Here is a 54,650-nt window from a genome sequence, read left to right on the forward strand (position 1 = left end):
GACATCTCCTCTGGTTGGGCCCGGCGCCGCGCAAAGCCCCGCGCCGGGCCCAAATTCCGAAAGTGGAATCGGCGCAGCCGATTCCATGTATCGGGTGCGGGAGTGTTCGCTCACCCGCAGTGCTTAGACCTGACGGACGGCACCTTTTGCGGCACTGGTCGTCAATTTGGCATAGGCTTTTAGCGCGGTGGACACTTTACGCTTACGTGGTGCAACGGGCTGCCAGCCCTTCTCGTCCTGCTCTTCGCGCCGCGCGGCCAGGTCTTCGTCGGAGACCGCCAGATGGATGCTGCGGTTGGGGATGTCGATCTCGATTTTGTCGCCGGTTTTCACCAGCCCGATCTCGCCTCCTTCGGCGGCTTCGGGTGAGACGTGTCCAATCGACAGGCCGGACGTGCCGCCCGAGAAACGACCGTCAGTCAGCAGCGCGCAGGCTTTGCCCAGCCCTTTGGATTTCAGATATGAGGTCGGGTAGAGCATTTCCTGCATGCCCGGCCCACCGCGCGGGCCTTCGTAGCGGATGACCACCACGTCGCCTTCCTTGACCTTGCCGGTCAGAATATCATTCACTGCCTGATCCTGGCTTTCGCAGACATAAGCTGAGCCTGTGAATTTCAGGATGTTCTCATCCACACCCGCAGTTTTCACGATACAGCCGTCGCGCGCAATGTTGCCGAACAATACCGCCAGACCGCCATCCTGGCTGAATGCATGCTCTTTCGAACGGATCACGCCGCCTTCGCGGTCAGTATCCAGCTCCTTGTAGCGGTTCGACTGGCTGAAGGCTTGTGTAGTACGCACGCCGCCGGGCGCCGCTTTGAATAGGTCCTGAGCCTTCGGGTTGTTGGCGACTTTGATGTCCCAGTTGGCAATTGCTTCGCCCATGGTGCCCGAATGCACTGTATGGCAATCCTCATGCAGCAAGCCTGCGCGGCTGAGTTCACCGAGGATCGAGAAGATGCCACCAGCGCGGTGGACGTCTTCCATGTGCACGTTTTCGATGTTGGGCGCGACTTTGCACAAACAGGGCACTTGGCGGCTCAGGCGGTCCATGTCGGACATGGTGAAATGCACTTCACCTTCGTGCGCGATGGCCAGCAAATGAAGCACCGTATTGGTCGATCCACCCATTGCGATATCCAAGCTCATGGCATTTTCGAACGCGTCGAACGTGGCGATTTCACGCGGCAGGAAGCCTTTCTCGTCCAGATCATAGTGGCGCTTGGTGATCTCGACGATGCGGCGACCAGCTTCCAAGAACAACTCTTTACGGTCGGCATGTGTGGCCAGGGTCGAGCCATTGCCCGGCAGAGCCAGACCCAGTGCCTCGGCCAGACAATTCATCGAGTTCGCGGTGAACATGCCCGAGCATGAACCACAGGTTGGACAGGCGTTTTCTTCAATGTGTTGCACCTGCTCATCGGTAAATCGATCATCCGCTGCGGCAACCATCGCGTCGACAAGGTCGATCTTCTTGGCGTCCAGATCGGCGATGTCGATCTTGCCCGCCTCCATAGGTCCACCCGAGACAAAGATCGCAGGGATGTTCAGACGCATGGCCGCCATCAACATGCCGGGCGTGATCTTGTCGCAGTTCGAGATACAGACCATAGCGTCCGCGCAATGGGCGTTAACCATGTATTCAACAGAATCCGCAATCACCTCACGCGAGGGCAGCGAATACAGCATCCCGTCATGGCCCATGGCGATGCCATCATCGACCGCGATGGTGTTGAACTCTTTGGCGACACCGCCAGCGGCCTCAACCTCACGCGCAACCATCTGTCCCAGGTCCTTTAGGTGGACGTGACCGGGTACAAACTGGGTGAACGAGTTGACGATGGCGATGATCGGTTTGCCGAAATCGTCGTCTCCCATACCGGTGGCGCGCCACAGGCCGCGGGCACCGGCCATGTTACGGCCATGGGTGGAGGTTCTGGATCGGTACATTGGCATGATGCTGTATCCCTATTGCCCAAACTGCGATATTGGGTGTGTACGTTATAGCGCACGTATCATATGTACGTTATAACGCACAAGACAAATCGCAGGGCGCGGCTATGGAATCGGACGAACTAACGCTGAAACTAAGGGATGTGCGGGCGGCATCCGGGCTGAGCCTGTCAAAAGTCGCGGAACTCACCGGGGTCAGCAAAGCTATGCTGGGCCAGATCGAGCGTGGCGAATCAAGCCCGACCATCGCGACCCTGTGGAAGATCGCGAAGGGTTTCCAGCTCCCGCTGAGTGCATTGATTGGTACTGCTGCAATGCGTGACACGACAGATGCTGATGTGTTCAGTACCGTGAGATTTCCGGGAAGTATCGAAGTCAAGATTGTCTTTCCTTTTGATCCCGCATTGGGGGCCGAAACATTTCATGTCGAGTTGTCACCCAATCAAAGCCACGAATCTCCGGCCCATGCAGCAGGTGTAACCGAAGAGGTTTTTGTTCTGAGCGGAGCTTTGGACGTGCTGCGAAATGGAAATTGGGTTCCGCTGCAATCCGGTCAAGGGTTGCGATTTTCTGCGGATGTGCCGCATGGATACCGCGCTGGTGATCAGGGAGCTGCTTTTCTAAATATGCACCACTATTCGCAACCAGCGGAAGTTTCAGAATAGGAAAGCCCCATACAATGACCGCACTACTGGACAGTTTGACCGTCGTCGATGCCATCGGCTCATTCGGGGCTTTGATCGTTGTTGCTGCATATTTTGCGACCCAGATGCGAGTGATGAACTCGGAGGATCTGGCCTTTCCGCTGGTGAATCTTATCGGTTCGGTGCTGATCGTGTTCTCACTGCTGCAGAACTTCAATCTGGCGTCGATGCTGATCGAAGGCTTCTGGATCATCATCAGCGTTATTGGGATCATCCAGTATTATCGCCTGCGTCGATTGCGATAAATCCAGTGTGGTCGGGACGCTAGCGCTATCCAGCCTTGAACCTGCATCCCGCCAAGTATAGGGAAAACCCAAGCTCGCTTAGGGGAGGCATAGATGCAGGACGATCCAAAAACCCTCGTTTCTACCGAATGGCTTGCCGCACATCTCAAGGATCCGGATCTAAGGATTCTGGATGGGTCGTGGTACCTGCCGCAGCAAGCGCGAGACGCCAAGGCAGAGTATGACTCTGCCCACATCCCTGGTGCGCGGTTCTTTGATATTGATGAGATATCCGACCATCGTTCTGACCTGCCGCATATGGCACCTCCGGTCGAGAAGTTCATGTCGCGCCTGCGCGCGATGGGCGTTGGCGATGGCCATCAGGTCGTGGTCTATGACGGCGCGGGGCTGATGTCGGCGGCGCGGGTCTGGTGGTTGTTCCGTCTGATGGGACAGGACAATATTGCCGTTCTGGATGGTGGACTGCCCAAATGGCAGTCTGAAGGGCGCGAGATCGAAGACCTGCCCCCCATTATTCGCGACCGTCATATGACGGTGCGGGTTCAAAACCACCTTGTCCGCGATGTGACGCAAGTTTCATCAGCCGCGAAGCTTGCGGATCACGAGATCATCGATGCCCGCTCGGCGGCCCGTTTCATCGGGACCGAAGCTGAACCGCGCGAGGGGTTGCGCTCGGGTCATATCCCAGGCTCGCGCAACGTGCCTTTTGGAATGCTGTTGAACAAGAATGGCACGATGAAGTCGCCCGATGACTGCCGCGCGGTTTTCGAAGATGCCGGCGTCGACTTATCGAAACCCGCGATCACATCCTGTGGCTCTGGTGTGACTGCCGCAATTCTCAGCCTTGCCTTGGAACGCATGGGCAAGAAAGACCACGCGCTATATGACGGCTCCTGGGCTGAATGGGGTGCCTTCCCAACCCTGCCCGTCGCAACCGGAGAGAACTGATGTTCGAGAACCTTAAACCGCAGCCGGCAGACAAGATTCTGGCGTTGATGCAGATGTACCGCGACGACCCACGTGATCAGAAGATCGATCTGGGCGTTGGCGTCTACAAGAACGCCGAAGGGGTCACTCCGGTGATGCGCGCGGTGAAAGCAGCTGAAAAGCGTATTCTCGAAGAGCAGGAGAGCAAGGCTTATACCGGTCTGGCTGGTGATCCAGCCTTTGCGGACGCGATGATCGACTTGATCCTCGGAAATTCTGTCCCGCGTGGCAACATTGCAGCCGTAGCCACCCCCGGTGGTACCGGAGCCTGTCGTCAGGCGTTTGAGATGATCCGTATGGCCAACCCCACCGCGCGTGTTTTCGTGTCGAACCCCACATGGCCAAACCATTTGTCGATCCTGAACTATCTAGGGATCGAGATAGTCCAATACCGTTATTTCGACGGAGAATCGCGTGGCGTCGATTTCGACGGTATGATCGAGGACCTGAAAACTGCCAATGCAGGCGACGTGGTTCTTCTGCATGGCTGTTGCCACAACCCAACGGGTGCCAACTTAAATATGGTGCAATGGCAAGAGGTCGTGAACCTGATCAACGCACGTGGCCTCGTCGCAATGATCGACATTGCCTATCAGGGCTTTGGCGACGGTCTGGAAGAAGATGCGCAGGCAACCCGTCTGGTCGCATCGTCAGTGAAGCGCTGCCTGATCGCGGCGTCTTGTTCGAAGAACTTCGGCGTCTACCGCGAACGCACCGGCCTGCTGATGGCGATCAGTGACGATCCGGCACAGACTGCACTGAACCAGTCTACGCTGGCATTTTTGAACCGCCAGAACTACTCATTCCCGCCTGATCACGGCGCGCGGGTGGTGACGACGATCCTGAATGACGATGCTCTGCGGGCAGATTGGGCGACCGAATTGGAAGATGTCCGCCTTTCCATGCTGGGCCTGCGTCAGCAACTGGCTGATGAGCTGCAGAGCCTTAGTGGATCGGATCGATTTGGATTTATCGCCCAGCATCGCGGCATGTTCTCGCGACTGGGGGCCGCGCCAGAACTGGTTGAAAAGCTGCGTGCCGATCACGGCATTTACATGGTCGGTGACAGCCGTCTGAACATCGCTGGTTTGAACGCCAATACTGTGCCCATTTTGGCGCAGGCGATTGTAGATGTCGGCGTCTGAGCGATATCTTTGAATGAAGGAAAACCCGGGCGCGAACGCCCGGGTTTTTTTGTTTTTACTTGGTTGGCTATTAGCCCTTGGAGAATTCCGGATACGCTTCCATACCCAGTTCAGCCATGTCGAGGCCGTTGATCTCGTCCTCTTCGCTAACACGGATACCTACGGTGGCCTTCAGGATCGACCAAAGGATAAGAGCAGCACCAAAGGTGAAGACACCATAAGCAATGATCCCGGTCAGCTGAGTGATCAGGCTGGCTTCGCCATAGAAGATCACGGCGATGGTGCCCCAGATGCCAGCGAACAGGTGGACCGGGATGGCGCCGACTACGTCGTCGATCTTGAACTTGTCCAGCATCGGAACCGCGAAGACCACAATGATGCCGCCCACAGCACCGATCCACAGAGCGCCGAACAGGGTTGGGGCCAGCGGCTCAGCAGTGATCGACACCAGTCCCGCCAGCGCGCCGTTCAGCACCATGGTCAGGTCGGGCTTTTTGTACAGCAGCTGTGTCATGATAAGGGCGGCAACGGCACCGGATGCAGCGGCCATGTTAGTGTTGGCAAAGATGCGCGATACGTCCGAGACATCTCCTACAGTGCCCATCGCCAGCTGCGAACCACCGTTGAAGCCGAACCAACCCAGCCACAGGATAAAGGTACCCAGAGTGGCCAGAGCCAGGTTCGAACCAGGCATCGGGTGCACTTTACCGTCCTTGTACTTACCGATGCGCGGCCCAAGGATGAGAGCACCTGCCAGAGCCGCCCAGCCACCGACCGAGTGCACGATGGTTGAACCAGCGAAGTCCGAGAAGCCTGCTTCGGACAGCCAACCACCACCCCACTGCCACGAGCCCGAGATCGGGTACATGATGCCGGTTAGGACAACAACGAAGGCAAGGAAGGGCCACAATTTGATCCGTTCAGCCACCGCACCGGACACGATCGAGGCGGTCGCTGCGACAAAGACCAGTTGGAAGAAAAAATCCGAACCGATTGAGGCGTAGTCAAGCGCCGCAGCATCTGCACCGACACCCACTGGGTCAAGCACGGTGGTCGAGAAGAACGGGCCCAGCCAGCCAGAAATGGTCCAACCATCACCGGGGTACATCAGGTTGAAGCCGATCAGCCAGTACATGATCGCGGCGATTGAAAACAGCGCGATGTTTTTGGTCATCTGCATCGCGACGTTCTTTGAGCGCACCAGCCCGCCTTCGAGCATGGCAAAGCCTGCAGCCATGAAGAACACCAGGAAACCGCCCATCAGGAACAGCAGCGTGGTGAAGATATATTGGGTGTGTTGCGCGGGCTCTCCGGTAGCGGCCTCTTGCGCAAGACCCATCTGCGGCAGTGCGACGATCGCAGCGGCAGGGATGAGAGATTTCATCAGGTTCATTGTTAGTCCTCGAGTGATTGTGAGTAAGCGCGCTTAAAGCGCCTCTTCGTTGGTTTCCCCGGTCCGCACGCGCAGGGCTTGCTCGACATCGAGGACGAAAATCTTGCCGTCACCGATCTTGCCGGTCTTGGCGGTTGTGGTGATGGTTTCGACGATCTGGTCGGCCATGGTGGCGGGCACCACGATCTCAAGCTTGATCTTGGGAACGAAATTCACGGCGTATTCGGCACCGCGATAAATCTCGGTGTGACCCGATTGCGAGCCAAACCCTTTGATCTCAGTCACCATCATGCCGCGCACGCCTGCATTGGTCAGTGCTTCGCGCACCTCCTCAAGCTTGAACGGTTTGATTGTCGCAATGATCAGTTTCACGTCTTTCCCCTCTACTACTCCGGGCGGCCCGGCATTTTGCACCTGCAGAAAAATGCGCGACAGAGGTTCAGATGGAACGTTTTCGGAGGGTAAATGAGGGTAAAAAATCAGCAATTATGCACAATTTTTGCACAAAACACGCTATTTGGTGAAAATATAGGCAAACTTGTGAGGGGAAATACGGGTATTTCACACCTCTACATGGCCGTTCCGGCGGGGTATGGTGCCCCAAAAGCATAACCGGGCAGAGTTTGAGCATGACTGAGTCCAACCGTCGCAAATCGCGCCTTGTCGCGGATAAAAGGTACCCGACCAAAGGCCGAAAGCCTGCGGCGACCAAGCGGGCTGCAAAACCCGCTGGTAAGAAGTCGACGGCCCGAAAAGCCGCTCCGCGCAAAACGGCGCGGAAGAAAACGCGGCGCAGTTCTGGTGGGAAGGGCGGTGGCATTTTCCGCCGGCTGTTCCGCTGGCTCTGGCGCATAATTTGGGGGATCACTTGGAGGGTCGGCGCAGTGGCGGGGTTGCTGTTGGCGCTGGCGGTGGGTGTTGTTTACACCTCATTGCCGGATGTCGATACCCTGCTTGATGGGCGGGCACGTGGTTCGGTGACCTTGCTGGATCGCGACGGCAAGGTCTTTGCCTGGCGCGGCGATCAGTTTGGCGGCGTGATTACGGCGGATACAGTTTCGCCGCATCTCAAGAACGCCGTGATCGCAACCGAGGATAAACGGTTCTACCGCCATTTCGGCGTCAGCCCGCGCGGTGTCGCCAGCGCGGTACGCATCAACCTGAGTGAAGGACGTGGACCGCTGTCTGGTCACGGTGGTTCAACGATCACCCAGCAAACCGCGAAACTTCTATGCCTGGGTGTGCCTTATGAGCCCGGCGAATGGGATTCTGAGGCTGCATATGAAGCCGATTGCCGTCAGGGTTCGCTATGGCGCAAGGCGAAAGAGGCAGTTTATGCCATTGCGATGGAGGTCAAATACTCCAAGGATGAAATTCTGACGATCTATCTGAACCGCGCCTTCCTCGGTGCGGGAGCCCGCGGCTTCGAGGCCGCCAGCCAGCGGTATTTCGGTATTTCAGCAGCCGAAGTGTCTCCGGCCGAGGCGGCAATGCTGGCAGGTCTATTGGTGGCCCCGACACGCTATGCGCCAACGAACAACCTGCAACGTTCACAAGATCGGGCACGTTTGGTGGTTGGGCTAATGGAGACTCAGGGCTATCTGAGCAGCGCGCAGGCCAGCGAGGCCCGCAGCCGTCCGGCGCAGTTGTCCGAGGCCGCTGCCGCGCGTGCTGGTGGTTACTTTGCCGATTGGGTCATGGCCAGCGGGCCTGAGTTTTTCACACGTAACACAACCGAGGACGTGTTGATCCGAACCACGCTGGATCAGCGCATTCAAACGTCGGCAGAAGAGGCGCTGAAATTCATCTTCCAGGAGAAGGTGCGCGAAGGCTCCAAAGCACAGGCCGCTATTGTGGTGATGTCAGCGGATGGCGCGGTTCGAGGTATGGTCGGTGGGCGCAAGACCCGTGTTTCGGGGGCGTTCAACCGGGCTACGCAGGCTCTGCGTCAAACGGGTTCGTCGTTCAAACCGTTTGTCTATGCGACGGCCTTGGAGTTGGGATATTCACCGTTGGACACGGTGATGGATGAACCAACGTGCTGGAACATCGCAGGTTCAGGTCAGTGGTGTCCGAAGAACTACACCAATAAGTTCTATGGCCGGGTGACATTAGCAGATGCGTTGAAGAATTCGTTGAATATTCCCGCGGTCAAGGTGGCGGATATCTCGGGGCTGGATAACGTGCGCACGGTTGCCAGTGGTTTTGGCCTTTCAAGTGATCTGGCCGAGGGCCTCGCGCTGGCGCTCGGCGCATCGGAAAGCACGCTGATAGAGATGACGGGCGCTTACGCTGGTATCCTGAACGGCGGTTCAGCGGTGGAACCCTATGGTCTGACCGAGTTGAAGCTGCTTGGTGAGACCGATCCAGTTATGATCACGACAACCGGTATTGGTGAACGCGTCATCAACGACAAGGCCGCCAAACAACTGACCTGGATGATGGAGCGTGTGGTCTCTGAAGGTACAGGCGGACGGGCAAAGCTGCCGGGCTGGCAGGTGGCGGGCAAGACCGGCACGACCCAGGCCGCGCGGGATGCCTGGTTTATCGGATTTACCGCGGACTACGTTACGGGCGTTTGGATGGGGTATGATGACAATACGCCGTTGTCAGGTGTCACGGGTGGAGGCTTGCCGGCGGAGATATGGAAAGAGACCATGCTGCGCGTGACAGAAGGGATGACGCCCACGCCGTTGCCCATGTTGGTGCCGGACCCACCGGTTAGAACCGCGCAGCCGCAGCAACAGCGCCGTAAGAATCAAACCGGTTTGGACCGTGCGATCAACAACCTGCTGAACAACATCTTCGGAAACTGACCAACAAAAAAAGGCGGTGCGCTGGGCACCGCCTTTGATGTCTGAATGATCGTAAGATCAGACGCTTTCGTCTAGCGCTGCCAGAATTGCATCACCCATTTCGCTGGTCGAAACCGGCTCAACCCCTTCTTCGGCCAGCAGGTCAGCTGTGCGAACGCCGTCGGCCAGAACCTTCTCGATCGCGGTTTCCAGACGATCCGCTTCGTCGCCCTGGTCAAAGCTGTAGCGCAGTGCCATGGCGAAGCTGAGGATACACGCAATTGGGTTGGCCTTGCCTTGACCTGTAATGTCCGGGGCCGAGCCATGAACGGGTTCATACATGGCCTTAGGGCGGCCATTCGCCATCGGTGCGCCCAGCGAGGCAGACGGCAGCATGCCCAAAGACCCGGTCAGCATCGCTGCGCAATCGGATAGTACATCTCCAAACAGGTTGTCGGTGACGATCACGTCAAACTGTTTGGGCGCGCGCACAAGCTGCATCGCGCCGTTGTCTGCATACATGTGTGACAGCTCGACCTCGGGGTATTCCTGACCGACACGTGTCACGACCTCGCGCCACAGGATGCCCGATTCCATCACATTGGCTTTTTCCATCGAGCACAGTTTCTTGTTCCGGCGCATCGCCAGCTCAAACGCGGAACGTGCTGCGCGTTCGATCTCGGATTCGGTGTAGCGCTGGGTGTTGATGCCAACGCGCTCATTGCCTTCTTCAAAGATGCCGCGCGGCTCACCGAAGTAGACACCCGATGTCAGCTCGCGCACAATCATGATGTCGAGGCCAGCGACCACATCCTTCTTTAGCGAAGAGAAATCCGCCAGCGCGTCGAAGCACTGAGCTGGGCGCAGGTTGGAATACAGGTCCATTTCCTTGCGCAAACGCAGCAGTCCGCGTTCGGGTTTCAGGCTGAAATCCAGATCGTCATACTTAGGGCCGCCAACAGCTCCCAGCAGAACAGCGTCGACCTCTTGTGCCTTGGCCATGGTCTCATCCGACAGGGGCTTCCCGTGCGCATCATAGGCAGCGCCGCCGACCAGATCCTCGCTCACGTCAAATTGAAGACCGCGATTGGCGCCGAACCAATCGATGATTTTGCGCACTTCGGCCATAACTTCCGGGCCAATTCCGTCTCCGGGCAGGATGAGGAGCGAGGGGTTGGTCATCGACAGTCTCCTTGCGTTTTGTCGCACAGGCCCTAGCGTTTGCGGCGCATCGGGTCAATGAGACGAACCCATCAAATCACGAGGAAACCACATGCTGACACCCGGAAATCCGGCCCCATCGCTAAAAATCGAAACAGTAAGCCATGGCACCTTTGATCTTGAGCGCGACACTGGCGAAAACGGAACGCTGGTGATTCAGTATCGCGGTCTGCATTGCCCGATCTGCGTTCGCCAAATGAGTGAGGTCGAGGCTGCGCTGGATGAATTCGCCGAGCTGGGGGTTGAGGTGATCATGATCACCACGGATACCGACGAACGTGCGGCCGAGACGGTTGAGAAGGCCGGAGTGTCGAAGCTGCGCGTAGGATACAGCCTGTCCATGGCCGACGCGCGGGATGTCTGGGGCCTGAACATCTCGGTGGCTCGTGAAGGTAGTGCCGAGCCAGCGTTGTTCGCTGAGCCGGGACATTTCTATATCAAACCTGATCAGACCCTCTATTACGTCTGGCAGCAGACAACGCCTTTTGCGCGACCGCCGATGTCGGACATCGTCGGCGGTTTGAAATTCACCTTGGCCAATAACTATCCTGCGCGCGGCACCTATACCGGCGCGCTGTAGGCGGTTTTAAAGCCGGGCCTTCAACCCGTCGGCCAGCAGATCCCAGACTCTGCGAATGCGCGGGGTCTGTCGCATCGCCTGAGGGGCAGCCAGCCAGACCGGTAGCACCGGTATCTCGACATCAATATCTAGCACTTCGACCAGAGGATCGGACTGTGCGATGCTGAGTTGGCTGAAGCCCACCCCACACCCTGCGCGGATCAATTCCCAATAGGCAGTCTGGTTGTCGCATCGCGTGGCAAAGCTGTCCCGGCTGGCAGGCCAGCCCTTGTTCCGCATAGCGGTGATGATGTCTTCATTGGTGTCAAATCCCACAAGATCGTGCTGCATCAACTCTGTCGGGGTCATTGGTCGCCCTGCACGATCCAGATAGCTTTGGGCGGCGCAGAAACATAACGGCACCTCGCCGATATGCTTTGCCACGATGTCGACCTGTTCGGGCCGATACATGCGCACGGCAATATCGGCCTCGCGGAACAGCAAGTTTTCGCTGGCATCCGAGGCGACCAGATCAAGCTGAATGGCCGGTTCTGCCTCACGGATTGCGGCAAGTATCGGCGGCAACAGGTGATGCGATACAAATACCGAAGCGGTGATCCTGACCGACCCTTCCAGCTGTTGCGCCTGACCCGCTGCCGTCAGCCCCAGGGCATTGACTGCGCTGTACATCTGCTGCGCCATTGGCAGCACTTGCTGCCCCACCTCGCTGAGCGTCAGTCCACGCGCGTGACGATCAAACAGCGAGACCCCCAATTCTTCTTCCAGCGCATGCACCTGACGTCCAAGCGTCGGCTGGCTGCGACCCAGTTGCTTTGCGGCTGCGGATAGTGAGCCGGTTTCGGCAACCGCCAGAAAGCTTTGAACTAAGGACCAGTCGGATAGTTGGAGTGTTTTAGCCATTCAAAAACGAATACATAATCTGCGATTTTTCGCAATTTCCAAAACATCGTGAATGAATAGATTGATCCGGAACGGAGGGATCAATGCCACAAACGGTACTTATTCTCGGGGCCACCGGTCGATTTGGACGCAACGCTGCAAGAGCCTATTCGGATGCGGGATGGATTGTGCAAAAGTTTGATCGACGCAGGGAGGAATTGCGCACGGCGGTACATGGAGTAGACGTCATCGTGAACGCCTGGAACCCGCTTTACCCCGACTGGGCGGAGCAGGTGCCAGAGTTGCATCGTCAGGTAATCGCCGCTGCATCAGAGCGTGACTTGACGGTCATTGTACCGGGGAACGTTTATGTTTTCGGTGCGGATACGCCCGGCCCCTGGTCGACCAGGACACCGCATCTTGCGCGAAATCCGTTGGGACGCATTCGGATCGAGATGGAAGAGGCTTATCGTGCCTCGTCGGTTCGGACCATCATGTTGCGGGCAGGTGATTTCATAGATACCACGGCCTCTGGCAATTGGTTCGATCAGATTCTCATCAAACACTTGCGGCGCGGGCGCTTTGTGTATCCCGGCAATCCGGATATCGCGCATGCTTGGGCCTATCTGCCCGATTTAACTCGCGCTGCTGTGGAATTGGCAGAAATGCGCAGCCTGCTACCGCGTTTCTGCGATGTCCCCTATGCTGGATACACCTTGACCGGCAATGAAATGGTATTGGCGCTTTCGCAGGTTGCGGGGCGTGAACTCACCCTTAAACAGATGGCATGGTTGCCTTTGCATCTGGCACGCCCGTTCTGGCGTATGGCGCCTCATTTGCTTGAGATGAGGTATCTATGGAATACTTCTCACCGGCTGGACAGACGCCTCTTTGATGCTCTGCTCCCGGAATTTGCGCAGACCGACCTAAATGACGCGTTGAGGAACGCCGTGTCTGAACCTGTGCAATATGAATCCCGCCAGCGATTCGGCACAGTCATACGGTCATGATCGAAGCCTATTCGTCGAACAGATCGACCCAGACAAGCCGGTGACGGCTTGCGGCGACGGCCGCGTCACGGGATGTGGGCTCCGGCCAGTAAATGCCCGCATCGTGCACACGCCAATCCGCCGAAGGTAGGACATAATCCACTCTCATCTCGCCAACGCCCTTCCACAAAACTGTTGAAGTTGACCCCGCAGGGTCAACAGGCATCGGATCCTGCAGTTGCGGATTGGCCAGAAGATTACGGATTGCTGATTTGCGACCCTCGCCTTTGTAAGGATCCTGGTTCGCATCACCTGCGATGACAAAACGGCCTGTAGGTTTCTCACCCAGATCACCGTTCAGCAAAAGCGACCAGAGCCGAATTTCATCCCGGTTGCGCAGTCCGTTCCGATCTTCAGGTCCATCAAAGACAGGCGGGCTGGCGTGAAACGTCATCAGGTTTAGGCGACCACCTGGGGTGTCGACCGGAACGACCCAATGCGATGTAGAAGACAGCCGCTGAACAGCCTGCGCTTGTGGTGATGGGAAGGGCTCTCCATCCTCGGCTGGCAGCTGGGCATCCGGCAAGTCGCGCCACCGCATCTGGGTGAATGACCGCACTTGATCGGTAGCGATAGGATAGCGGGACAGCACTGCCAGCCCATTCTGGCCGGTGAACCGCCCCCAGCCTTGTGCATCGCCCGGGCCGCCCGTATCGCCGTCCCCATCCAGATCCAATGCGGTTTCGATCCCGGAATTGGGTTGCTCGGCGTAACTGTATCGATAATCCAAGCCGTTGCTTTTCAGCGCCTCGACCAGCGCAGCAAGGGCAAGCCCGTCTAAATCCCAATCGATGCCTTGCAGCGCGACGATATCGGAACGGGTTGTCATCAGCACCTCGATCACCGCAGCGACCTGAGGGTCGTTCCGCCGAATATCACGCAGCAACAGGCCGGGACCTTCGCGACTGAGTTCTGTATTGAAACTTGCGATGCGCAATGTCTCTGCCTGTGCCGTAAACGGCAACAGCAACAGAGCCAGCAGTCGGATCATGCGATCTGAGTTGACTCGGAAGTTGAGTATGCGCGGCGCTTCTCAACGATCAGGCCGGCAATGCGCAGTGTCGCCATGCCTCGCATGATCATGCTGGCAGGCAGGAATGCCCATGCGCAAAGGGTCCAGATCAATGTCTGCGGATTGCTGAGCGCGATCGGCGTGATGAAAGCAGCCATCAGTTTGATCAGGGCGGGAATCAGGAAAGGCAGCAAAGCCCCAATTGCGATGTTGAGCCGCCCGTCACGCTGCAGACGGGTGACCACATCACCACCCTTGGTTGGGTCAAACAGCGGTAGATTGGTCCAGACGTTGAACGCGCCGTTGCCTGTTGGCCATCCCCGAAGCTTCACTGCATAGGCAAAGCTGGCGATGGTAACCAAGGCCGCGACATAAGCGACGCTGGCGGAGATACGCACCAAATCTACGAGGGGCTGGCTGGCATCGGCGGGCAGCATCAGAACCACAAGACGAACGGGGGAGTAGGGGAAATCCACCACATTCGCAACCATCAGGCCAACTGAATAAAACAGGCCAGTAAGTTCCGAGGGGGCATAGGCGTTTTTGCAGATCAGCGTCAGGAAGGTAACCATCGACATCAAACCGACAAAGCGCAGCCTGTTCACAGGTGGTGCGTCACGAAATTCGATAAAGCTTGGAAAGGCCGAGTTGTATTCCGAGAAAGTCAGGATAAACGCAAGGATCGCCAGAAAGACGACAATCTCAGTCCCATTCGACGTCGATGTAGGCAGGTACAACGCAGGGGTAAGCACCATAAGTGCTACCAATAATCCACGTATCGCCGCCCCCGTTGTGCGTGCAATCACAATCCGAACCCTTTTCCAAACCGGCGTAGTCGATTCTGTGCCGACTTATCGTCCAACTTGTGCTCACCGCTCGTTCGTTGGCGGCTACCTCATGGGTGCCAACTTTGCCGATAAGCGGTATTTCGCTCAAGCCAATGAGCAAATAACACGCAATTTCGGGCAAAATGATGGCGCAACTGGTGCGGGATTGCATCAATTTCGACGCAAATCCGACGTGTATCTCAAATTGATACCTACATGTTGTGGTGCTCTGGGTTTTTGCCCCAAGAATGCGAACAGGGCCGCGCTTGCGACCCTGTTAGGTTGAGTATCAACAGATTCGTCCCCAGAATCATACCCAGGGGCGGGCCTGACTCGCATGATCTTCGAACTTATCGATGTGATGGTCTTTTTCCATCGTCAGGCCAATATCGTCCAGACCGTTCAGCAGGCAGTGCTTGCGGTGTGGGTCAATGTCGAACTCGATGACCATGCCATCCGAAGTGGTAATCTGCTGATCTTCCAGATGCACGGTCATGCGGGCGTTTTCACCCTTGTGCGCGTCATCCATAAGAATCGCGTGATGCTCTTCTTCGACTACGATGGGCAGGATGCCGTTCTTGAAGCAGTTGTTGAAAAAGATGTCGGCGAAGCTGGTCGAGATCACCACCTTGATGCCGAAATCCTTGATCGCCCATGGCGCATGTTCCCGCGACGAGCCGCAACCGAAATTGTCGCCAGCCACCAGAATCTCGGTGTTGCGATAAGCGGGTTTGTTCAGAACGAAATCTTCGTTCTCGCCGCCATGATCGTGATAGCGCATCTCATCAAACAGCACGACACCCAGGCCAGAGCGTTTGATGGTTTTCAGGTGCACTTTGGGAATGATCATATCGGTGTCGATATTGATCAGTGGCATTGGGGCGGCCACCCCGTGGACTTTTTCGAACTTTTCCATTTCTACACTCCTGCGGGGTAGGGCCGCGCCCGTGCTCCGCGTTTAAGCTTCTTTCGCTTCTGTTGTTTCGTCCTTGGGTGCGTTCTTGACGAAGAACGCCATGAAGACCAATCCGAACCCGTTGAACAGCATCTCAATGCCCAGGAAGATCCCCAGTATACTCAGCAGAGCAGCCGGTTCCTTGCCCACATAGGTCCAGATGATGCCGGCGAGGATGATCGACAAGATGCCCGAGATCATCGTGGGCCAGAAAAACTGCGTTCCTTTCATCTGGAACGACAGAATGACCCGCGCGATACCGCCTGCCATGAACAGGATCAGCATCACAGTTGCTAGCGTCAGCGTGCCCTGCAGCGGGTGATCCAGAAAGGACCAGCCCAGAAACAGCATGACCGCACCCATGATGAGTGACAGGATCTTGTTGCCAGTGCCTTCAACCGTGAAGCCACCAACGATCTGCATTCCGCCCGCAATCAATAGCAACACACCAGTTACTACTGTTACGGCAACGGACGCCACGACCGGTGCGCCCAATACGAACACCCCGAATGCTATGGACAAAAGTCCAAGCAGTAGCCATTTGACCCAATCACTCATGTTAGTCTCTCCATCAAATATCTAGATATGAGAGACTCTTACATCAATTCACGGACGTCTGTCAGCCGTCCTGTGATTGCCGCAGCGGCAGCCATTGCAGGGCTCAGCAGATGGGTACGCCCACCGCGACCCTGACGGCCTTCGAAGTTGCGGTTCGAAGTCGCGGCACAGCGCTCGCCCGGTTGCAGCTGGTCGGGGTTCATCGCCAGACACATTGAACAGCCCGCAAGACGCCACTCGAAACCGGCATCTTTGAAGATCTCGGCCAAACCTTCTTCTTCGGCCTGTGCACGCACCAAGCCCGAGCCTGGTACGACCATGGCGCGCATGCCGTCCTTGATCTTCTTGCCTTTCAGGATTTCCGCCGCAGCGCGCAGGTCTTCGATCCGACCGTTGGTGCAAGAGCCGATGAAAACAGTGTCGATTTCAACATCGCTCAGCTTTTGACCGGCTTCCAAGCCCATATACTCGATCGAACGGCGGGCCGCGTCGACTTTACCGCCTTCGAAATCTTCGGGATGCGGTACGGATGCGGTGATCGGCAGCACATCTTCGGGACTGGTGCCCCAAGTGACGACTGGCGCGATATCTTCACCACGCAGCGTGATGACTTTATCGAAATGCGCATCTTCGTCGGTGTAAAGCGTCTTCCACCAGTCCATCGCGGCTTCCCACTGCGCGCCTTTGGGGGCATGCGGGCGGCCTTTGACATATTCAAAGGTGGTCTCATCCGGCGCGATCAGGCCAGCGCGGGCACCGCCTTCGATGGCCATGTTACAGACGGTCATGCGCCCTTCCATCGAAAGATCGCGGATCGCTTCGCCGCAATACTCGATGACATGACCTGTGCCGCCAGCAGTACCGGTCTCGCCGATCACAGCCAGAGTGATATCTTTGGCGGTCACACCCGGCTGCAGTTTGCCGGTGATTTCGACCTTCATATTCTTGGACTTCTTCTGGATCAGAGTCTGGGTGGCCAGAACGTGTTCAACCTCGGACGTGCCGATGCCGTGGGCCAGAGCGCCGAATGCACCATGAGTCGCCGTGTGGCTGTCGCCGCAAACAACGGTCATGCCGGGCAGGGTCCAGCCCTGTTCGGGGCCGACGATATGCACAATGCCCTGACGGACGTCGTGCACAGGGTAATAGTGAATGCCGAAATCCTTGGCGTTCTTGTCCAGTGCCTCGACCTGAATGCGTGATTCCGGGTTTTCGATACCATTCACACGGTCCGGCGTGGTCGGAACGTTGTGATCCGGCACGGCGATGGTTTTTTCTGGCGCGCGCACCTTGCGGCCCGCCATGCGCAGGCCTTCGAACGCCTGTGGGCTGGTCACTTCGTGAACCAGATGGCGGTCGATATACAGCAGGCAGGTGCCATCATCGGCCTCGTGGGCGACATGGGCATCCCAGATCTTGTCATAGAGTGTTTTGGGGGACATCGGTCCTCTCCCGTATGAAATGAGAAATAGCTGGCGAGTTGGCTTAGGCCGCCGATAGGCGGGCCAAGACCGTGCGGGCAGCCCCAAAGAACCGTTCACGCAGACGCGCGCGATCTTCCAGATTCTGTTCTTGGGCCACATTGAGTCTCATACGCACCAGATATAACGGGCATTCGTGTCAATCAAGGTTCAATCCCAACCGTCTCACTGCGGGCTTGCATCATCCAGCATCGCTGTCCAAGCTGACCTGCAGGAGAGGTGAATGAACCAGGATTTACTACCGGAGACGCTCTCGGAGCTTTACGCCAACATGACGGCGGCGTTTTCCTCGCAAATTGAAGGTCTGGTCGAGTTGATCGTCACCCCAGGATGGCGGCAGTATCAACTCATCATCATCCTGTTTCTCTGGGCAATCTCATTCTTGCTGAAACTGCTGACGCAGGGCCGATGGGAAACCTGGGCGAGGGCCCGGGTGGGATGGCCGAAATGGCGTCTGCGGATATTGATACAACTGATGCGCCGTCTGACATTGGTCTATTTTGTGTTGCTGTCTGGTGGGCTTTATCTGGTGATGCAACAGGTCACATGGCCGTCGCGGAGCTATATACTTGGTGTCTTCGCAACGCTGGCTGTTGCATGGCTGGCCATCGCGTTGGTTTCGCGATTGGTGAGAAACCGAACGCTGCGACAAATATTTAAATGGTCTATGTGGGTCTATGCCACGCTGATTGCGTTGAACCTGACGGATGATGTAGCCGGTTTCCTAGACGGCGTCGCCATTTCTATCGGTGATCTTCATATCTCGGCGCTGGGCATCATCAAGGCTGTACTGCTGATCGGCGTCCTGCTGACTTTGGCGCGTGTCGGCACACGCGCGGCTGAGCGCGGCCTTACGAACAATCAAGACATAACACCATCGATGCAGGTTCTTCTGGCCAAGGGTATTCAGGTGCTGCTCTACGGGGCAGTGTTCATGGCGGCGATCCGCACCCTCGGGTTTGATCTGACTGGCATAGCGTTGCTGTCCGGGGCCATTGGCGTCGGGATCGGGTTTGGCCTGCAAAAAGTGGTTTCGAACCTGATCTCAGGCATCATCATCCTGATGGACCGGTCGATCAAACCGGGCGACGTGATTTCACTCGGGGACACGTTCGGTTGGATTAACGCGCTGGGCGCGCGCTATGTCTCGGTGGTTACGCGGGATGGTCGGGAATATCTGATTCCAAACGAAGATCTGATTACCAATCAGGTTGTAAACTGGTCGCATTCCGACCGTTTCGTGCGGTTGGATCTTGATTTCGGCACCAGCTACGACGACGACCCGCACAAAGTCCGCGCGACAGCGATCCGTGCCGTCAAGACGGTCGGTCGAGTGCTGAGTGGAGGCAAACATGAACCTGTCTGCCATATCACTGGTTTCGGTGACAGCAGCGTGGACTATGTGTTGCGCTTCTGGATCAGTGATCCAAACAAGGGTCTGACAAACATTCGGGGCAATGTCTTCCTGGCGCTGTGGGATGCGTTCAAGGTAGAAGACATCTCGCTTCCGTTCCCGCAGCGTGAAATCCGCGTATTGGGCGGCCCGGAGGCCGACGCCGAGGTGCAACATCTCGCCAAAGAGTGACTGGATGTGGGGCGCAGCGTCGGCCCGTTCATTGAAATGTTGCAATCCCCTTGTTACCTTATTAGTACCCCGGCGCCGGGGTTTCACGGCGCGCAGCAAAGGAGGACTATGTCCTGTCTCTACATACACAGGCGGGTTTGCCCGCCGATGATGGGGCCGGTGTAATGGCCCACTCTCAGTCAATCAGCGACAAGCTGCTTGAACGTATCCTTTCCTCACTTTCCGATGACAAGGCCGAAGACGTCGTGCAGATCAACCTGCAAGGTAAGTCTTCTGTTGCGGATCACATGGTGATTGCCTCGGGTCGCTCGACCCGTCAGGTCTCGGCCATGGCGGAAAAGCTGACGGATCGCATCAAGCAGGAATTCGGTTTCACCTCGAAGGTCGAAGGCAAGGATGCCGGCGACTGGGTGCTGATCGATACGGGCGACGTGGTCGTCCATATCTTCCGCCCCGAAGTGCGTGAATTCTATCAGCTGGAAAAGATGTGGCTGCCTCAGGGCGGCAGCGCCTCGGCGAATTGAGGCGCCATCCCGGCCTGTATTGAGGGGCCGGAGGCGAGAGAGACATGCGTATCAGCATCGTTGCGGTCGGGCGATTGCGCGCCGGACCGGAGAAATCCCTGCTTGACGACTATCTGACCCGATTTGACCGGACCGGCCGCGCGCTGGGGCTTGGGCCTGCGCGCGTGATCGAGGTTGAAGACAAGAAAAACGCTGGCATGGGGGCCGAGGCCACCCTGCTGCGCAAGGCGCTGCCCAAGGGTGTGGTGATCTGTACGCTAGATGAGCGCGGACGGGTGTTGTCCTCGCCTGATTTTGCAAAAAAGCTGGGTGGATGGCGCGACGCGGGCCGACAGGATCTGGCGCTGATCATCGGCGGAGCGGACGGAATAGACCCTAATCTGCGGGCGGAGGCTGATTTTTCCCTATCCTTTGGGTCAATGGTCTGGCCCCATATGTTGGTCCGTGTGATGCTGGCCGAGCAACTTTACCGGGCCGCGACCATCCTATCAGGCGGCCCTTATCACCGGGTCTGACATGGCGCAGCTATTGATCGTCTACCACTCGCGCACCGGCGGCACCCGGCAAATGGCTGAAGCCGCAGCCGAAGCAGCGCGGGATGAAGCGAACACCATCCTGAAAACCGCCGATCAGGCCGGGCCAAACGACCTGCTGGCCGCCGATGGCTATATCTTCTGCGCACCCGAGAACCTGGCCGCGATCTCTGGGCTGATGAAAGAGTTCTTTGACCGCTGCTATTATCCGGTGCTGGGTCAGATCGAAGGTCGACCCTATGCGCAGATGGTCTGCGCCGGATCAGATGGCGAAAATGCCGCGCGCCAGATGGCTCGGATCGCAACGGGATGGCGGCTGAAAGAAGTGCAACCGCCCCTGATCATCTGCACTCATGCGCAAACACCCAAAGCGATCTTGGCCGAAAAGATCATTCCCGAAGAACAACTTGAAAGCTGTCGTGAGGTTGGAGCGGCCTTGGCCGCAGGTCTCTGCCTCGGGGTGTTCTGAGGGTCAGTTCAGATCGACCACGGTCGTGTCTTCGCTCCAACCACCGACATTGTCGCGCGCCTGAATTTGCACCTGCGTGGTCCCGTCCGGGATAACCACCCCGCTTAAAGACCGGGTAAAGGGCTGCTCATCGACATGAGGGTGATGCAGCACACGCATCCCCAGCTCGTTCCCCTGCATATCCAGAACACGCCAGCCGTCGGCATAGTCATCCCATCCGGTGTCGGAGTGGCGGATCGTGACGTCGAACCGCCAGGTATCCCCATTTGATTGGGCTGAAACCTGTTCGACCGTCGGAGGGTCGGCGAATGCGGGGCTGGCCAGTAAGGCGCTGAGAATCAGATATCGCATAGGGTCAAACTATGCTCTCGCGCATGGCATTGCGATCACGACTCTGTGTTTGGTGGCGCAGTCATGATTACGGTCCGTGAATGCGAGGCGAATTCGCGACGATAGAGCACACCGAATGTGACGATTGAGCTTAGGATCAGGGCTACCGGTCCAAGTATCCATGCGATTGAAGCCAACGCAAAATATGTCGCCCGCAACGCGCGATTGAAACTACGAGCCGCCGTGATGCAGATATCAGCAGATTGTGTGGCGCGTGGATAGGCCTGTGGATCATCGGGATCATTTGGAACAGCGGCCATCAGAATTGCGCAATACCCAAACAGGCGATGCGACCAGACAAATTTCAGAAAAGCGTTCGACAGAAAAAGCAGAATAATCAGTATCTTGATTTCCCAAACCATGGCAGGCGCACGGCCGATGGCAAGATCTTCAGCAACCCCAGCAAGGCGTTCGGTATTGCCAAGCAATGCCAAGCCGCCGCCTATTGCAATCATGATTGTCGAAGCGAAGAACGTGCTGCCCTGGCGCATGGCCGAGATCACTTGTGCATCGAACACACGCGGCTGGCGCGTCACCATTTCACGCATCCAGACCTTGCGGAAATCATCCATCATCAATGAAACCGATGGTTTCTGAGAGGACGGATTTTCGATCCTCCACCCAATCCCCAGCCATGTCGCGAACAATAGCAAAACGGCTGCATAGTCCAGCGAGGAAAACAGTAATGTGCGGTCGATCCAGGTCATGCCGCGACACTATTGTTGGATTCGGTAACTTGCCAGTCGATAAAATTGGTAATATAATTTTACCAAATGGAGGATCAGCGATGGAAATGCCCAAGCCAAATCCGGATGTCTTAGCACGCAAGGAGGCATTGGTTGCGCGACTACAGCAAGTGCTGCCGAAGGATGCTGTTATCCATGAAGAGGCCGAGACCAGGGCTTATGAATGTGATGCGCTGACCGCCTATAAATGCCCGCCAATGCTGGCTGTACTGCCTTCGACCACGCAGCAGGTTTCCGATGTCTTGCGCATTTGCCATGAACTGGGTGTGCCGGTTGTACCGCGCGGCGCGGGCACGTCATTGGCCGGTGGCGCCCTGCCGACGGCAGATTGTGTGATTCTAGGCGTTGCACGGATGAACGAAGTTCTGGAAATCGATTACGACAACAGGTTTATCAAGGTGCAATCCGGCCGAACCAACCTGAGTGTAACCGGTGCCGTTGAAGAAGAGGATTTCTTTTACGCTCCCGATCCCTCATCCCAGCTTGCCTGCGCCATTGCCGGGAATATCGCGATGAATTCCGGCGGCGCGCATTGCCTGAAATACGGGGTGACGACCAACAATCTGATGGGTGTGACTATGGTCATGATGGATGGCAGCGTGGTCGAAATTGGAGGTGCCTATCTGGATGTTGGCGGGTTGGACCTGTTGGGTGTTATCTGCGGATCCGAAGGGCAATTGGGTGTCGTAACTGAAGCAACGTTGCGCATCCTGCGCAAACCTGAGGGCGCGCGTCCCGTTCTGATGGGCTTTGACGATAATGAAGTAGCCGGTCAATGCGTCTCTGACATAATCAAATCGGGCATATTGCCTGTCGCGATCGAGTTCATGGACCGCCTTTGTATTCGAGCCTGCGAGAATTTCGCCCAAGCGGGTTATCCTGATTGCGAGGCGTTGCTGATTGTCGAAGTTGAAGGATCAGAGGCAGAGATCGATAGCCAGTTGTCGAAGATTATCGAGATCGCCAAGCGGCATAATCCGGTTGAGCTGCGAGAAAGCCAATCGGCTGATGAAAGCGCCCGTATCTGGCTGGGGCGGAAATCGGCCTTCGGCGCGATGGGGCAAATCAACGATTATATGTGTCTGGATGGGACGATCCCGGTCTCATCGCTACCCTTCGTCCTGCGCCGGATCGGGGAGCTGAGCAAAGACTATGGCCTGCCAGTCGGCAATGTGTTCCATGCTGGTGACGGCAACATGCACCCCTTGATCCTGTTTGACGCCAACAAACCCGGCGATCTTGAGAAATGTGAGGCGTTCGGGGCGGACATCCTGAAGCTTTGCGTTGATGCGGGGGGCTGCCTGACTGGTGAGCATGGGGTCGGCATCGAAAAGCGTGATCTGATGACACACCAATATGAACCACAGGATCTTGAGGCGCAGATGGCGGTGAAAGATGTGTTTGACCCGAATTGGCTGTTGAACCCAGCCAAGGTGTTTCCGCTAAAGGCGTCTGCCACGCGCAGGATGGCCGCGGAATAGATGAGCCTTCCCCATCAATACCCAGAGTATTTGCGAAAAGATGAAGTGCCATGACACCTGAAACCGAGGCTGAACTTGCGGACATCGTTGCCGGCCTGGATGGCCCAGTGCATATTGCCGGAGGCGGCACGCGCGGCCTTGATGGGCCCGATCCTGTGCTGAACCTGTCAGGACTGCACGGAATTACACAGTATGAGCCGGGCGCATTGACTCTGGTCGCGCATGCCGGGACTCCAGTGACTGAGATCGAAGCGGCTTTGGAGGCCGAGGGCCAGCAACTGGCGTTCGAGCCGATGGATCATCGCGGTTTGCTGGGCACCACGGGGGAACCGACAATCGGCGGTGTTGTCGCGGCCAACATCTCGGGGCCGCGTCGAATTCAGGCTGGCGCGTGCCGGGATTTCCTGTTGGGCGTACGTTATGTCGACGGGTTGGGGCAGGTGATCAAGAATGGCGGGCGGGTGATGAAGAATGTCACCGGTTACGATCTGGTCAAGCTCATGGCGGGTTCCTGGGGCACGCTAGGGGTGCTGTCCGAGGTCTCACTGAAAGTGCTGCCTAGACCTGAGATCGAGACCACTCTGGCAGTCGGGGCCGCTGATGTAGGAACCGCAGTTGATCTCATGTCCACTGCCCTGAAATCCCCCTTCGAGGTGAGCAGCGCAGCCTATGATCCACTGGGTGGGCAGGCGCTGTTGCGGATCGAAGGATTTGCCGACTCGGTTGCCTATCGGGTAGGTCGATTGCGCGAAATCCTTGGGGGCGAATGCACCGAGTTAGAGAATTCGAGGAACCGCTGGGTCGATCTGCGTGATCTGCGTGCGTTTAAGGATCTGCAAGGTGATGTCTGGCGCTTATCGGTGAAACCCGGCGATGCAGCCAGCCTTGCAGAACGGATAGACGCGGATCGAACCCTATTTGACTGGGGCGGGGGCTTGATCTGGGTATTGGTGCCAAAGGGCACCGATCTGCGTGCACGACTGGGTCACTTTGAAGGACATGCAACGCTGGTACGTGCAGAGGCTGACACCATTGTTGAATTTGGGCGGTTCCAACCGGAGAGCACGCAGATTCAGGCTCTAACAAAGGCAATTCGGAAGAGATTTGACCCTCGGAACGTGTTCAATCCGGGTCTGATGGGGTAGGCGATGCAGACGAAATTTACCGAAAAGCAGTTGCAAGACCCAGCGATTCAGCGATCCAACGAGATACTCCGAAATTGTGTTCACTGTGGTTTCTGTACAGCAACCTGCCCGACTTATCAGGTGCTAGGCGATGAGTTGGACAGCCCTCGCGGGCGCATCTATCTGATCAAGGACATGTTGGAGAATGAGCGTGTTCCGGACGAAAAGACTGTCAAGCATATCGATCGCTGCCTATCCTGCCTCGCCTGCATGACCACGTGCCCCTCGGGCGTGCATTACATGCACCTCGTGGACCACGCACGGGAATATATCGAAGACAACTACAAGCGCCCGTTCTCGGATCGGGCTCTGCGCTGGATATTGGCCAGAATCCTGCCTTATCCGACACGCTTTCGCTGGGCTCTAATCGGGGCAAAGCTGGGTCGTCCGTTCCGGTTTCTGATGCCGGATGCTCGGCTAAAGGCGATGCTGGACATGGCGCCGAGATATATTCCACCAGTCAGTCGCAATGATGACCCTCAGAGCTTTGCAGCAAAAGGCGCTAAGAAGAAACGCGTCGCCCTAATGACGGGCTGTGCGCAAAAAGCGCTGAACACCGACATCAACGACGCCACGATTCGCCTGCTGACCCGATTGGGCTGCGAGGTCGTTGTCGCCGAAGGTGCCAGCTGTTGTGGCGCATTAACCCATCACATGGGTAAAACCGGTGAAAGCCATGCGTCTGCTGCAGCCAATATCCGGGCCTGGACACGCGAAATGGATGGTGATGGTCTGGATGCGATCGTGATCAACACCTCGGGGTGTGGGACCACGGTTAAAGATTATGGGCACATGTTCCGCAGTGATCCGCTGGCGGTGGATGCGGGGCGTGTATCCGCCATGGCGATGGATATCAGTGAGCTTTTGGTGCAGCTAGAGATGCCGGACAGCGACAAGAAAGAACTGGTTGTTGCCTACCACGCGGCGTGTTCATTGCAACATGGGCAAAAGGTTACCTCTTATCCCAAGAACCTGCTGAAATCTGCTGGATTCACAGTGTTAGAGCCTAAAGATAGTCATTTGTGCTGTGGCAGTGCAGGAACCTACAACCTGATGCAGCCTGAGATTTCGGGTCAGTTGAAACAACGAAAAGTGCGCACGCTTGAGGCTAGGAACCCTGATGTTATCGCGGCAGGTAACATCGGATGCATGATGCAGATCGGCTCTGGGACTGACACGCCCGTTGTCCACACAGTCGAGCTGCTGGACTGGGCCACCGGAGGGCCGGAACCGCGCGCATTGCGCGACGGCATGGCTGGGGTACCCCAACTGCGCTGATCGATTGCTGCACCCGCGCATCAGGTCCGGTTGAATTTAATCCAAGGGGCAATTGCCCTATTTTCGCCGCACCAACGGCATACGAATCTTGGTCGGACCTCATGACCGGAGACCCGCGTGCGCAACTGGATCACGGCTATTGTCTTCAGCTTACTGCCCTTGGCAGGACAGGCGCAGGATACTGGGCTTAGGAGCCTGGAAACCACCGATGCTGGGCGCGAGTGGATGGCAGTTGGTCGGCTGGATATCGACGGCACCGGGTTTTGTACCGGATCGCTGATATCTCCGACTCTGGTACTGACGGCTGCGCATTGTCTGTACGACAAAACCACGAAACAGCGAATTAATCCGGCCCGGATCGAGTTTCTGGCCGGTTGGCGCCTCGGTTCCGCCTCGGCTTATCGCCCGGCGCGTCGAACAGTGGTTCACCCCGACTATGTGTATGAAGGCAATGTTTCTGCAACGCGGGTGCGTCATGATATTGCGCTGATCGAGCTGTGGCAGCCGATCCGCAACACCTCGGTCATTCCTTTCGAAACCGGACGTCGTCCTGCCCGCGGTCAAGAGGTGGGGGTTGTCTCGTACGCGCATGACCGCGCCGAAGCGCCAGCACTGCAGGAAGTCTGTTCCGTCATTGGGAGACAGGCTGGAATTCTGGTTATGTCCTGCAACGTGGATTTCGGGGCATCCGGCGCGCCGATCTTTTCGTTTGACGGCGAGCGGCCACGCATTGTGTCGGTCGTTGCAGCGAAGGCCGAATTGCAGGGTCAACGCGTTGCGCTGGGCACCGCCTTGGATGAATCGCTGGAATTGTTGCGGGCCGAGCTTTCGCAGGGGCGGGGTATGAACGCCACATTGGACAACAACACCAAAAACCTCGGAGCAAAGTTCATTAAGCCATGATGCGTGTTTTTCTAAGTATCACCTTGCTTGTTTCAATTCTCGTAACTGCCGCGCAGGCCCAGACCAGCGGCAAGCGCCGACTGACGGATCGCGATGATCTGTATGGGTGGGAGGCGGTCGGACGTCTGGATATCGGCGATCAGGGCTTTTGCACCGGTACTTTGATCGCAAAGGACATTGTGTTGACAGCGGCGCATTGCGCTGTGAGCAAGGCCACCGGAAAACCCTATGCCCCCGGTGAATTGACCTTTCGCGCCGGTTTGAGCGACGGTCAGGCGCTTGCGGATCGCAAGGTCATCCAGATTGCGACTCATCCCGATTTTGTTGCCAATGCGCCGGTATCGGCGTCACGTGTTCGAATTGATGTGGCTCTAATGCGGCTGGAAGAGCCGATTCCCTATTCGATTGCTGATCCGTTCGCCCTGCACAGCGGCCGCGTCAGCGACAGCGAAATCAGCGTCGCCTCGTATGGTCGCGGTCGCGCCGAGGCGATCACGCGCCAACGCTCTTGCCGCATCCTGCAACGCGGGCAGGGGCTGATTAGCTTTGATTGCGATATTACATTCGGTTCGTCGGGCTCCGCTATTTTAGCAAAAAAAGGCCCGCGTTGGCAGATCCTGTCGGTTGTTTCGGCGGGCGCATCGGATGGTCAACGCAAGATCGGCTACGGGATGGAGCTGTCGGGGATTGTCTCGGAACTCAAGGCGATTTTACGTCGCGAAGCGCCCCGACCAACGGCAACAATCCGCAGATTGCAGCCGGGTTCAGCCAAGTCCAGTTCGGGTGCTAAATTCCTCAGCGCGGGCGGGTCTTGAACCCGGTCCTTTTACTTCCCATCTGAGTTCTACCGGATCGCCAAAGCTGGGGTCCGGCATAAATCACCGCCCGTCCATTTCGGAGGGCAATTTCGTGAATCGCTCAAAGATGAGGATACGACATGCGTACATTTGACTTCGCACCACTTCACCGCGCAACCATCGGTTTCGACCAGATTGCAGACATGATGGACCGGGTTTTGACCAATGACGTGGCTCAGCCCAGCTATCCCCCTTACAACATCGAAAAGACCGATGCTGATACCTACCGCATTTCGGTCGCTGTTGCCGGGTTTTCCGAGGCCGATCTGTCGGTTGAGGTAAAGGAAAATTCTCTGGTGGTTTCCGGCAAGAAAGCTTCGGACGAAAAAGAGCGCAGCTACCTGCACCGTGGCATCGCCACCCGCGCGTTCGAGCGCCGCTTTGCTCTGGCCGACCACGTTCGTGTCACCGGCGCGAGTCATGAGAACGGCATGCTGAACATCGATCTGAAGCGCGAAGTACCAGAAGCCCTGAAGCCGCGCCGGATCGAAATTTCGTCTGGCAAGGCCATTGAAAAGGACGTGGTTGACGCCAAAGCCGTGAACTGAGGCTGTTGATCACTTAGCGACAGTCCCGCCTCTCTGGATTGTCGCACCACACGCCCCGCGTTCCTCCAGGCGCGGGGCGAAGTTGTATCCATCGCAACACGGACATGGTGGGCAACACGTTTTCACGAAAATCTGGCAATAGTTTAGGTCGTCAGGCTAGTCTCTTCTGGAACACTTCAATGAACTGAATTTTGTTCACTGCCTACAGAGGGAGACGAAATAGATGCGAATGAAATCCGTTTTTGCCGCTATAGTCTGTGCCGTTGTTGCATCGACCACACTGACCGCGACATCAACCCGTGCCAACGATACCGGAGCGCTTATCGCTGGGGTCGCGTTGGGTGTGCTGGGAGCGTCGATCGCCAAACACCATCACAAGCACGGATCAAAATACCAGAAGCACCCGCACGTTTCGCCCGAGGAGAATGCGATCGGGCTTTGTATGCATCGGACCCACACCGCCATGAGCAATCAAGGCTACTATGCCGTCGATTTTGAGCGGACGCTTTCCTATACGACAAATTCTGATGGCATCGATCTGATTGATCTGGAGGTCGCGCGCTCAAAGGACAGCAATGATGCGCGGAGCCACATAAAAACCCATTGCGCTATTCAAGATGATGCTGTGGTTAATTTCCGCTACTCAAACTACTGAGCTTGCCCTTCGGCAACTTCAACTTAAGAAATCCAAGAGCTTCTATTTTCCCTTCTGAAAACCAGTAGGCAATGTGTCTCGGCCTTGTCTCTGCGTCTATCTTTTTAGCGTCGAGTTTGTCACAGTCTTGGTGATTTGGAGACCCAAGGGGATGTAAATTGCCATAACATTCCCTATGTCATTGGATGATAAGAAGAATAGGGATAGCAGATGTCGAACCAGCAATTCGAAGCATTGATTCAAGAGACGCAACAGAAAGTCCGCGAAAGCCAGTCGCAGATTGAAGGCTTGACCTCACGGATCGAAGCGGCGCGTGCCAAGATCGGAACCGCAGAGGCAGATATCGACATTGAAAATGCGACTTTGGAAGATGTGCACGCCCATACCGAGGTGATGAACGCCAACATCGCTGAGCTGATCATGGGGCTCGACGACGTGACCAACGCGTTTTCCAAGGATTTTGACGAGATGCGTTCGAAAACCGGGTGGGAGTCGTTCGTTGGCATCTTCGCCAAGGCCAAATCCGAGTCCATGCGGCAGGAGCGTATGCGCACGGCCAATATCGACGACAAGCTGCAGGACTTGATCGCTAAATCCGATGTGATCGTGAAGCTGCTGGAGGGACAACTGTCCGTGTTGGAAGAACAGCGTGTGAAGGTCGAGGACAACCTGACCGTGACGCTGGACGACCGAGAGGCGACCGTGGCCGAACTGGAGGCTCTGCGCGCCGAGATTCAGGGCATGGACCCGGCTATTATTACGTTGGAGAACAAGATCAGCGTGGAACAGGATGCTGCGGCGCGGACCCAGTTAGAGACTGAATTGGCCGAGCTGAACAAGCAATACAACGCCAAGGTTCAGGAAGAGCAGGTCAAGCTGGCCAAGTCCCAGACGCTGGAGCGCTATATCGAAAAGGGCAAGACCTGGGTCGATTCCCTGCAGAACCAGGCGGCGACGCAGATGGTGCTGATCAACAAGCTGCAGACAGACACGCAGCAGCGCGTGGTGCTGTATGACGCCCTGACCAAATCGCTGAAAACCGCCCAGCAGCAGGACGTGGCCCACCGCATCAACGAGATCGGCGTGCAGACCGACCAAGAGGCGCAAACCGCCATGGCCGCCATCGGCACCGCGACCAATCAGAAAATGGCCGACATGCTTGAGGCGCATGAGGACCACATGGTCTTTGCCCGCGACGTGCTGGAGAAAAAGGCCAAGGCAGATGAACGCTTTGCCCGCCGGTTCGCGTCGATTGTCGAGAAGCATGATAAGAATTTGTATGGTGGTTAAGTGCGTTTCGCTCACCAACAATTTCTATTACTAGCAGTTAGTCTTGGTCCCTTGGAGGTGCCGAGATTCTTGGAAAAATTTGGTTTCATAGATCAGAAGCCGACTTATCCTGAAGTGCTACAGGTATTGCTTATGGCAGTAATTGCGGCTTGCTTAATGCGACTTCTGTGTTGGTTGAGTTGGGGCAGCGAAAGGGGGCGGCGTTTTCAGCACTCGGTTGGGATCAACCCTCAAGTAGTACTGCATAGTGTCGGTTCGCCTCTCTTTAGATGGTGGTTTCATATCGACAAAAACGGGAAGGACTTGGACGCCCCAAGATGACCGATACCAACCCCACCCAAGACCATGTCGGCCTGACCGACACCTTCGCCTCACGCCGCTATTTCCGCAAATTCGAAGTCATCACCGTCCACCTCCTGCGCGTGGCCGCGACGATGGAGGCGGAGGGCGCAATCAGCAAGCAAGAGGTGCGGATCGTGTCGCGCTACCTCTCGGGGCTGCTCTACACCTTCCGCGCGCTTTCCATGAAGTATCTGCTGGTCGGTCGCGATACGGGACGGTTTTTTGGCAGCCTTGCGATGGACAAGCGTGACAGCGGTTTTCCGGTGGCGGCTGAGCTGCTGACCATGGCCAATGACGCGCAGCAGGCGCAGGTGCATCTGGCGAATATGCCGTCCGAGGATGACCTAAAAACTGACATGGTGCGGACGATCATTGGCGATCAGGAAATCCCCACCAAGCTGCAATTCGCGCTGTCACAAAGGCTCTACTATGAGGAATTGCTGAAAGGTCAGCTGTTTTGGGCCCGCAACGATCCCGAGTGCCACTGGATCGGGAATGAGGGCGAACGGCGGAAGTTCATGATCCACTGGGCGGTCTATGACAGCCAGATCAACCTGCCAGTGATCTACCTGATGCAACTGGAGGACAGCGGCAAAACCGCCCTTCCCAAAGACCAACGCCGCTGGCCCGAAGTGCAGGCGCATCTGATGGCGCAGTCTCTGGGCGGGTTGAAACTGGTGACCATAGCCAAAGGGTTCGATCAGGATTTCGACGACCTGCACCCCAAACACCTGCGCCGCATTCATGTGGGGCCAATGTATTCTTCGGCCTATACCGAACAATCCGGCCCCCTGCGGCAGGTGCTGGAGGATGCGCAATCTCCGCAAGGTCAAGACTGGGCGCTGGCCTGGACCACAGAAGAGTTGGAAAGCGAAGAGGTGATCGAAGAGCGGGCCGGATGGTTCTCGACCGTCGAACGCGAGGTTTTTGCGCTCGACCCATTCGGCGCGCAAGGGGCCGAAACCGGGGCCACACGCACCCAACGGTCGATCATCTTGCCCCAGCGTCCGTTTCAGGTGCTGGCCGAGCGTAACCCTCCAGGGTTTGCCGATGTGCGCAAGTTCGTGGTCAGCAAGTCAGGGCAGGTGTTGAGGTATTAGTTTCGCCTTCGGCGAGAGTATTTTTGAAAAAGATGAATCAAGGGCGGTTTTTGAGATGAGTTTGACGTCAGATCAGATGGAATTGCGCGAGGCGGATATTCGCAAGCATTACCCGGCAGCGACCGCCTTGCTGAATGGGTTCGAACACGCGCCGCGGATTGCCAAAGCGCTGGAGACGTCGACGGAACGGTCGCCGGGGGTGTCGACCGGACGGAGGTTTCGATCCACCACGCCGGGTTTGGTGACACGGCGCACAGTGCGCGCAGACGGGGTGCATTTGGTCGAACGGATCGAGGCCTCGGATGATGGCGATGCGCTGGTCTCGCCACCGCAGGCCACAACGCAGCAGGCAATCCGCCGTGCGGTTGCCATCGCTCTGGCGGTGAGCGAGGCCTACGCCGAACAGACACCGTTGGCAGACTTGAAACGCGCGAACCTTGCGGGCGATTTGCCCGCCGCGCGAAAGACCGAATTCTCGGAACTGCTGACTGCCGAGGCTCTGATCACCTCGCACACCTTCGGCAATGCGCTGGCGTACTTGATGTCCTCGCATCTGGGAGAGACCACTGTCGATATCGGTGAGATCGAAGAGGTCCTGACCGACAACGGCCAACTCGCCTTGCACGGCGCGCTGTGGGAGTTGGACCAGACCCTTGCCAAACACGCCCCCGATGATGCCCACCTGATCGCAGCCACCAGCGCCTATGCCGAGCAATTGATGGAAAAGGTCGCTCTACGCGCCCAGTCCGCAGGCCATCTGGCACCGTTCCAGAATGCCGCCTGGTATATCGAAGCGGATGACCTGACAATCCGGGGGTTCGAACCTGCGTCCAAAGCCAAATCCACCACGCTAACCATGACGTTCAAGAAACCGAACGAGGTGGTGGGCAACCATATCGCCAAGTATCAGGCGATGAAACTGGCCAAGATGGTGATGGCCTACGACTTCGACCGACGCCTGAACCCGTTTGCCGAGCTTGGCGGGTTCATCTTCACCTTCATGGGCGACGGCAAACCGGGCACCGGCAAGACCACTCTGATCCAGATGATGGCCGGGCTGATCAACGATTATTGCCAGAATGCGGGCTATCCGTTCCGCTATCAGAATCTGAGCACCGACAATATCGACAGCTATCAGGGCAAATCAGGCCAGAATGCCAAGGCCTTTATCAACATGATCATCGACCCCTCGGTCATCGGCTTCGGCACCATCGACGATATCGACCAACTGGCGGGCAAACGGGGCGACCGGCAGTCTTCGGCCGGGCAACTGGAAATCACCGCTGTGTTGATGGAAAGCTTTGCGGGCGCCAACACCGTTGTGCGGGGCAACTGCACCTTTGGCATGTTCTCGAACTACCCCGAGAATGTGGACGACGCCCTGCGCCAGCGGGCGGGCGCGCGGTTCCTGGTGGATGGGCCGCAAACGCGCGAGGATTACATTGACATCCTACACCTGCTGATGGGCCGTAACCACGACATCCCGCTGGGTGAACACGAAGCCTATGCCGCGCAGGAGATCAAAAAGGCCGTCGCCGCCAGTTTTGAAAGCCACTCCCGTCCACATGAGGATGCCCTGCTGCAGGTCTATGACCGGGTGTCTGGCGAGATCGGCCAGATGGACACGATTGCCAAGCTGGGCACCTACCTCAAGGCGATCCAGCAGGCGGATGAGCGGTTCACCGGCCGTGCGATCAAGAACATCACCGACGCGGTCAAGGTCCGCGCGATGGATTTCGAACTGCCCGACGAGTGGATGGAAAACCCCGACCTGTTCCTGTTCCGCGACTACGACACCAAGAAGGCGATGATCGACGACCTGCGCCAGCCGATCACGGTGGAAATGGTAATCCAGGAGATCAACCGCTACGCCGACAGCGAATTCCGCTATGCCGACAAGAGTGACGAGGTCGCCATCGAAAACGCAGTGCGTGAGATGGGTCGGATGGAAGAGGCCAAGCGGCGGTATCTGGAGGGGAAGGGGTGAATTATTTGATCGCTATAGGTCTGCCTCTTCTACTGAGCACTGTGGTTGCTATTCCAATAGGGTTCCGAGCCTATCGAACATCTCGTGCGGCTAAAGAAAGCGGAAAGAAATGTTTTCTTCCTTTCTTCGTATATGGCGCGGTTTGCGCTGTTCTGGCAATTCTTACCAGCTACACTTTGATGGATTTTTTTGTCGACCGATTTGCCGTGGACGTTGGCAACGCAAATCCCGCAGATGTAATGGTCTATTTTCAGCTACAGTTCTGGTTGATTGCAGTACCCCTTGGTTTCGCGATCATTTTTGCATTTGCAAAAGGACTGCGAGCATGAGTTTCGAATTCTTGGAGTACAGGTTTCTGTTTGAGAGTGATATCGCGGCGCAGCCGCGACGCGCCCGACCCGGCCCCCAGGGCGGGCGCGTTCCGCACCCACCCTCAGGCCGGGCGCATCGCTACCGTTGCGCGGGAAGGCAATTGTTATGATCCGCCTCATCGAAAAAGGCCTGATGTTCGGCAATCTCATCCACATCTCCAGCCCGGCTCTGGTCAAGCGGTATAACCGCGCGCTGCAGCATCTGACGGGCAAGACTACGGCGTTAACGGATTTCCATGTCGATATCTCGGGCTATTCGCCAGAGGTGGGGATTGAGCTGGAGGATGAGCTCTACCTCAACCCCAACGGGGTTAACCGGCAGTTCATCCTGCTGACGACCGAGCAGAAACGCGCGCCTTTGCTGAACGTCAAATTCTCGACCTCGCGCGATATCCTGCGCGAATTCATCGATATGAACGAGGCGCAACTGTTTGCCTTGACCGCCGCCGATGCGGTGGCCGGAGAGCTGGTGAACTCGGTCATCAAACTCAGCACGCCGCGCGACCTGTTGAACCTGAGCAAGATCGAGATCGAGGCCGACACCGCAGGCGGCACCCTACGCAAGGCCCAGCAGCTAGCGGGCATGGTCGAACGTTTCAAAACCGAAGAGGATGCATGGTTCGACGATGTGCTGATCGCCAAGATGATCGAAACGGCCAAGGAAACCGGCGACGTCACTCGCAATCCCGTTCGCCTGCGCCATACCGCATTCGAGCAGCGTAATTTCTGGACGGCACACTTTGGCGGGCTCTACCTGTTCCCGGATATGGATCACCCGGCGGCGATTTGCATGGGCGAAAAGCCTGACGATATGCCGATCAAATATGTCTTTGGCCCGTCGCAGCGGAACCAGATCGCAAAGTTTCTGGACTACAACGATCTGGTTGAACCGATTGTCAAAGCGCGCGGCGTGGATGCTGCCGCGATCCTGCAACAGAAAATGGACTTTCTGACCATTGCTGCGGCTGCTGACGCAGATGTTGATCTGAGCGGGTTGGATCGCAGCGATATGCGACGACTGGCCCGCAACCACGCGGATCGCCTGCCCGAGGCGTACCACGGCCTCGCACAATTGCTGCGCTGGGCGACCGATGGCGGGCGCTGGCCACGCATCACCTCGGATCATCCCGCTTATTTCTACACATTGCGCGCAGCCGATACGCCGAACCGCGATCTGGTGAATATGCTGTTGACCGAATTGGCTCCGCTGGATCCGCGGCAGATGTTCATCTGCCACAAGGAATTGTTTTATAGTACTTACAGGACCTGGCCCGAGACCAAGAAAGCCTATGTTGCCGACTTCCTTGCCCGCGAGTATCAGGTGGACAAGGCTGGTGCGCGGGCGGCTCTATTTGGTCATGAACCGGATATGTCAGGCAATGACCGGGTCAGCGAAACAGTGATCGCACGGGTCGGCCCTTGGGGCGCGGTCAGGAGAGATTAAGATGTTCGGAGCGATGCGCCTGTTTCTGATCCTGCTGGTGATCCAGACGATTGCCTATTTCGCGCTGTCCTTTTATTCGCGAGGAGTTAGGCGGCGAAAGTTGGAGACGTGGTGGGACGAAAAGGGCAAAACCGGTAACAAAGAAGCGTTTGTTGCGCGTGGTTTGCACGTCTACGACAACTCATTCCGGCGCAAACTGATTTTGGGTGTCTATATTGTACCTTGGGTGGCGATTGGCGCGCTGATCTACATCGTGAATTACATGTGAGGGTTAAGGCATGGCCTATGTGAAATGGGCGTTCATTATCATCTTCTGGGGCACGATCGCCGTGATCTTGCAGTATTCCCTACCGCAGCACGATGTGGTGCGGATCGTCAACACCTACGAGGAACGTCAGGACCTGACGGACTGGACGCGAATCTTCTGGTCCGAGCCTGAAGATCAATCCACCAGCCTGTCAAACCGCGATGTACAGTTCATTCAGGCCGTACGCGCCAACGGGAAGCCGATTGTCTATCGCAACGAAGACACCGGTTGGGGCTGGCCGCCTTATTTCAAGTTCGACACTGCGAACCTTTACACCGAGGCCAACGATGCCAAGTCGACCAAAGATAACCCCGATTGGGTGGTCGTAACGCACTACGGCTGGCGGAATGAATTCATGTCGATTTTTCCCAACGCAATTTTCATCCGGCATGTCGAGGGGCCGGATGTCCGCATCATCCCGTGGTTCAATATTGTCTTCCTGACTTTGTTTGCTGCGCTGGTTTGGGCCATCTGGGTTCGATGGCGGCGGTTTCGGCAAAAGAAGATCGATCCTGTTTTGGAGAACATGGAAGATGGTCTTTACGCCGCTGGTGATGCAATAGATGAAAAGCGCAAGGGCTTTCGCCGCTGGCTGGACAGTTGGAAATCCAAGTAAAACCGTACACCAAAAGGCGCACGCTGTGGTCTGACTGCTCATCTCACGATGAACTCAGCATGAAGCGCCCCGGCAGCCTTGATGGTTTTCAGGATGTCGATCATATCGCGTGGCGACACGCCCAAGGCGTTCAACCCGGCGACCACTTCGGACAAGGTGGTTGCCTCGGGGATTTCAGCAAGCCCCGTTCCTTCTTCCTCTTCGATCCCAGCGTAGGTGCGCGGAACAACGACTGTTTCGCCTCGCGCAAACGGATTTGGCTGAACAGCAATCGGGGCTTCCTCGACTGTGAGGGTCAAGTTGCCCTGCGATACCGCCACGCGTGAAATCCTGACGTCCCGACCCATGACAATTGTGCCCGATCTTTGATCCACCACGACGCGGGCTTTGCTTTCGGGTTCGACCAGAATGTTTTCAATACGTCCAATGGCATGCGCGGTTGATACGGCCCGCGTCGCCTCAATGCTCAACTCCACAGTGCCGGAATCGCGCATGAGTGCGACCGCTCGGTTGAATTCCTTATTGATGGCGGCCTCTATGCGGCTTGCAGTCGTGAAATCCGGTTCTCTCAACGCCAGTCTGAATTGAGTCAAATCAGCAAGCTGAAAATCGATCTCGCGCTCCACACGCGCGCCCGAGGGTATGACGCCCGATGTCGGCACCCCGCTTACAACCGACGCTGCTTCGCCTTCAACCGCAGCGCCTCCGGCTAGCACTGTCCCTTGCGCCACGGCATAAATCTGACCATCTGCTGCATTCAGGGGTGTCATGATCAATGTCCCCCCAAGAAGTCCTTTGGAATCTCCAATGGCAGAGACGGTGACGTCAATCTGACCGCCGACGCGCGCGAAGGGCGGTAGGGTGGCGGTGACCAATACGGCGGCGACGTTCTTGGGGCGAAAATCTTCGCCATTCACGTTTACGCCCAGCCGTTCGAGAATGTTGGACATAATCTCTTCGGTGAACGGAGAATTGCGCAAGCCGTCGCCGGTGCCATTCAGGCCAACCACAAGGCCGTAGCCAACCAGATCATTGCCGCGGACACCGTCGAAATCCACCAGATCTTTCAGGCGTATGGCCCCCGCATTGGCAATGCACGGTAAGACTATCAAAAGGAATACGAGTATCTTCATCTTAAGAAATTCACCAGTGACAGGTTGGCGTTGCGAACGGTCACGGAATACAGACTCTCCAGTTGGAACTGCACGGTTTGCAACTGTGCCGCAGTCTCATAGGGATCTGCAGCGATCAACGCATTGCGCGCATGCTCAGCGCTGGTCTTTGCGGCGGCGTTGCGCGTTGCGGCTTGCTCCACACGCGCCTCAGCCGCGCCGACCTGGGCGCGCAAATTGACCGTCGCATCCTGTGTATTGGCCAGCTCAACACCAAGCTGCGTGAACAATGCGGTTCGTAGATCAGGTGTCCATCCAAGCGCATCATCTGTGGCCAGAGCCGCAACCGCAACATCGCGCAAAGCGTCCTTGAGCGGGGGGTCTGTCGCAGTGATCGGAAGCGTGATCCGCTCGTTCTCGGAAATCTGCATCGGAGCCAAGGTGTCTGTGCCACCTTGATATATCACCGCATCAAATCCGGCGGGGTCGTTGAACCAATCCTCAGCGGCCTGTTGGATATCTGTTAGGGAGGTCAGCCCTATCAATTCGGCCTGCAGCGCTGTCAATAATGTTTCAGCGGAGGTCAGAGGTGAGACGTCAGTCGATGTTCCAGAATACAGGCTGCGCCCTCCCGCCCGCGTATTCAGGGCTGAGATCATTGTGTCGAGCTCATTTCGTGCCTGAACCGATGCTTGTTCATGTGTCACGGTCTGGTTCGCCGTGCCGAATGATAGCAGCGACGCTGACATCTCGGCGACCGAGCCGCTTAGCGTTGTCAAGCTCAATTGCATTGCGTCCGTGAATAGCTGCGCCTCGGCGGTGGCGATGGAAAGCGCGTCCAACCGTTCCAGGCTGCGATCTAGATCCAGTAGGTGCGAGTAATCACCACCAAGACGACCCGAGATATCCTGCACCTTGCCGGTGGACATCTCATACGACAGTGTTTCGATTTGTGATTTGATCTCGGCGCTGCGAGTTCTGAGGGTAAGGCCGCGGGCCAGATCCCCGATCGAATTCAGTGTCATGTTCATAACCTCAACAGGGTATCCATCAGTTCATCCACGACAGCGACGATGCGTGCGTTTGCGGCATAGGCCTGCTCGATCTGCATCAAGCGCTGCAGTTCCGCGTCACTGTCAACACCTTGCTCCGCGACGACTTTTTGCATTTCCAGCTGCGCGTTTGCTGCAAAACTGCTGCGCTGGTCAGCTGTGTGTGCGTTTGCCCCGGCTTTGGAAAGCAACGCCTCGGCGATCTCGGCCGCGCGCATCGTGCCTGTCCCAAATCCCACGCTGGGGGCCGGGCGTGAGTCGGTCAGAACGGCCCCAAATGCTTGCAACTGGCTGGCATCACCCGGCGCACCGGGGGTCAAAGCCCCCAGACCCGCGCGCAGTTTCCAGCTGTCACCCCCTGCATCCGGGTCGACCACAACATTTAGTGAGATGCGCGACGCAAGACCGGTTTCAGAAACCGGATCAAAGCGGCTGCCGTCATCCGTGAAGACGCCCGGATCGGTCGCGGCAGCGGTCGGGTCCAACCCGGTGGTTTCAAACCGCTCGATTAGGTCGCGGGCGACGGCGTCCAGATCGGCTTGCGCTTCGACGGTCAGTTCGTCGCGGACCGAGAACTGGGCCATCAATGCGCCGCCTCGGATTTGGGCGAACTCTCCGCTCACGCGAACGGGTCGGCCGTTGATCTCAAGCCCGGACAGCAACCCGTTGCCAACGGTCATATGCGGCATGGTATCGCCTGTGGTCGAGAACGAAAACTCGGCCGCGGTTCCTTCCAGCAGGATCAACCCGCCATCGGAATAGAGGGAAATCTGATCATTATCGCGCGCGATCGCGTTGACAGGCACCAACTCGTTGACTTGATCGACCAGAATCTGACGATGATCCAACAGCGCGCCAATATCACCGCCCGAATTGCGGACAGCGGGGATACGAGCATTCAGTTTCTCGATGTCTTTCAGAGTCTGATTCAGCGTATCGACCTGTTTGCCTATCGTGCGATCCGCATCGGATCGCATTTGCCGCACCCCTTCGGACGCTGTATTGAGCGCTGTGCTCAATGTACCGCCTGCACGGGCGGCCTGATCCAACCGTTGGGCTGAGCCGGGCAGGCTTGCAGCTGTAATCAGGCTGCTTTCGAATTGGGCCAGTCTGGCCGAGATCGAAGTGGCATCGTCGGCTGCCCCCAACAGTTTCTCGTAACCTGAATGAAATTGCGCCACGGTTTTGGCTGCCATCAGGTCTGCATCGGTCGCACGGCGGTTTGCGATCAGTACCGGATCCTGGTGCCGAGTGATACCAACGACACGAACGCCATTACCGGAAACTGTGCTGGTCGCCAGTTCAAGCGATCTGCGGGCATATCCCGGGGTCAACGCGTTGGCGATGTTTCCTGAAACCACCGCCGCACCACGGCTGGCTGCGCTCAGCCCGCCCAGAGCGTTGTTCAGTGCTGTCGACATATTCATCGGACGCATCCCTTTCGTTGATCAATCATCAGATCAGCGTTTGATATTAGTGGTTTCCTGCAGCATCTCATCCACAGTCTGAATGACCTTGGCGCTTGAGGAATAGGCCCGCTGGGTCTGGATCATTGAGGTCAACTCGGTGGCGACATCGGTGGTCGATTCCTCGCGTGCAAAAGAAACAAGATCTCCTGTTGGACCTTCACCCGCGTTCCATAAGAAAAAGGTGCCGCTGTCACGCGAGGGGGCATAGGTCTGACTGTCCAACGCCGTCAGACCGTTTGGATTCGGTACATCGGCCAGTGGAATCTGGAACATCCGGCGGCTGACCCCAGTATCATAGAAAGCATAGACATAGCCGTTCTCATCAACCTGTACGCTTGTCATCGTGCCAACGGCCGAACCATCGCGTGTGATCGAAACCGGAGCAAAGGTATCGGAAAGCTGTGTAATGCCGTCCGCATCGCCGATCTGGCCGATGTTGATCTCCATCGGTCCGCCGGCGACGTTGACGACAACGCTGCCGTTTGCCGGGTCATAGGCACCGCCGGTCACGGCGGTGACGCTGGCTAGTGTACCACCGGCTGTACGGCTATCGGTGAAGGTCAGGGTATATTCTCCGATGACAGCGCCGCCCGAGGCTGAATCGCGCAATGTCATGGTCCATTCATTGCTGCTGCCGGTTGCAGGAACGGTGGGGACCAATTCGATATCGACGCTTTCAGACTTGCCCAAATTGTCAAAATACTCGACCGACAAGGGCTGCGTGTCACCCGGAGCACCGGCGTTGGTCGCTGTTGCAGGCAGGTTCATCCGCAGGTTCATGGATGTTGTGGGGGCGCCCGAAAGTTGATTAACGCTTAGCTGAATGGGTTCCAGAGCGGCGGGCGTATCCCTCGGGACGCTGGGGATCGAGCCATCTGGATTGGCACGCCAGCCAAGAAGTACAAGGCCGGATTGTGTGACCAGATACCCCTCCTCATTGGTGCGGAATGAGCCTGTCGTGGTCAGCAGCATCTCATTTGAACCTGACGCGATCTGCGAACTGGGACGGACAGGCAGCATGCCTCTACCGCGCACGGCCAGATCGGTTGAATTGTTGGTGGTTACCAGCGATCCGCGCTGATCTATCAGGCGTTGGCTGGTGGTTCTGACCCCGCCTGCCGAATAGCTGCCGCCCTGACCAGATGTGACCATGGAGTGAAAGTCGGTCTCGACCCTTTTATAGCCAAATGTCGATGAATTGGCGATGTTGTCAGAGATCGTGGCCAGCCTGTTGGCGTTGGCCTTCAACGCTGCCACACCGGCATTCAGCGAAGAGGATATGGTCATCGGTACGCCCTTCTGTTGCGTCATTCGTTGATGCAACACGTACCGCACTGGCCCTTAACAGCCGGCTAACAGCTAAAATGCTGTCTATCCTTTACCCCTTAAGGGTTGCGTAAAAAGATGATCTCAATCCGATTATTGCGTATCGCCATGGGGTTTTTATCCGAAAGCTCTCGGTCCGCGTGCCCAGTCACGCGGTCCAACCGCTGTGGCTGGATGCCTTTGTTCTGCAGCAGTTGGCGGGTGCTTTGCGCCCGCGCGGTCGACAGATCCCAGACCGGGTTATTCGCCAACACGACGGGTGCAGACCGCACATGCCCTTCAACCGCGATTGCGTTTGTCACCAGATCAGAAGACCGCGCTACCAAAAGTGTCAGCGCGCGCATCATTTGGGTTGGCGTGTCTGTCCCCGATTCGAACAACGGTTGATCCTCAGTGGCGAACAGCTCGACCACCAGCCCTTCGTCGGTGACGCGGGTCACGATGTGCTTGCGCATCTTATCGGACACCAGGCTTTCCCCAGCGCGCCCCAGCAACTGCGCCTCGAGCGACGAGAAATCTTCGAACGCACCCTTACCGCCGCCTTTCGCATCCACGCCGGTTGATCCGCGCGCCTGTTTCGCCTCGGTGGGGTTCCGATTGCTGGCACCTGATCCATCCATAACCATGGTTTTTTCCGAAAACATGTTGTCACCGCCGAAGGCACCATCACCACCGCCCGAGACCGGATTGACCGGAATCGTGGGCGAAAAATAATCCGCCAGACCCTTGCGTTGCGTCTCGGTCGTTGCATTCAGCAGCCACATCAACATGAAGAACGCCATCATGGCAGTGACAAAGTCCGCATACGCGACCTTCCACGCACCACCGTGGTGAGCATCGCCACCCGATACACGTTTCTTCTTGATGATGATTGGCGCCGCATTGGATTGCGCACCCATCTCCACCACCTTCTATTCACCCGCTTACTGGCCTAGCAGGGCAGGTGTTAAGGTGGGCTTAACACTTAAAACTGTTCTGAATTCTAAGACTGCGACACCGGGTTTACACCAGCGCGCCTTAAAATCAGAGATAATCGATTAAAGCTGTTTTCGATACCATCGGGATCGGCCTTCGCAAAAAAGCTATCTAGCTCTTCGTGGACCCGGACGGCGCGATCCAACAAAGGATCTGTTCCTTCGGCATAGAGGCCGGCTTTGATCATCACCTCAGATTGCTCATAACTGCCGACCAGCTTGCGGGTTTCTGTAATCAACTGGTTCTCATCCGCGGTCGCCGCACCTGGTAGGCTGCGTGACACGGATCGGCTGAGGTCAATGGCCGGGAAGCGCCCGCGTTCGGCGATGTCCCGGCTCAGCACGACATGTCCGTCCAAGACGCCGCGCAGAATGTCCGCAATGGGCTCGTCCATGTCAGAACCCGCGACAAGAACACTGAAGACTGCGGTGATGTCACCTTGATCGGGAGTTCCGGGACCCGCCCGTTCGCACAGATTTGTAATCAGCGGCGTGACCGATGGCGGGTAGCCACGTAGCGATGGGGCTTCACCCATTGCGGCGGCAATCTCGCGGTGCGCTTCGGCAAAGCGGGTAACTGAATCGGCCAGAAACAGAACGTTTAACCCTTGATCCCGCAGGAATTCCGCCACCGACATGGCCGACCATGCGCACCGTCTGCGTCTCAGGGCCGATTGATCCGAGGTTGCGGCCACGACGACGGATCGTTTCAGACCTTCGGCACCCAGGGCGTTCTCGACAAACTCATTCACTTCGCGCCCGCGTTCGCCCACCAATGCAACGACCACAGCATCCGCCTGGACTGAGCGGGCAAGCGTCGCCAGAAGTGTTGATTTGCCAACGCCTGAACCAGCGAACAGGCCGATTCGCTGACCTTGGACAATGGGCAGCATCGTGTTGAGGATCGCCAACCCGGTTTCCATACGACCGCCCAGCGGCTTGCGCGATACCGCGGTTGGCGGGGCCTGCATAAGGTCACGTTCAAACGTGCCAGGCAGCAGGGGCTTGCCGTCCAGAGGTTTGCCAAACGGATCGATCACCCGCCCAAGCCAATGCATTCCGGGCGCAAAGGCAGGCATCTGGTCGAGAGAGACCTGATCCCCCAGGCTTACGCCATCGGGTGCGGAGGCTGGCAGCATATGGATCGCGCCTGATTCGACATGCAGGACCTCGCCAGGCAGGTCCGGGCCTTTTTGTCGGCGCAGCGTCAGATGATCCCCGATCCGGGCTTGGGCGGTCAGACCATCGATTTCAACCACGCCGCGCGCAACACCGGTCACACGCCCGATATGGTGTACCGCCGACATCCTATCGAATTCGCATTTCAGACGCAACGGATCGAGATCGGCCATCGCAGGTCCTCCACATAGATTTGTTGAAAACGGTTTCTAAAGGAATCGGGGTTAAGCCTTGATTGAAATTGATCGAGGGAGAAGCCCCGATGTTCTATGACCTGAACGTCTTTAAGACTGCGTACGCAATGGCAACCCATGCCGGACAACGGCAAGCGGTTGTCTCGCGCAACATGGCCAACGCGGATACGCCGGGATACAAGCCCCGTGATATTGAAGCTTTCCAGACAGTGTTTGAAAACACGAGCCAAGGGGTCGCGATGACCGCGACTCGGAGGGGTCATCTGAATGGTGATGTGCGCGCTCAGCCTTGGGCTGAATTCACGGTCGCGGCTTCGAGCGATCCGAATGGCAATGGTGTTTCATTGGAAGAAGAGATGCTGAAAGCTGTCGAGGTCAAGCGACAACATGACCGGGCATTAGCGATCTACAAGTCTTCAATCGGTGTGCTGCGCACGAGCCTGGGCCGGGCATAGGGGAATTCACGATGAGCGATTTTTCCTACTCGCTGGACGCGTCGGCCAGCGCACTGCGTGCGCAAGCAGCGCGGTTGCGTCATGTGTCCGAGAACATCTCGAACGCCGATACGCCCGGATACCGGCGTAAGACAGTCCCGTTTGAGACAGTCGAACGGGACGGAAAAGAAATGGTTCAGGTGGGGCGCGTCAAACTCGATCGTCGCGACCTGAGCCGAATTTATGATCCTGGCCACCCTATGGCTGATGAGACTGGCCATTACAGAGGATCAAACGTCGATCTGATGATCGAAATCGCAGACGCCCGAGAGGCGCAGCGCAGCTATGAAGCCAACCTCAAGATGTTCGACCAGACCCGGCAGATGTCATCGAGTCTGATGGATCTACTCCGAAAATAAAGGAATACCAGAATGGATGTTCGCTCACTTACCGCCGCGCAGAATTATACGGGTGCGCGCCCAGCAACGCAGGCCGCCCCCGAACATCAGGGGACAGCGCAAGGGCTGCGATCCTCGTTTCAGGATTTCGTGGCGACGCTGAAACAAAGCGAGCAAGTCACGCAATCTTCGATGGTTGGGCAGGCCGACCCGCACGCTTTGGTTCAGGCGCTGGCGCAGACAGAGTTGGCAGTGGAAACGGCTGTGATTGTTCGGAACAAAGTCGTTGAAGCCTATCAGGAAATCTTGCGGATGCCGGTCTGAACGATGCTGAGCGAAGGTCTGTTCTACGACATCGTGCGCCAGGCGCTTTGGGTTGCAGTCATCACGTCGGTTCCGATCCTGGCGGTGGCGCTGATCTCGGGCCTTACAGTTGGTTTGTTTCAGGCCTTGACCTCGGTTCAGGAGATGACCCTGACCTTCGTGCCTAAGCTGATTGCAATCGTGGTCGTGTTCTGGATGTCGATGGGTTTCATGACCCAGACCCTTGTTACGTTTTTTACCGGGACATTGGTCCCGCTTATTGCCGGAGGTCGCTAATGGACACCGCTTATGTCACCTTGTCCCGTCAATCCGGTCTCATGGATGAGATGCGAATGGTGGCCAACAATATCGCCAATGCCAACACGACCGGATATCGTCAGCAGGGGCTGGTGTTCTCCGAATTCGTCCGGGATATGCCGGGCAATCCTTCACTATCGCTCAGCCGTGCGCAGGTTCGAAACACTTCTCTGCAACAAGGTGTGCTGACCGAGACAGGCGGGTCCTTCGACTTTGCCATCGAAGGGGACGGTTTCTTTATGATCGAAACGCCCGCTGGGAACCGCCTGACGCGTTCCGGCAGTTTCTCACCCAATGCTGAGGGCGATCTGGTGACGATGGACGGGCACCGGGTTCTGGACAGCAATGGCGCGTCGGTCTTTGTCCCGCCCGACGCCGCAACGATCGATGTTGGCAGCGACGGCACGATGAGCGTCGATGGACAGCTTCTGAGCCAGATCGGTGTCTACAACGTCGCCGATCCCGAAAACCTGGTGCGCGAAGGAAGCACACATTTCCGTGCAGGCGGGCAGGTGGACCCGGTGGACGAGCCGGTCGTGCTGCATCGGTTTCTCGAAGGATCGAATGTCAATGCCATTGGTCAGGTGACCCGGATGATTGAAATTCAGCGGGCCTACGAGCTCGGGCAGAGTTTTCTTGAGGCCGAAGACGAACGGGTTCGCGGGGCGCTTAAGGCATTGATGCGCTGATTACCGGAAGGAGAATACGACATGCGTGCATTGAAGATCGCGGCTACGGGCATGACCGCACAGCAGATGCGGGTTGAGACAATTTCAAACAACCTCGCGAATATGAATACAACCGGCTACAACACCCGCCGGGCCGAGTTTGCCGATCTGCACTATCAACAGATGGCGCGCGCCGGGGCGGTCAATGCCTCGGATGGAACGGTCCTTCCGACAGGTATTCAGTTGGGGTTGGGCGTGCGCCCTGCCGCCGTCACCGTACAGCTGCAACAGGGTGGGCTCTCGGCAACGGGCAGTGATCTGGATATCGCCATCGAAGGGCGAGGTTACCTTGAAGTCACCATGCCGAATGGCCAATCCGCCTTTACCCGAGACGGAAGCCTGAAACGTTCGGCCGAAGGTCTGATCGTAACTTCTGATGGCTTTGCCGTTGCCCCTGAAATTACCATTCCAGACGATGCCAGATCGATCTCAATCAATGCGGCGGGTGAGGTCTATGCCTATTTCGATGATACGGCCGAGGGGCAGTTGCTGGGCGAGTTTACGCTGGCCAGCTTCTCGAACGCCAAGGGTCTTGAGGCGATTGGTAGCAACCTCTTCAAGGAAACCGAAGCCTCGGGCGCTCCGGTTGTCGGCACCCCGGGCGAAGATGGGCTGGGCACATTGCGGCAGGGCTATCTTGAGGACAGCTCAGTCGATGCGGTGCGCGAGGTCACGGAACTGATCGAAGCGCAGCGTGGCTATGAAATGAACGCCAAAGTTATTTCCGCCGTCGACCAGATGATGGGCGCGACCACGCAGGTGCGGTGATGCGTCTGTTAACCCTCATACTATGCCTGACGCCGATGCCAAGCTTGGCCGAGATCGTTGTGCCGACCCGCACGATCCGCGCCAAAGAGGTCATTGTCTCATCCGACCTCGAAGTCAAAACCTCTGAGGTCAATGGGGCGGTTCGTAGGCCAGAGGATCTTATCGGTCAGGAGGCACGTGTTGCGCTTTATCCAGGTCAGCCAATCCGCCCTGCCGATGTCGGTCCGCCTGCGATCGTGGACCGAAACGATCTGGTGACGCTGGTGTTCGATCACGTCGCGCTATCGATCACTGCCGAAGGCCGCGCGTTGGGGCGGGGCGCAGCAGGCGAGCGTATCCGTGTCATGAATCTGGCGTCTCGCACAACATTAACGGGCGTAATCCGTCCCGATGGACAAGTTGAGGTTAAATGATGCCGAGCCTTTCGAAACCCCTGCTATTTGTCGTTCTGAGTGTTGCGGCGTGTGGACGATTGGACCACCTTGGCAAGCCGCCCAGCCTGACACCAAACACGGAATCGCCTGAGCATGTTGCGATGTTGTGGCCCGGACTACCTTTGCACAGCCAGCCTCAGCGAACCGTTGATCAGTCATCTTTGTGGAGTGGCGGTCAGCATTCCTTGCTTGGTGATCAACGGGCGATGAAAAAAGGGGATATTCTGACAGTCGTGATCGAGCTGGATGAAAAGGCCGAAATATCCAACGACACCAACCGGTCGCGGGCTGGGTCAGAAAGTCTTGCGGTGCCGGAACTCTTCGGCCTTCCTCAGCGCGCAGGTGAACGACTACCTGAAGGGGCCTCACTTGATGATGCCGTTTCAATTGACTCGGCTTCGGTCAGCAAAGGCAAGGGATCGGTCAAACGCAAAGAAAAATTGACCTTGCGCGTGGCGGCAACGGTCGTCGACGTGTTGCCAAACGGTGTGCTTTCGATTTCTGGATCGCAAGAACTGCGGGTGAATTTCGAACTTCGGGAACTGCTGGTCTCGGGCTATGTCCGCCCCGAAGATATCTCGCGCCAGAATGAAATCACTTATGACAAGATCGCGTCAGCGCGGGTGTCTTATGGTGGCCGCGGGCAGATCACGGATGTGCAGCAACCACGCTATGGACAACAGATACTTGATACCTTGCTACCTTTCTGAGGGCCGCGCTGATGGGAAAACTACTACCGATCGTTTTTCTGGTTTTCGGCCTGGCTGCCGGTGCGGGCGCCCGGATCCTATTGTCCCCTTCCGGGGAAGCTGAAGATCTTGCGGAGGCTGGGCAAAAACCCAATGAAGACAAGAAAAACAAAACTAAGCCCGGCAAAGATGATCAATCAGAAACACATGAGTATCTGAAACTCACCAAACAGTTCGTGGTCCCCGTGGTTTCCGAGGACGAGATATCGGCGCTCGTCACCATGTCCCTCAGCCTTGAGGTGAGGCCGGGGATTGCCGAAGCGTTTTATGAGATCGAGCCAAAATTAAGGGACCGGTTTCTGCAAGTTCTGTTTGACCACGCCAATATCGGCGGGTTCGACGGCGCATTCACGCGGTCAGACAACCTGACGGCATTGCGCAATGCGTTGCTGGAGGTTGCGAGAAAGGATCTGGGCGAAGATGTCTCGCAAGTTCTGATCATGAGTGTCAGCCGACAGGATACCTGAACGGGTTCCGGTTACGATTCCTGAGCCTTAGATTGTCGCACGCGTCGCTTGTGTTCTTGCAGGCGGCGCGACAGATCGGCAACGGCCAGTTTGCGCCCAAATGCCCCACGCAATTCTTCCATTGCCGCAAGCTTTTGTGATCGCAGGCGCGCCAACTCGGTGTTCAGGTTGCGCCGTGTCAAAGATTCCCAGCCGTGCCACAACAGGTCTGCGCCGGTGACCTGATAGCCATCCGACTGTGAACTCGTCGATTTTACTTCGGCTAATCGAGAATCCAGACGCGTCAATTGCTGAAGCAACTGGGCTTCGCGCTGCAACAAAGGGTGCAATTTTTGGTGTTCCCGTTGATAAACAGCTTCGGCGACGGTCAAAAGGTTGTCCATGCGATCTTGCGTCATCCGACCTGGCCCTTCGCTCGTTTGCGCATGGCTTCGGCAAACCGAATAGCTGCTGCAACGGGTCGGTAGTATTCTTCGGTAATTTCCTGTCCGATCCCGACGGTCGCGTGCAATGCGCGTGCTGTTGGTGGATCGGAATGAATAGGAATGCCTGCGTCTCCGGCCGTGGCCCTGATTGTTGCCGCGATTTCATCTACCCCTTTGGCGACGCAAACCGGAGCGCTGCCACTTGCTCGCGACCATTTCAGCGCCACCGCATAATGCGTCGGGTTGACGATCACCACATCGGCCTTGGGCACATCCGCCATCATCTGCTTGGTTGCTATGTCCTGCGCGCGTTGGCGACGCTGCTGTTTGACGTGCGGATCACCCTCGGAATCCTTGGTTTCATCCTGAATTTCTTTGCGTGACATTCTGTTTTTGCGAAGGTGTTCGGCATGTTGCCACAGATAGTCTATCACGCCGATCGCCAGCGCGATCATTATGACGATAAACAGAAATTGGCTGAGTAAGTTCATCATCAACAGAATTGAGGATCTCGGGGCGGCTGCACTGGCTGTCAGAATCTCGGGCAGGTGGGCGTGTAAAAATAGGGTCAGGCATGTTCCATAGATCAACAATTTAACAAAGCTCTTGGCGAATTCGAACAACCCGCCCCGGCCAAACTTGTTCTTTGCGTTTGAGACGATCGAGATGCGTGAACCGCGTAGTTTCAGCTTTTCCGGCGCGAAGATCAGTGCGCGCTGGGCGATCAGGCTGAGCAACACCGCGACTGCCGGAACGATAAACAACGCGGCGATTGGTGCCATAGTTGATCTCAGAATCCCAGCGACGGTGGATGTCGCGGGTCCGACGGTCAGCAAGCTTGCGAATTGATCTGATTGGTCGATCAAGACCACGAACACAGTCCCCAGATGCTCTGCCGTGAATTGCCCCGTGAGCAAAAGTGCGACGAGCAGTCCCATGTATGCAGCCACCACCGACAGATCATTGGACTTCGCCACCTCGCCTTTTTTGCGGGCTTTTTCCAGCTTTTGCGGGGTCGCCTCAAATGACTTATCACTGTCGTCGTCTGATGCGCTCATCGCAGCCCTCCAAGCGGGTTTTGGAGAAAGGTGAACAAAGCGTCAGACCAGGTTGCCAGGATCAATGGTGCCCCGGCGAAAAGCAGGAAAAGGCCTGCGAAAGTGATTGCTGGGGCACCGACAAAAGCGACCATGAGCTGCGGCATGGCGCGGTTAATTACGCCCAGTGCGAGGTTGTAGATCAGCGATGCGATGACAAAGGGCATCGCCAGCGCAAAGGCCAGTCCGAAGCTGTGGGCGAGTTGCGCAACGCCCCATTGCGACAGACCAGGCGCAGTTGGAAGCGCGCCCATCGGAAACAGCATATAGCTGTGGATCATGAACTGCGCTGCACGGATATGAAGGCCAAGCAATACCGCCAGCGCCAAGCCGGCCAGCGTCAGCAGATACCCCATCGCCGGGACAGGTTCTGCGGCCGCTCCGCCCAGGATCTGAGACAAGGATGTCGCTTGCGCCGCGATTGAACCTGCAGTTTGTAGTGCAAGGACAAATAGGCGCAACCCGATGCCGAGCATAAGACCGATCAAGACTTCGATGGTGATTAATCCAATCATTTTGTGAAAGCCCGGCATAACACCCGATGCGGGTATGGCGGGAATGACAATCATTGTGAAAGCAACTGCCACGCCCAGTTTGACCCGCATAGGGACGCTGCGTTCACCAAAGGCCGGTAGTAGCGAAACCAATGCGGACACACGAAGAAATACGGCAAACAGATGCCACAGGTTTTGCCCCAGATGTGGCAAAAGCTCTGACGGGACTGAGATCACGCGGGCACCGTTCCGACCAAGGCGGGGCGCGCCTCAAGCCCTATCTCTTCAAAAGACAGGACGGGGTTGGCGACGCCGCGCGCGTGCATAATGGTCCTGAGCAATCTGCGTCGACGGGTCGAGGTGACGACTGCTGGGAACAAGCCGTGATCTGCTGATTTTGCGACGCTATCGACAACCCCATCGGCCAGTTTATTGAACAGGTTGGGTGGCAGTGCCACGTCGATACCTGTGTTCGCGGCGTCGATCTGGTAGGTAGCAAATGTGTCCTCCCATTCCGGTGCGAGCTGGATCAGAGGGATCGAGCCATCCTCGCGTTTCATGTCGGCAACCAGTTGAAAGCCCAGCCGCTGGCGGACCAGTTCGCAGATCCCTTCGGGCTGGGTGGTGGTCAATCGTGCTTCGGCCACGCTTTCAAGGATCAGCGCCATGTTTCGGATCGAGACCCGTTCGTCTAGCAACAGCCGCAGAACAGCATGCAGTGTGTCGATCGGGACCTTGTCTGGGATCAATTCGTCCAGCATTTTGCGGTTGGCTTCAGCTCGGGTCGGATCGCTGAGCCGCGTCATCTCGGACAGCAGGCGGCGAAGGGATTTCAGGGTCATAAGGCGCGAGAAATTCTGTTTGATGATCTCAAGCAGATGGGTCGCCAGAATTTCAGGAGGGGTGACGATGGTGGCCCCATTCAGTGCGGCGACCTCCTGGTCCTTGGGCAATATCCAGCGCGCCGGGGCACCGTAGACGGGTTCGGTCACATCGGTGCCATCAGGTAAAAAGTCGTGCCCGTCCTGTACCAGCGCGAGCACAAGTTCAGAATTCAGAACACCACGCGCCTGTTCGACCCCTTGTACTTTGATCACATAAGTTCCGGTCGGAAGATCGGCGCGGTCAGTCAATCGAATTTCGGGCAGGATAAGCCCAAAGCTTGAGGCGACATAGGTCCGCATGTTGGCGATCCGCGCGTCAAGGCCGGTACCGGGGTTCAGCACCATGCTGACCAGATCGGGGGCGAATTCCAGATGCACGTCGTCGAGGTCCAGGATATCACCGATGGCCTGTGAAACCGGAGTGTCAGACTCGGCCTTGGGGGTCTGAGCCTCTGCCTCGCTGGCGTTGCGTTTTCTGAGGCCTGAATAAGCCGCATAGCCCAGCACCCCGGCCCCAAGAATGAAAGGTAAGAACGGCAAACCGGGCACCAGGGCGAACAGCACCATTAGAACCGCTACGGTGCCCAACGCCGCCGGGTGGCGTCCAAGCTGCGAGAAGATCGCATTGTCGGTTGCACCCTGCGTACCGCCACGCGCCAACAGCAAGGCGGACGCAATCGAGATGATCACTGCTGGTATCTGCGATACCAACCCGTCCCCAACGGTCAGGATTGCATAGGTTTCGAAGGCGGACGATACCGGCATCCCATGCACGATGACCCCCATGACCAATCCCATCACAAGGTTGAGAAGTGTGATCAGCAACCCGGCAATCGCATCGCCTTTGACGAATTTCGACGCGCCGTCGAGCGAACCGAAAAAGGTGGTCTCCTGCTGCTCGCGCTCGCGTCGTTCTTTGGCTTGCTGATGATCGATGGCTCCAGCAGACATGTCACTGTCGATGGCCAGCTGTTTGCCGGGCATCCCGTCCAGCGCGAACCGGGCACCTACTTCGGCCATACGGGCCGCACCCTTGGTAATGACCATGAAGTTCACGATCAGCAAAACGCCGAACACGACAAGGCCCAGAAAGATACTGCCGCCCATGACAAACTGGGCGAAACCTTCGATCACGTCACCAGCGGCGTTGGTGCCGGTGTGCCCCTGACCGATGATCAGCTTGGTCGAGGAGACGTTCAGCGACAGGCGCAACATCAGTGAGGCCAGCAGGATCGTCGGGAAGGATGAGAAATCCAGTGGCCGTTCGATGAACAGCGTCAATGTGAAGATCAGTATCGCCAGCGCAAAGGATGCCGCCAGCCCCACGTCCAGTACCCAGGCTGGCATGGGCAGGATCATCATCACGATGACCGCCATCAGCGCCAGCGCCAGCAATATGGTCGGAGAGAACAAGGTGCGGGGATCGATACGGGGCACTATCTGCTCCTAATTGAAAGCGATAAAGGCGGTGGCTGTAGAGGTTTCGGGAACCAGTGACCCCAGCGCGTTCTGGCCGACCGGATGAGCGTTCAGCGGGATGAGCGGACTGGCAGATGCTGTGAATGGATCGCGTTCGTGGGCTGTGCCCGAGCCATCCAGCTGCGCCAGGACGGCCTGAAAACGATCAGAATATGAGGCCGCAAGGTGCTGCGTGCGCGAGTGGTAGGCCCCGGCAGCGGCAGGCCATGATCCAAGTTCCGCATAAAGCTGGGCCAGAAACCGCGCCGCATAAACTGCGTTTTCATCCGGATCGAACATCGCGTCGATCGAGCGAAAAGCCTTCCCGTGCCAGCGATAGTTGATCTGAAAGCAACCGACGTCAAAGCTGCGTACACCGGATTTGAAGATGTCGAACACGTAAGACTTTGCCTCAACCTCGGAGGCAAACCAATATCCCTGTCCTTCACGATTGACGGTCCATGGCCAGGGTTCCAGTAATCCGTTCTGCGTGCGGCCTGTTTCTACGCGGGCAATTGCCTTGAGAACATCGAGCGGGACGCCTTCGGCCTGCGCAGCCCGCCGGGCCGCTTGATCACACAGCGCCGATGTTGGCGATGCGTATCCGGCCTGCGCCAGAAGGGCCTGTGCCAAGAGCGCGGAAACTAGTAGGTTTTGAGTTGGCATTCTGCCGGTCCGGAATTCTAATCAGTCCGGGCCAAGCTATCCAATCATCTGTTTACAGAGAGTTAGCGCGCCTTAGTTTCGATCAATCTTTCGGCCAAAAACCACACTGGTGTTGGTACGCAATACGCCGGGGATGCGCGCAAGTTCGTCGACCAGAATGTCGAGGTCTTCGATCCGTGGCGCTTCGGCGGAAAGCAGCAGGTCAAATTCGCCATTGATTGATAAACACAGTTTGACCTCGGGATAAGCTTCAAGCCGCTTGATGATCCGTGTGGTTTCTTTCTGCTGCACTTCAAGCAGAACGATGATCTGAACGCGTGGCGTTTCTACGGTTTCGCGCAGGACGACCGAGTAACCAGCGATGACGCCCCGCTCTTCCATTCGATTGATGCGTTCATGCACCGTTGTCCGCGCGACGCCAAGTGTTGTTGCAATGCGGGTCGTCGAGTCGCGCGCATTGTGCTGTAAGGCGGCGATGATGCGTCGGTCAAGCTGGTCCATTGCGGCTCCGGGTTCAGGCAACTTCGCCTCGGTTTAGGGTAGTTTGGTGTTCGGGCTCAAGGCTGGTGCGGATAACGGGGATGCAGTTCATCAATGATGATCGGATGCGCATGAGGTTTCGGCCCAGACAGGTGGGGGTGATCCTGTGGGAGGTCAGGATGGCCGTGAACCACCGCATTGTCTTCGCGCCGTGGCCAGGCAATGAGCACAAGAACCAGACCCAGAATCGCTGCGGTCGCCATTCCGGCCATGGCCACAGTTACGCCAAAGCGGGTCATCAGCCACCCGGCCAGGGGATAAAGCACCAGCCAGCAAGCATGAGACAGAGTGAACTGTGCGGCAAACACAGCGGGTCGATCTTCGGGGTGGGCGGATCGGGTCAGCAGGCGGCCCGAGGGCGTCAACGTGCTGGAGTATCCAAAGCCGACCAATAGCCAGGTCGTTGTCAGTAAGCCCAGCGTCATCGGTAGGGTGGCAGATAGCAGCGCCGCTGCTGCCATGGTGCCCGTCGCCAATGATGCACCACCCAGCATGACGCGACGCTCTGGAATGTGATCCAGAAGGCGTGGCAGTGCAAATGCCGCGAGCATCGAACCGCCACCGAACCCGGCCAGCGCGATGGCAACGGCGCTTTCAGAAAGACCAAGATCGCCGCGCACGATCACGACCGTGTTGACGATGACCATCGAACTGAGCGCGGCCGCGCTCCAACTCAGCGCCAGCAGGCCCCGCAGGCGCGGGGTTTTAAGGTAAATTCGAATGCCGCGCGTTGTGCGGTCATAGATGCCACGCGGCTGGGATGGTTTGGGTGAGGGCAAAGTTGCAG

60 protein-coding genes (1 of these 60 running past the window's edge) are annotated in these 54,650 nt (G+C 57.1%); 34 read left to right on the forward strand and 26 right to left on the reverse strand.

Features of this window, described 5'->3' with window-relative positions; translation table 11 throughout:
• Positions 1-123: 123 nt before the first annotated feature.
• Positions 124-1,956: a dihydroxy-acid dehydratase gene (gene ilvD / locus ACRZ9U_RS17455; RefSeq protein WP_170408716.1), complete on the reverse strand. Its 1,833-nt coding sequence runs from the start codon at positions 1,954-1,956 to the stop codon at positions 124-126.
• 104 nt (positions 1,957-2,060) lie between these two features.
• Here ilvD and ACRZ9U_RS17460 point away from each other — a divergent pair, with 104 nt between their 5' ends.
• The 4 genes from ACRZ9U_RS17460 to ACRZ9U_RS17475 all read left to right on the forward strand — a co-directional run bounded on the left by ACRZ9U_RS17460 (position 2,061) and on the right by ACRZ9U_RS17475 (position 5,034).
• On the forward strand, positions 2,061-2,618 hold the full coding sequence (locus ACRZ9U_RS17460; protein WP_170395136.1) for an XRE family transcriptional regulator: 558 nt from the start codon (positions 2,061-2,063) through the stop codon (positions 2,616-2,618).
• Between the two features lie 14 nt (positions 2,619-2,632).
• Positions 2,633-2,902, forward strand: coding sequence for a CBU_0592 family membrane protein (locus ACRZ9U_RS17465; RefSeq protein WP_170395139.1), 270 nt, complete (start codon positions 2,633-2,635; stop codon positions 2,900-2,902).
• 93 nt (positions 2,903-2,995) lie between these two features.
• Complete coding sequence (gene sseA, locus ACRZ9U_RS17470) at positions 2,996-3,850, forward strand: 3-mercaptopyruvate sulfurtransferase (protein WP_170408715.1); 855 nt, start codon at positions 2,996-2,998, stop codon at positions 3,848-3,850.
• Positions 3,850-5,034, forward strand: coding sequence for an amino acid aminotransferase (locus ACRZ9U_RS17475; protein WP_170408714.1), 1,185 nt, complete (start codon positions 3,850-3,852; stop codon positions 5,032-5,034). Before sseA ends, ACRZ9U_RS17475 begins: the two co-directional genes overlap by 1 nt.
• A 70-nt stretch (positions 5,035-5,104) precedes the next feature.
• Here the strand turns inward: ACRZ9U_RS17475 and ACRZ9U_RS17480 are convergent, their stop codons facing one another.
• Together ACRZ9U_RS17480 and ACRZ9U_RS17485 are read right to left on the reverse strand one after the other, a co-directional pair.
• Positions 5,105-6,427, reverse strand: a complete 1,323-nt coding sequence (locus tag ACRZ9U_RS17480) for an ammonium transporter (RefSeq protein ID WP_170395150.1) — start codon at positions 6,425-6,427, stop codon at positions 5,105-5,107.
• A 33-nt stretch (positions 6,428-6,460) separates the two neighbouring features.
• Complete coding sequence (locus ACRZ9U_RS17485; protein ID WP_039541190.1) at positions 6,461-6,799, reverse strand: P-II family nitrogen regulator; 339 nt, start codon at positions 6,797-6,799, stop codon at positions 6,461-6,463.
• Positions 6,800-7,056: 257 nt separating this feature from the next.
• On the opposite strand from ACRZ9U_RS17485, the gene ACRZ9U_RS17490 reads away from it, so the two are divergent.
• A complete protein-coding gene (locus ACRZ9U_RS17490) occupies positions 7,057-9,243 on the forward strand; it encodes a transglycosylase domain-containing protein (protein WP_480902526.1) in 2,187 nt (728 codons plus the stop codon).
• A gap of 57 nt (positions 9,244-9,300) precedes the next feature.
• Here ACRZ9U_RS17490 and leuB read toward each other — a convergent pair whose 3' ends face one another.
• Entirely contained in the window at positions 9,301-10,404 is a 1,104-nt protein-coding gene (gene leuB / locus ACRZ9U_RS17495; RefSeq protein ID WP_170408712.1) for a 3-isopropylmalate dehydrogenase, read from the reverse strand.
• 91 nt (positions 10,405-10,495) lie between these two features.
• Here leuB and ACRZ9U_RS17500 point away from each other — a divergent pair, with 91 nt between their 5' ends.
• Entirely contained in the window at positions 10,496-11,023 is a 528-nt protein-coding gene (locus tag ACRZ9U_RS17500) for a redoxin domain-containing protein (protein WP_170408711.1), read from the forward strand.
• Positions 11,024-11,029: 6 nt separating this feature from the next.
• On the opposite strand, the gene ACRZ9U_RS17505 is transcribed toward ACRZ9U_RS17500, so the two are convergent.
• Positions 11,030-11,923: a LysR family transcriptional regulator gene (locus ACRZ9U_RS17505; protein WP_170408710.1), complete on the reverse strand. Its 894-nt coding sequence runs from the start codon at positions 11,921-11,923 to the stop codon at positions 11,030-11,032.
• 83 nt (positions 11,924-12,006) lie between these two features.
• Between ACRZ9U_RS17505 and ACRZ9U_RS17510 the strand changes: the two genes are divergently transcribed.
• The gene (locus ACRZ9U_RS17510; protein WP_170408709.1) at positions 12,007-12,912 is read left to right on the forward strand and encodes a sugar nucleotide-binding protein; all 906 of its coding nucleotides are present in this window, start codon (positions 12,007-12,009) and stop codon (positions 12,910-12,912) included.
• A 7-nt stretch (positions 12,913-12,919) separates the two neighbouring features.
• Here ACRZ9U_RS17510 and ACRZ9U_RS17515 read toward each other — a convergent pair whose 3' ends face one another.
• The 6 genes from ACRZ9U_RS17515 to ACRZ9U_RS17540 all read right to left on the reverse strand — a co-directional run bounded on the left by ACRZ9U_RS17515 (position 12,920) and on the right by ACRZ9U_RS17540 (position 17,884).
• Entirely contained in the window at positions 12,920-13,942 is a 1,023-nt protein-coding gene (locus ACRZ9U_RS17515) for an endonuclease/exonuclease/phosphatase family protein (RefSeq protein WP_170408708.1), read from the reverse strand.
• Positions 13,939-14,769 carry a hypothetical protein gene (locus ACRZ9U_RS17520; protein ID WP_170395166.1) on the reverse strand — a complete coding sequence of 277 codons (831 nt, stop codon included), beginning with the start codon at positions 14,767-14,769 and terminating at the stop codon, positions 13,939-13,941. The genes ACRZ9U_RS17515 and ACRZ9U_RS17520 overlap by 4 nt, the downstream gene beginning before the upstream one ends.
• Before the next feature lie 331 nt (positions 14,770-15,100).
• Positions 15,101-15,706: a 3-isopropylmalate dehydratase small subunit gene (leuD, locus tag ACRZ9U_RS17525; RefSeq protein ID WP_170395169.1), complete on the reverse strand. Its 606-nt coding sequence runs from the start codon at positions 15,704-15,706 to the stop codon at positions 15,101-15,103.
• A 42-nt stretch (positions 15,707-15,748) separates the two neighbouring features.
• Positions 15,749-16,303: an HdeD family acid-resistance protein gene (locus ACRZ9U_RS17530; protein WP_170395171.1), complete on the reverse strand. Its 555-nt coding sequence runs from the start codon at positions 16,301-16,303 to the stop codon at positions 15,749-15,751.
• Between the two features lie 38 nt (positions 16,304-16,341).
• Positions 16,342-17,745, reverse strand: a complete 1,404-nt coding sequence (leuC, locus tag ACRZ9U_RS17535; RefSeq protein ID WP_480902529.1) for a 3-isopropylmalate dehydratase large subunit — start codon at positions 17,743-17,745, stop codon at positions 16,342-16,344.
• A gap of 43 nt (positions 17,746-17,788) precedes the next feature.
• On the reverse strand, positions 17,789-17,884 hold the full coding sequence (locus tag ACRZ9U_RS17540) for an isopropylmalate isomerase (protein ID WP_260023663.1): 96 nt from the start codon (positions 17,882-17,884) through the stop codon (positions 17,789-17,791).
• 123 nt (positions 17,885-18,007) lie between these two features.
• On the opposite strand from ACRZ9U_RS17540, the gene ACRZ9U_RS17545 reads away from it, so the two are divergent.
• From ACRZ9U_RS17545 to ACRZ9U_RS17560, 4 genes are all read left to right on the forward strand, one after another.
• A complete protein-coding gene (locus ACRZ9U_RS17545) occupies positions 18,008-19,369 on the forward strand; it encodes a mechanosensitive ion channel domain-containing protein (protein WP_170408707.1) in 1,362 nt (453 codons plus the stop codon).
• 164 nt (positions 19,370-19,533) lie between these two features.
• Positions 19,534-19,893 (forward strand): ribosome silencing factor, encoded by a 360-nt coding sequence (rsfS, locus tag ACRZ9U_RS17550; RefSeq protein ID WP_039541351.1) that lies wholly within the window; start codon positions 19,534-19,536, stop codon positions 19,891-19,893.
• 44 nt (positions 19,894-19,937) lie between these two features.
• Positions 19,938-20,408: a 23S rRNA (pseudouridine(1915)-N(3))-methyltransferase RlmH gene (rlmH, locus tag ACRZ9U_RS17555; protein ID WP_170408706.1), complete on the forward strand. Its 471-nt coding sequence runs from the start codon at positions 19,938-19,940 to the stop codon at positions 20,406-20,408.
• Between the two features lies 1 nt (position 20,409).
• Positions 20,410-20,895 (forward strand): NAD(P)H-dependent oxidoreductase, encoded by a 486-nt coding sequence (locus ACRZ9U_RS17560; RefSeq protein ID WP_170408705.1) that lies wholly within the window; start codon positions 20,410-20,412, stop codon positions 20,893-20,895.
• Positions 20,896-20,898: 3 nt separating this feature from the next.
• Here the strand turns inward: ACRZ9U_RS17560 and ACRZ9U_RS17565 are convergent, their stop codons facing one another.
• On the reverse strand, positions 20,899-21,246 hold the full coding sequence (locus ACRZ9U_RS17565; RefSeq protein WP_170408704.1) for a hypothetical protein: 348 nt from the start codon (positions 21,244-21,246) through the stop codon (positions 20,899-20,901).
• Positions 21,247-21,281: 35 nt separating this feature from the next.
• Positions 21,282-21,992 carry a DUF599 domain-containing protein gene (locus ACRZ9U_RS17570; RefSeq protein ID WP_170395190.1) on the reverse strand — a complete coding sequence of 237 codons (711 nt, stop codon included), beginning with the start codon at positions 21,990-21,992 and terminating at the stop codon, positions 21,282-21,284.
• An 80-nt stretch (positions 21,993-22,072) separates the two neighbouring features.
• On the opposite strand from ACRZ9U_RS17570, the gene ACRZ9U_RS17575 reads away from it, so the two are divergent.
• The 14 genes from ACRZ9U_RS17575 (at position 22,073) to ACRZ9U_RS17640 (ending at position 36,394) form a co-directional block, all read left to right on the forward strand.
• On the forward strand, positions 22,073-23,512 hold the full coding sequence (locus ACRZ9U_RS17575) for an FAD-linked oxidase C-terminal domain-containing protein (protein WP_170408703.1): 1,440 nt from the start codon (positions 22,073-22,075) through the stop codon (positions 23,510-23,512).
• A gap of 50 nt (positions 23,513-23,562) precedes the next feature.
• Positions 23,563-24,657, forward strand: coding sequence for an FAD-binding protein (locus ACRZ9U_RS17580; RefSeq protein ID WP_170408702.1), 1,095 nt, complete (start codon positions 23,563-23,565; stop codon positions 24,655-24,657).
• Positions 24,658-24,660: 3 nt separating this feature from the next.
• Positions 24,661-25,974: a glycolate oxidase subunit GlcF gene (gene glcF / locus ACRZ9U_RS17585; protein ID WP_170408701.1), complete on the forward strand. Its 1,314-nt coding sequence runs from the start codon at positions 24,661-24,663 to the stop codon at positions 25,972-25,974.
• 117 nt (positions 25,975-26,091) lie between these two features.
• Positions 26,092-26,877, forward strand: coding sequence for a trypsin-like serine protease (locus ACRZ9U_RS17590; RefSeq protein ID WP_170395202.1), 786 nt, complete (start codon positions 26,092-26,094; stop codon positions 26,875-26,877).
• Positions 26,874-27,692, forward strand: coding sequence for a trypsin-like serine peptidase (locus ACRZ9U_RS17595; RefSeq protein WP_480902535.1), 819 nt, complete (start codon positions 26,874-26,876; stop codon positions 27,690-27,692). Before ACRZ9U_RS17590 ends, ACRZ9U_RS17595 begins: the two co-directional genes overlap by 4 nt.
• A 122-nt stretch (positions 27,693-27,814) precedes the next feature.
• Positions 27,815-28,282, forward strand: a complete 468-nt coding sequence (locus tag ACRZ9U_RS17600; RefSeq protein ID WP_170395206.1) for an Hsp20 family protein — start codon at positions 27,815-27,817, stop codon at positions 28,280-28,282.
• Between the two features lie 223 nt (positions 28,283-28,505).
• Positions 28,506-28,937, forward strand: a complete 432-nt coding sequence (locus tag ACRZ9U_RS17605) for a hypothetical protein (RefSeq protein WP_170408700.1) — start codon at positions 28,506-28,508, stop codon at positions 28,935-28,937.
• Positions 28,938-29,147: 210 nt separating this feature from the next.
• Complete coding sequence (locus ACRZ9U_RS17610; RefSeq protein WP_170736835.1) at positions 29,148-30,227, forward strand: coiled-coil domain-containing protein; 1,080 nt, start codon at positions 29,148-29,150, stop codon at positions 30,225-30,227.
• A gap of 317 nt (positions 30,228-30,544) precedes the next feature.
• The gene (locus ACRZ9U_RS17615) at positions 30,545-31,669 is read left to right on the forward strand and encodes a hypothetical protein (protein WP_170408698.1); all 1,125 of its coding nucleotides are present in this window, start codon (positions 30,545-30,547) and stop codon (positions 31,667-31,669) included.
• Positions 31,670-31,724: 55 nt separating this feature from the next.
• The gene (locus ACRZ9U_RS17620; protein WP_170408697.1) at positions 31,725-33,656 is read left to right on the forward strand and encodes an ATP-binding protein; all 1,932 of its coding nucleotides are present in this window, start codon (positions 31,725-31,727) and stop codon (positions 33,654-33,656) included.
• Positions 33,653-33,985 carry a hypothetical protein gene (locus ACRZ9U_RS17625; protein ID WP_170408696.1) on the forward strand — a complete coding sequence of 111 codons (333 nt, stop codon included), beginning with the start codon at positions 33,653-33,655 and terminating at the stop codon, positions 33,983-33,985. Before ACRZ9U_RS17620 ends, ACRZ9U_RS17625 begins: the two co-directional genes overlap by 4 nt.
• Positions 33,986-34,133: 148 nt before the next feature.
• Positions 34,134-35,471, forward strand: a complete 1,338-nt coding sequence (locus tag ACRZ9U_RS17630; protein WP_170408695.1) for a DUF6638 family protein — start codon at positions 34,134-34,136, stop codon at positions 35,469-35,471.
• Between the two features lies 1 nt (position 35,472).
• Entirely contained in the window at positions 35,473-35,739 is a 267-nt protein-coding gene (locus ACRZ9U_RS17635) for a hypothetical protein (protein ID WP_170395242.1), read from the forward strand.
• 10 nt (positions 35,740-35,749) lie between these two features.
• Complete coding sequence (locus ACRZ9U_RS17640) at positions 35,750-36,394, forward strand: DUF1523 family protein (RefSeq protein WP_170408694.1); 645 nt, start codon at positions 35,750-35,752, stop codon at positions 36,392-36,394.
• 38 nt (positions 36,395-36,432) lie between these two features.
• Here ACRZ9U_RS17640 and ACRZ9U_RS17645 read toward each other — a convergent pair whose 3' ends face one another.
• The 6 genes from ACRZ9U_RS17645 to ACRZ9U_RS17670 form a co-directional block, all read right to left on the reverse strand.
• Entirely contained in the window at positions 36,433-37,527 is a 1,095-nt protein-coding gene (locus ACRZ9U_RS17645) for a flagellar basal body P-ring protein FlgI (RefSeq protein ID WP_170408693.1), read from the reverse strand.
• Positions 37,524-38,531 carry a flagellin gene (locus ACRZ9U_RS17650; RefSeq protein WP_170408692.1) on the reverse strand — a complete coding sequence of 336 codons (1,008 nt, stop codon included), beginning with the start codon at positions 38,529-38,531 and terminating at the stop codon, positions 37,524-37,526. The genes ACRZ9U_RS17645 and ACRZ9U_RS17650 overlap by 4 nt, the downstream gene beginning before the upstream one ends.
• 2 nt (positions 38,532-38,533) lie before the next feature.
• Positions 38,534-39,985: a flagellar hook-associated protein FlgK gene (gene flgK / locus ACRZ9U_RS17655; RefSeq protein ID WP_170408691.1), complete on the reverse strand. Its 1,452-nt coding sequence runs from the start codon at positions 39,983-39,985 to the stop codon at positions 38,534-38,536.
• 33 nt (positions 39,986-40,018) lie between these two features.
• Positions 40,019-41,314 (reverse strand): flagellar hook protein FlgE, encoded by a 1,296-nt coding sequence (locus ACRZ9U_RS17660; protein WP_480902540.1) that lies wholly within the window; start codon positions 41,312-41,314, stop codon positions 40,019-40,021.
• Between the two features lie 98 nt (positions 41,315-41,412).
• Positions 41,413-42,252 (reverse strand): flagellar motor protein MotB, encoded by an 840-nt coding sequence (locus ACRZ9U_RS17665; RefSeq protein ID WP_170408689.1) that lies wholly within the window; start codon positions 42,250-42,252, stop codon positions 41,413-41,415.
• 83 nt (positions 42,253-42,335) lie between these two features.
• The gene (locus ACRZ9U_RS17670) at positions 42,336-43,679 is read right to left on the reverse strand and encodes a FliI/YscN family ATPase (RefSeq protein ID WP_170408688.1); all 1,344 of its coding nucleotides are present in this window, start codon (positions 43,677-43,679) and stop codon (positions 42,336-42,338) included.
• A gap of 89 nt (positions 43,680-43,768) precedes the next feature.
• Between ACRZ9U_RS17670 and ACRZ9U_RS17675 the strand changes: the two genes are divergently transcribed.
• Genes ACRZ9U_RS17675 through ACRZ9U_RS17715 form a run of 9 tightly spaced genes read left to right on the forward strand, consistent with a single transcriptional unit; the run spans position 43,769 to position 48,299 of the window.
• Positions 43,769-44,155: a FlgB family protein gene (locus ACRZ9U_RS17675; RefSeq protein ID WP_170408687.1), complete on the forward strand. Its 387-nt coding sequence runs from the start codon at positions 43,769-43,771 to the stop codon at positions 44,153-44,155.
• A gap of 11 nt (positions 44,156-44,166) precedes the next feature.
• Complete coding sequence (gene flgC, locus ACRZ9U_RS17680; protein ID WP_170408686.1) at positions 44,167-44,553, forward strand: flagellar basal body rod protein FlgC; 387 nt, start codon at positions 44,167-44,169, stop codon at positions 44,551-44,553.
• 12 nt (positions 44,554-44,565) lie between these two features.
• A complete protein-coding gene (gene fliE / locus ACRZ9U_RS17685) occupies positions 44,566-44,856 on the forward strand; it encodes a flagellar hook-basal body complex protein FliE (protein WP_170408685.1) in 291 nt (96 codons plus the stop codon).
• A 3-nt stretch (positions 44,857-44,859) separates the two neighbouring features.
• The gene (locus tag ACRZ9U_RS17690; protein ID WP_170395271.1) at positions 44,860-45,132 is read left to right on the forward strand and encodes a flagellar biosynthetic protein FliQ; all 273 of its coding nucleotides are present in this window, start codon (positions 44,860-44,862) and stop codon (positions 45,130-45,132) included.
• Positions 45,132-45,842 carry a flagellar hook-basal body complex protein gene (locus ACRZ9U_RS17695; RefSeq protein WP_170408684.1) on the forward strand — a complete coding sequence of 237 codons (711 nt, stop codon included), beginning with the start codon at positions 45,132-45,134 and terminating at the stop codon, positions 45,840-45,842. Before ACRZ9U_RS17690 ends, ACRZ9U_RS17695 begins: the two co-directional genes overlap by 1 nt.
• Before the next feature lie 21 nt (positions 45,843-45,863).
• Positions 45,864-46,649 carry a flagellar basal-body rod protein FlgG gene (flgG, locus tag ACRZ9U_RS17700; protein ID WP_170408683.1) on the forward strand — a complete coding sequence of 262 codons (786 nt, stop codon included), beginning with the start codon at positions 45,864-45,866 and terminating at the stop codon, positions 46,647-46,649.
• Positions 46,649-47,062 (forward strand): flagellar basal body P-ring formation chaperone FlgA, encoded by a 414-nt coding sequence (gene flgA / locus ACRZ9U_RS17705; RefSeq protein ID WP_170408682.1) that lies wholly within the window; start codon positions 46,649-46,651, stop codon positions 47,060-47,062. Before flgG ends, flgA begins: the two co-directional genes overlap by 1 nt.
• The gene (gene flgH / locus ACRZ9U_RS17710) at positions 47,062-47,793 is read left to right on the forward strand and encodes a flagellar basal body L-ring protein FlgH (protein ID WP_170395282.1); all 732 of its coding nucleotides are present in this window, start codon (positions 47,062-47,064) and stop codon (positions 47,791-47,793) included. Before flgA ends, flgH begins: the two co-directional genes overlap by 1 nt.
• A gap of 11 nt (positions 47,794-47,804) precedes the next feature.
• On the forward strand, positions 47,805-48,299 hold the full coding sequence (locus ACRZ9U_RS17715; RefSeq protein WP_170408681.1) for a flagellar basal body-associated FliL family protein: 495 nt from the start codon (positions 47,805-47,807) through the stop codon (positions 48,297-48,299).
• Positions 48,300-48,310: 11 nt separating this feature from the next.
• On the opposite strand, the gene ACRZ9U_RS17720 is transcribed toward ACRZ9U_RS17715, so the two are convergent.
• The 7 genes from ACRZ9U_RS17720 to ACRZ9U_RS17750 all read right to left on the reverse strand — a co-directional run.
• The gene (locus ACRZ9U_RS17720; protein WP_480902545.1) at positions 48,311-48,670 is read right to left on the reverse strand and encodes a hypothetical protein; all 360 of its coding nucleotides are present in this window, start codon (positions 48,668-48,670) and stop codon (positions 48,311-48,313) included.
• A gap of 23 nt (positions 48,671-48,693) precedes the next feature.
• Positions 48,694-49,782, reverse strand: a complete 1,089-nt coding sequence (gene flhB, locus ACRZ9U_RS17725) for a flagellar type III secretion system protein FlhB (RefSeq protein ID WP_170408679.1) — start codon at positions 49,780-49,782, stop codon at positions 48,694-48,696.
• A complete protein-coding gene (locus ACRZ9U_RS17730; RefSeq protein ID WP_480902548.1) occupies positions 49,779-50,552 on the reverse strand; it encodes a flagellar biosynthetic protein FliR in 774 nt (257 codons plus the stop codon). The genes flhB and ACRZ9U_RS17730 overlap by 4 nt, the downstream gene beginning before the upstream one ends.
• Positions 50,549-52,636 (reverse strand): flagellar biosynthesis protein FlhA, encoded by a 2,088-nt coding sequence (gene flhA, locus ACRZ9U_RS17735; protein ID WP_170408677.1) that lies wholly within the window; start codon positions 52,634-52,636, stop codon positions 50,549-50,551. The genes ACRZ9U_RS17730 and flhA overlap by 4 nt, the downstream gene beginning before the upstream one ends.
• A 9-nt stretch (positions 52,637-52,645) precedes the next feature.
• Positions 52,646-53,323: a transglycosylase SLT domain-containing protein gene (locus ACRZ9U_RS17740; protein WP_170408676.1), complete on the reverse strand. Its 678-nt coding sequence runs from the start codon at positions 53,321-53,323 to the stop codon at positions 52,646-52,648.
• Between the two features lie 72 nt (positions 53,324-53,395).
• Positions 53,396-53,824, reverse strand: a complete 429-nt coding sequence (locus ACRZ9U_RS17745; protein WP_170408675.1) for an Lrp/AsnC family transcriptional regulator — start codon at positions 53,822-53,824, stop codon at positions 53,396-53,398.
• Between the two features lie 56 nt (positions 53,825-53,880).
• Positions 53,881-54,650, reverse strand: partial view of an MFS transporter gene (locus ACRZ9U_RS17750; protein ID WP_170408674.1) — the 3' portion only. It continues 550 nt past the right edge of the window; the window shows 770 of its 1,320 coding nt (coding positions 551-1,320); the start codon falls outside the window, past its right edge; the stop codon is at positions 53,881-53,883.

Source organism: Ruegeria sp. D7 (assembly GCF_056534355.1).

What these genes read in the sequence shown, in the direction of transcription:
- ilvD (WP_170408716.1), bottom strand. Translation starts at nt 1,956, where the DNA reads ATGCCAATGTACCGATCCAGAACCTCCACCCATGGCCGTAACATGGCC.
- ACRZ9U_RS17460 (WP_170395136.1), top strand. Translation starts at nt 2,061, where the DNA reads ATGGAATCGGACGAACTAACGCTGAAACTAAGGGATGTGCGGGCGGCA.
- ACRZ9U_RS17465 (WP_170395139.1), top strand. Translation starts at nt 2,633, where the DNA reads ATGACCGCACTACTGGACAGTTTGACCGTCGTCGATGCCATCGGCTCA.
- sseA (WP_170408715.1), top strand. Translation starts at nt 2,996, where the DNA reads ATGCAGGACGATCCAAAAACCCTCGTTTCTACCGAATGGCTTGCCGCA.
- ACRZ9U_RS17475 (WP_170408714.1), top strand. Translation starts at nt 3,850, where the DNA reads ATGTTCGAGAACCTTAAACCGCAGCCGGCAGACAAGATTCTGGCGTTG.
- ACRZ9U_RS17480 (WP_170395150.1), bottom strand. Translation starts at nt 6,427, where the DNA reads ATGAACCTGATGAAATCTCTCATCCCTGCCGCTGCGATCGTCGCACTG.
- ACRZ9U_RS17490 (WP_480902526.1), top strand. Translation starts at nt 7,057, where the DNA reads ATGACTGAGTCCAACCGTCGCAAATCGCGCCTTGTCGCGGATAAAAGG.
- leuB (WP_170408712.1), bottom strand. Translation starts at nt 10,404, where the DNA reads ATGACCAACCCCTCGCTCCTCATCCTGCCCGGAGACGGAATTGGCCCG.
- ACRZ9U_RS17500 (WP_170408711.1), top strand. Translation starts at nt 10,496, where the DNA reads ATGCTGACACCCGGAAATCCGGCCCCATCGCTAAAAATCGAAACAGTA.
- ACRZ9U_RS17505 (WP_170408710.1), bottom strand. Translation starts at nt 11,923, where the DNA reads ATGGCTAAAACACTCCAACTATCCGACTGGTCCTTAGTTCAAAGCTTT.
- ACRZ9U_RS17510 (WP_170408709.1), top strand. Translation starts at nt 12,007, where the DNA reads ATGCCACAAACGGTACTTATTCTCGGGGCCACCGGTCGATTTGGACGC.
- ACRZ9U_RS17515 (WP_170408708.1), bottom strand. Translation starts at nt 13,942, where the DNA reads ATGATCCGACTGCTGGCTCTGTTGCTGTTGCCGTTTACGGCACAGGCA.
- leuD (WP_170395169.1), bottom strand. Translation starts at nt 15,706, where the DNA reads ATGGAAAAGTTCGAAAAAGTCCACGGGGTGGCCGCCCCAATGCCACTG.
- ACRZ9U_RS17530 (WP_170395171.1), bottom strand. Translation starts at nt 16,303, where the DNA reads ATGAGTGATTGGGTCAAATGGCTACTGCTTGGACTTTTGTCCATAGCA.
- leuC (WP_480902529.1), bottom strand. Translation starts at nt 17,745, where the DNA reads ATGTCCCCCAAAACACTCTATGACAAGATCTGGGATGCCCATGTCGCC.
- ACRZ9U_RS17545 (WP_170408707.1), top strand. Translation starts at nt 18,008, where the DNA reads ATGAACCAGGATTTACTACCGGAGACGCTCTCGGAGCTTTACGCCAAC.
- rsfS (WP_039541351.1), top strand. Translation starts at nt 19,534, where the DNA reads ATGGCCCACTCTCAGTCAATCAGCGACAAGCTGCTTGAACGTATCCTT.
- rlmH (WP_170408706.1), top strand. Translation starts at nt 19,938, where the DNA reads ATGCGTATCAGCATCGTTGCGGTCGGGCGATTGCGCGCCGGACCGGAG.
- ACRZ9U_RS17560 (WP_170408705.1), top strand. Translation starts at nt 20,410, where the DNA reads ATGGCGCAGCTATTGATCGTCTACCACTCGCGCACCGGCGGCACCCGG.
- ACRZ9U_RS17565 (WP_170408704.1), bottom strand. Translation starts at nt 21,246, where the DNA reads ATGCGATATCTGATTCTCAGCGCCTTACTGGCCAGCCCCGCATTCGCC.
- ACRZ9U_RS17570 (WP_170395190.1), bottom strand. Translation starts at nt 21,992, where the DNA reads ATGACCTGGATCGACCGCACATTACTGTTTTCCTCGCTGGACTATGCA.
- ACRZ9U_RS17575 (WP_170408703.1), top strand. Translation starts at nt 22,073, where the DNA reads ATGGAAATGCCCAAGCCAAATCCGGATGTCTTAGCACGCAAGGAGGCA.
- ACRZ9U_RS17580 (WP_170408702.1), top strand. Translation starts at nt 23,563, where the DNA reads ATGACACCTGAAACCGAGGCTGAACTTGCGGACATCGTTGCCGGCCTG.
- glcF (WP_170408701.1), top strand. Translation starts at nt 24,661, where the DNA reads ATGCAGACGAAATTTACCGAAAAGCAGTTGCAAGACCCAGCGATTCAG.
- ACRZ9U_RS17595 (WP_480902535.1), top strand. Translation starts at nt 26,874, where the DNA reads ATGATGCGTGTTTTTCTAAGTATCACCTTGCTTGTTTCAATTCTCGTA.
- ACRZ9U_RS17600 (WP_170395206.1), top strand. Translation starts at nt 27,815, where the DNA reads ATGCGTACATTTGACTTCGCACCACTTCACCGCGCAACCATCGGTTTC.
- ACRZ9U_RS17605 (WP_170408700.1), top strand. Translation starts at nt 28,506, where the DNA reads ATGCGAATGAAATCCGTTTTTGCCGCTATAGTCTGTGCCGTTGTTGCA.
- ACRZ9U_RS17610 (WP_170736835.1), top strand. Translation starts at nt 29,148, where the DNA reads ATGTCGAACCAGCAATTCGAAGCATTGATTCAAGAGACGCAACAGAAA.
- ACRZ9U_RS17615 (WP_170408698.1), top strand. Translation starts at nt 30,545, where the DNA reads ATGACCGATACCAACCCCACCCAAGACCATGTCGGCCTGACCGACACC.
- ACRZ9U_RS17620 (WP_170408697.1), top strand. Translation starts at nt 31,725, where the DNA reads ATGAGTTTGACGTCAGATCAGATGGAATTGCGCGAGGCGGATATTCGC.
- ACRZ9U_RS17630 (WP_170408695.1), top strand. Translation starts at nt 34,134, where the DNA reads ATGATCCGCCTCATCGAAAAAGGCCTGATGTTCGGCAATCTCATCCAC.
- ACRZ9U_RS17635 (WP_170395242.1), top strand. Translation starts at nt 35,473, where the DNA reads ATGTTCGGAGCGATGCGCCTGTTTCTGATCCTGCTGGTGATCCAGACG.
- ACRZ9U_RS17640 (WP_170408694.1), top strand. Translation starts at nt 35,750, where the DNA reads ATGGCCTATGTGAAATGGGCGTTCATTATCATCTTCTGGGGCACGATC.
- ACRZ9U_RS17645 (WP_170408693.1), bottom strand. Translation starts at nt 37,527, where the DNA reads ATGAAGATACTCGTATTCCTTTTGATAGTCTTACCGTGCATTGCCAAT.
- ACRZ9U_RS17650 (WP_170408692.1), bottom strand. Translation starts at nt 38,531, where the DNA reads ATGACACTGAATTCGATCGGGGATCTGGCCCGCGGCCTTACCCTCAGA.
- flgK (WP_170408691.1), bottom strand. Translation starts at nt 39,985, where the DNA reads ATGAATATGTCGACAGCACTGAACAACGCTCTGGGCGGGCTGAGCGCA.
- ACRZ9U_RS17660 (WP_480902540.1), bottom strand. Translation starts at nt 41,314, where the DNA reads ATGACCATATCCTCTTCGCTGAATGCCGGTGTGGCAGCGTTGAAGGCC.
- ACRZ9U_RS17665 (WP_170408689.1), bottom strand. Translation starts at nt 42,252, where the DNA reads ATGGGTGCGCAATCCAATGCGGCGCCAATCATCATCAAGAAGAAACGT.
- ACRZ9U_RS17670 (WP_170408688.1), bottom strand. Translation starts at nt 43,679, where the DNA reads ATGGCCGATCTCGATCCGTTGCGTCTGAAATGCGAATTCGATAGGATG.
- ACRZ9U_RS17675 (WP_170408687.1), top strand. Translation starts at nt 43,769, where the DNA reads ATGTTCTATGACCTGAACGTCTTTAAGACTGCGTACGCAATGGCAACC.
- flgC (WP_170408686.1), top strand. Translation starts at nt 44,167, where the DNA reads ATGAGCGATTTTTCCTACTCGCTGGACGCGTCGGCCAGCGCACTGCGT.
- fliE (WP_170408685.1), top strand. Translation starts at nt 44,566, where the DNA reads ATGGATGTTCGCTCACTTACCGCCGCGCAGAATTATACGGGTGCGCGC.
- ACRZ9U_RS17690 (WP_170395271.1), top strand. Translation starts at nt 44,860, where the DNA reads ATGCTGAGCGAAGGTCTGTTCTACGACATCGTGCGCCAGGCGCTTTGG.
- ACRZ9U_RS17695 (WP_170408684.1), top strand. Translation starts at nt 45,132, where the DNA reads ATGGACACCGCTTATGTCACCTTGTCCCGTCAATCCGGTCTCATGGAT.
- flgG (WP_170408683.1), top strand. Translation starts at nt 45,864, where the DNA reads ATGCGTGCATTGAAGATCGCGGCTACGGGCATGACCGCACAGCAGATG.
- flgA (WP_170408682.1), top strand. Translation starts at nt 46,649, where the DNA reads ATGCGTCTGTTAACCCTCATACTATGCCTGACGCCGATGCCAAGCTTG.
- flgH (WP_170395282.1), top strand. Translation starts at nt 47,062, where the DNA reads ATGCCGAGCCTTTCGAAACCCCTGCTATTTGTCGTTCTGAGTGTTGCG.
- ACRZ9U_RS17715 (WP_170408681.1), top strand. Translation starts at nt 47,805, where the DNA reads ATGGGAAAACTACTACCGATCGTTTTTCTGGTTTTCGGCCTGGCTGCC.
- flhB (WP_170408679.1), bottom strand. Translation starts at nt 49,782, where the DNA reads ATGAGCGCATCAGACGACGACAGTGATAAGTCATTTGAGGCGACCCCG.
- ACRZ9U_RS17740 (WP_170408676.1), bottom strand. Translation starts at nt 53,323, where the DNA reads ATGCCAACTCAAAACCTACTAGTTTCCGCGCTCTTGGCACAGGCCCTT.
- ACRZ9U_RS17745 (WP_170408675.1), bottom strand. Translation starts at nt 53,824, where the DNA reads ATGGACCAGCTTGACCGACGCATCATCGCCGCCTTACAGCACAATGCG.